Raw genomic sequence first — 57,671 nt, forward strand, 5'->3', positions numbered from 1 at the left:
TTGGTTGGTTGGTTGGTTGGTTCACAACAGAAATAGAGACTGGATTAAACAAAACTACAGGAGCTGCTTTGTTGAGACAGCTCCTGTAGTTTTGCTTATTACCAAATTTTGATTCTTTCTTCCGGTGACTTGTACAGTTTGTCTCCTTGTTTAACATCAAAAGCTTTGTAAAAAGCATCAACATTGATCAATGGACCAAAACTTCTAAAATATCCTGGAGAGTGTGGATCCGTTTTAACTTGGTTGACCATATATTTTTCACTGGATAGGGTTCTCCACACAGTTGCCCAGCTTAGGAAAAAACGTTGGTCTTGTGTGTATCCACTTATTTCACCTGGGTTTCCCTTATCTTTCAGATACATTTGAAGTGCGTCGTATGCAATGTTTACACCGCCTAAATCCGCGATATTTTCGCCGTTTGTAAATGTGCCGTTAACGAAAGTGCCTTTTACAGGTTCATATTTATCGTATTGAGCTGCGAGTGTTTTTGTTGCTTTTTCAAAATTGGCCTTATCTTCTGGTGTCCACCAGTCTACCAAGTTTCCGTCCGCATCAAATTGTGCACCTGAATCGTCAAATCCGTGGCTCATTTCGTGGCCAATTACGGCACCTATACCACCGAAATTGACAGCTGCGTCGGCTTGCGGGTTGAAAAATGGTGGTTGAAGAATAGCTGCCGGAAACACGATCTCATTGTTTACGGGATTGTAATAGGCATTTACTGTTTGTGGAGTCATTCCCCATTCTGATTTGTCTACAGCTTTGCCAATTTTAGCCAGATCCTTTTCATATCGCCATGTGGTGATATTTTGGAGGTTAGCATACAGATTCCCGCCTTTATTTTCAGATAGAATATTCAATTTGGAATAATCTTTCCATTTGTCCGGATAGGCAACTTTTACAGTGAATTTGTTTAATTTTTCAAGCGCTTTTCCTTTTGTAGCCGAAGACATCCAGCTCAAATCGTTGATATGGACTGCAAAACTTTTCTTTAAATAGTCGATCAATTCGACCATTTGTGCTTTAGCCTCAGCTGGAAAATATTTTTCGACATATAATTTTCCGAAAGCTTCGCCTAATGTAGAATTGATCAGTTCAAAACCTCTTTTATTTAACGCTCTTTGTTCTTGTTGACCTCTTAAATACTTACCATAAAAAGCAAATCGCATGTCTCCTAATTTTTCGCTTAAATAAGAGGCACTACCGTTGATCATATGGAATTTTAAGTAATCTTTAATAACAGGAAGGTTTTGTGCACTGACCAATTTATCGAAGTTCTTGTAATAACCTAATTCCCCAATGATTACTTTTTCTGTATTGACACCTACTTTTTTAAGGTACTCAGGTAGATTTACATTTTTAACCAAGGCGGTTAACTCTGCCATGGTCTGTGGATTGTACTGTAACGTATTATCACGGCTTTGTTCATTGGTCAAGTAGGTCTTCGCAATGCTTTTTTCGTAGTCAACGATTCCTTTTGCGGCAGCATCAGCATTTTTATAGCCTAATTCTGTTAACATGGAAGCTACATATTTTTGATACTCGGCAATAGCTTCGGTATTTTTTTCATTTTCTTTTTGATAATAATCTCTTCCTAGTCCTAATGAGGCATCTCCTAAGTAGACCGCGTTCATTTTTGAATCTTTTAAATCAGCGTAGACCCCCCAGCCATAGAAATTATTCTCACCTTCTTTCGTTACGGAAGTTAAATAATTCTGAAGATCTTTTAGGTTTTTAATCGCGTCGATTCTGTTTAAATTTCCCTGGATCGGTTTAATACCGTCTGCATTTCTTTTCTGTAAGTTCATATAAGAAGCATACAGGTCCTGTATTTTTTTGCCCTCACTTCCTTCAGGAAATTTATCTTTTAAAAGTGAGTTCAGAATTTTCATCGAATTGTTGTCCGTATCTTCTGCCAATTTATTGAAGCTTCCCCATGTGGGTTTGTCGGAAGGAATTTTAGCCGTTTTCATCCAGGTTCCGCTTACGTAGTTGTAAAAGTCATCCTGTGGACGTACAGATTTGTCCATTAAGCTCAGATCAAGTCCTTTGTCGGGTCCTGTACCTGCTGTCTGTGCTTCAGCATGCTGTGTGTAGACTCCAGCCAAGAAAATTAGGGCAAGTGTTAATTTTTTCATTGTTGTTTTAATGTTGTATGATTTTCAATAATTCAATCTGGGAGTACGCACAAATTAGGAGTAAAATAGGTCATGTTATTTGCTCCGTGTAATTCGATTTGTATCAGCCATGTCAATAATAATTAGCTGTGGTTTTTTTTAAGCTAAAAAAATCATTTACACAAATGACGGAAAATTCTAATTCAGCAACAAGTAAATCTGTGCATAATCTATAATTTTATTATACATTGACCTATGATTTTTAATGCGATCTGTTAACTGCTACCTCAATAGAATCAAAATTTCTTTCCGAATGCAAGTATCGTATGCTGGTTCGGCAGGAAATGATTGCATTTCTTTGGAGCGCGGCTGAAATATAAATCTACATAAATTGATAGATTAATTAATCACCTTAAAGCTTCCACAGTGGAATTTAGAAAAGCCGTGCGCGAATTCACTATCGAGCGCAGCAATTCTAAGACATCGTACATCGATGATGGTATTTACCTCTTATTAATTGGAATGATTTTCCAGTAGTCTTGTGAGAAGGCGCTCTATATACAGACTGTCCAGTTCTTTCCCGATAAAAACCATCGTATTCAACTTTTTATCCTCCTGTTTCCATTGGCTGCCATAACTCATTTCGATACGAGAACCTACAGCTTGAATAATGATTTTTTTGTCGCTATTTTTTTTAAATGCGATTCCTTTTACCCTGTAGATTCTGTTTGTATATTTTCCGACAAGCTTGCTCAAACCAAGGAATAAATTGACGAAATTAAACTCTTCGGCAAAGGTGTAGATTCGTGTCGAAATATCTTTGAGATGTGATTTTCCGAAACTCGATTGACCTAATATTGTCGTCTTATTGGGGGACAGGTTTTTGAGAAAAGAAAACGTTTCTATTTTCTTTGTGTACACTATATCTTCAATTATTTCAAAAGGAAATTCCATTGTTCCTTTCGAATATAAAGTTTTTGCAAGTGGATTTAGGTTCGCTAAATAATTGTACAGCGAATCTAGATAAGTTGGGTGTACATCGTTGGTTTTATTAATGATGATGGCGTCAGCCGCCATAATTTGTCTGAGTACTTCATCTCTTTCCTTGATCTGATCTTCGACAAGAGCGGCATCTACGAGACAAATAATTTTTTTTAAAGGGAAGTAGTTATGGAATATCGGGTGCGTCGTAAAGGGCTCTATAATTGCAGTCGGTATGGCTAAACCAGTACATTCGATAACCAACTCGTCAAAACTATCTTGTTTTTTATAAAGTAATTCAAGCGAACTATAGAGCTCGTCATTTAGCGTACAGCAGAGACAGCCTTCCTGAAGTGGAACAAGTTGTCCGTAATTTTCAGTCAGTAACATGCTGTCAACGTTGAGTTGGCCGATTTCATTTTCGATAATAGCAAAACGTTTGTTCGGATATGATTTCATTAGGGCGTTTAGATAAGTAGTCTTTCCGGCACCTAAAAAGCCTGTCAGTATCGTGACAGGGCGAGCATGACTTTTATTCATTTTTTATGATTAAATATGCGATATATAATTATCAGAAGTACATGGAAAATTATTCCATATGGTATCTTATTTCAATAAATTAAAGAAGTCATTTCTTTGACTTTCCGATGCGAATATCCCACTATACTCCATGGTAGTTGTACTACTGGTCGTATCTTTAACTCCCCGTGCTGATACACAGAGATGATCTGCGTCAATGAGCACAATAATATCATCCGTTTCTAAGGTCGATTTAAGTTCATTAAAAATCTGTAACGTAAGCCGTTCCTGTACCTGTGGGCGGTGTGCGTAATAATCTACTACACGATTTATCTTTGATAATCCGATTACTTTTTTCTTTGCTATATAACCAATGTGCGCTCGTCCCACAATTGGCAGAAAATGATGCTCGCAGGCTGAATTTACACGTATATTTTTCTCAACCAATAGTTTGTTGTAACCATATCGATTTTCGAATGTGGAAAGTTGGGGCTTATTGGCTGGATTGAGGCCATAGAACAATTCATTGATATACATTTTAGCCACACGATAGGGGGTTCCACTGAGACTATCATCCTGGAGGTCAAGGCCTAGTTCATGCATGATATCCTGAAAAAGCTGCGCGATCTTTTCAATTTTCTCGCTGTCGGTTCGTGTAAATGCATCATGTCGCATAGGTGTATCAATCGAAGTCATGATATGAAGATCGCCTAGATTTTCGATAGGGGAGGAGATGTCTCTTTTTAATGATGTGTTCATAAATAATTCCTTTGTTAGTGTACGCTGATTAGATATACGAAGGCTCCTGCAATTAGGAGTTGTTAACTTATTTTTATAAATATAGTGAAAAAGTAGTAAATGCAATTTAGTTGCATGTAATGTTTTTTCACTATATTTGATTGTCACATCTTTAATAGGCTATGTTTAAGAAATTTACTCTTGTTTTTTTATTCATTTTTTTAGGTGGAGAGTGTTATTCAGTCTTGGCACAAACGGGGTTGGAATCTCAGCATCTAGCAGACCATAAGCCACTCATGAATGAAGTTTGGAAAACCTTTGATACCATGTTGTATAAAGTGAACAAGAAAAATGGGAAAACGATATACACGCCATTTTTTCCCAGTAAGCTTGCAAAAATGGATGGCATGAAGGTGGAACTTCAGGGGTATATGGTGCCGCTCAAGGCAGGTCTTCGACATAACAGGTTCCTATTGTCCGTTTTACCTGTTTTACAATGCATGTTTTGTGGGCAAAATGGAATTCCACCGATGGTAGAGATTACGTTGGCTAACAACGATAAAATTTGGTTGAAGGAGAACCCTATTACTTTAAAAGGATATGTCAAGCTTAACGAAAAAGACAGGACTCGGGTTGAAATTTTTATACAAGATGCATCTATCGTAAAGTAGTAGATTGTTAACTACGCCAAATGGTCCAAAGTATGATCCCATAAACCACAACAACCAAAGCAAGCAACAAAAACAGTTCAAAGCTCGTTTCCGGGAAACCACTTGATTGTGATAGAAAGGCGGCTATTAATAAAATACCAATCAATCCGATACCGATACTTAGTATGAGTTTTCGAGGTTTATTAAATGTATTATTGATTTGGTCAGGTTCTGCTGTATCTGAAATATTGCTTTCCTCTTTCAGTACTGCTATATCCAGCTCAAGTTCCCTTGCTATAAGATTTAGGTTATAGGCCCTTGGAAGGACTTCAGCATTTTCAATACGCTGTACGGATCGCAGATTAAGCTTGACCAGATCAGCAAGTTGCTGTTGTGAGTAGCCTCGGTTTATACGTGCATTTTTGATCAGAAGTGCAATTTTTTCTTTACTTGATTTATTGGTCATCTTACGGCATTTTGCGACGTATTCAAATGTCGTAAAATTAAATGATTTAAGGCCATAGCTTTGTAGAAAAAAAGTATGATTGCTATTGTTATTGAATTGTTGGTTTCTTGGTTTTTACTAAAACACTTCTGTCACCAGGATCTTAGGGTGTTGGGCTTTTATGCGAAAGGCAAACCGTTATTTTTAAGTTTGGTTGTACCAATGTTTTATTTGGTTATCCTCTATTTAGGAATAGCCTATTTGGTAGAAAATCCTTATAAGTTTAACCCAGAGTATACACTTGGAGATTTTTTTCGAAGTCTTTATTATGTATCAAAAGCAGTTATATTTGAAGAATTGATCTTTAGAGGAGCTCTATTGTATATGCTAGTCAGTCGCTTTGGGAAGACAAAAGCTGCATTCATAACAGCCATAGCTTTTGGAGTTTATCACTGGTTTTCATATGGCATAATCGGACATGTGTTTGAAATGTCAAGAGTTTTTATGTCGACGGGTGTATTTGGTTATTTACTAGCACGTATATGTATAAAAACAGGTAAAATAATATTTCCAATTGCTTTGCATTTTGCTTATAATTTCACAACAATGGTCGTATTCTCAAAGGAAAAAAATATTGGATTGCAACTTTTGGTAAAAGCTCATGCCGTCGATCCGGTTAGACCTGAAGGAATATTTCCGCTGTTCATTTTCGTTATTTACTATGTAGGCTTTCCAGTATTGTGTTATATTTTCCTTAAATCGTTAAAAAACACGAATGGCTGGTCCTGATCTTTTAATTTTTCCATTACTTACTTGTTGAGCAGATGCTATTAAAAATATATTTTCCGATCGATTGCCTACTATTGACTAATAATCGCTACACTATCTTTAGGAAAATGATTTTGCAACCATTGTTGTAATTTTTCGTGTTGCGCTAATGGAAGTGGGGTCTTGGTAGCGTATATAAATGCTACGATCCTGGCGACGCTATCGGCCTTTGCATAATGTTGTTGGACACCAATGCTATAGGAATTCAGTTCGGGCAATAATACAGCGATATCGCGATCAAGTTGCGGACTGGCCAACTGGTATTTAGCTAATTCATTGTTTAGGGCGCGTATCGTGAGATCCTTTTCACTTACAGCTGCTGTACGTCTGTCTATTTCGCTTAGAATACTCGATTTTAAATCTAAACTATCCTGATGAATGACAAGGTTAGTATTGGTAATACCAAATGATTCCATTACACGCTGTAAAGATTCTACCTCTTTGTCACTGAATTTTTTTGATAAAAAGGCAAGTTCAAGTTTCTTTGGATTACTATTCATCTCCAGCTTTTCATAGATAACGGTGTAACCTTTGTTGCTGAGTTCCTGTTGAACAAATTGGTTTACCTTGCTGGTGTATTTTTTTTCTTGCAGTAGATTGTATGCAAAATAGACACTTGGCAATACAAGAATAATCGTGATGATGGTAATACTTTGAGTAATTCTTTTTTCGCGTTTTTTATCGATATAATGAGTTTTGGGGTAACGCAAATATTTGACAATGATAAATGTAGCAATGCAGATAAAAACACAATTGATGATGTATAGAAATAAAGCACCCGCAAAATAACTGAGATTACCGATAGCTAATCCGTAGCCTGCAGTACAAAGTGGGGGCATCAAGGCTGTTGCTATGGCAACGCCAGGAATAGGATTACCTTTGTCTACCCTAGTAATAGCGATAACCCCTACTAAACCACCAAATAGTGCAATCATTACGTCATAGATATTGGGCGATGTACGCGCTAATAATTCGGATTGCGCTTCCTTGAAGGGGCTTAAAAGAAAATAAATATAAGAAACAACTAAGCTTATTAAAGTTGCTATCAATAGATTTTTTAATGATTTTTTTAAGAGGGGAAAATCAAATGTCCCCAACGCAAATCCAGCTCCAACAATCGGGCCCATTAATGGAGATATAAGCATAGCACCGATAATTACCGCTGTAGAATTTACATTTAGCCCTACAGATGCAACCACAATTGCACATGCTAGAATCCATGCATTAGCACCGCGAAAAGAGATATTGCTCACAACATTTTCTAGAACAGCCTCCTTTCGGTCTTCTCCCTGATGTAGATCGAAAAATCTCAATATTTTATTCATTAGCGTATTAATATAGCGGCTCAGCAATTATTCAGCAATTATTAAGACGCTAAAATTATGCCGATTTTAGTCCTCTGTCGTAATTCTGCTATACAAAGTCTTTACGGACAAAAACACTCGTTAATAACGTGAAATCCATTTTTCATTTGGCTGAAATCCCGGGTGACCGGCAGATATCGTTGTCTGCTTTAGGTTGCTGATACTTTATTTTACCTCATATTTATCGGGTATTTAGCACATTTAAATTTTTTAAGTTAGGTTGATCTGGTGGTCGGTAGATCGGCTTTTCAAAGGGGATTAGCATGCTATTTATGGATAATTGTGAAGAAGATTTTGTTGATTCCTTATAAAATATTATCTTTTAGTAATTTTAGAACTTAGAAACACGGAAGAGAAATGTCATTAATAGATTTATCAAAACGCGTGGCGTTGGGAATAGATATCGGTGGAACCAATACAAAATTTGGTGTGGTCAATCATCGGGGCGAAGTACTTGAAAAAGGAAGCATAAAAACAGATGCTTATCAAACGGTGGAAGAGTTTATTGATGCGTTGTACGAGAAAGCTTATCCCTTAATTGAAGCATTTGGTGGTGAACAAAGCTTTGATGGAATTGGTGTCGGCGCGCCTGATGCTAATTATTACACTGGGACAATAGACCACGCTCCCAATCTCCCTTGGAAAGGTGTGATTCGATTTAGCGATTTAATGACGGCCAAATTTAAGATTCCCTGCACCATTACCAATGATGCAAATGCCGCTGCTTATGGTGAAATGCTTTTTGGTGCGGCACGCGGCATGAAAGATTTTATTATGATTACCTTAGGCACGGGAGTAGGAAGCGGCATAGTGGCCGGAGGGAAGCTTATTTATGGACACGATGGCTTTGCTGGCGAATTGGGCCATACCATTGTCAAACCAGGAGGACGAAAACATTGGAGTACGGGTTCTGAAGGAAGTTTAGAGGCTTATGCATCTGCTACGGGAATCACCATTACAGCCAAGAAAATGCGGGCCGAATTTCCGGAATCGATGTTGAATCAATTCCCTGAGGACGCGATCAATTCGAAGACAGTTCATGAATGTGCGCTCAAAGGGGATGCGATAGCCATTGAGGTATTTAGGTATACTGGGCAGAAACTAGGTGAAGCATTAGCAAATTTTGTGATGTTTTCTTCTCCTGAAGCAATTCTACTTTTTGGAGGAGTAATTAAGGCCGGTGATTTTATCTTAAAACCCGCGAAACTCCATATGGAAAGAAACCTTTTTCCTTTGTTTAGAAACAAAGTTAAACTGGTCTTTAGTGAATTGGAAGAGGCTGACGCTGCTATTCTTGGTGCAAGCGCATTGGTCTGGGAAAAATAATATATTGGTTTGTTCTCAAGGCAGAATTACCGCTTATCGGGACTGTTGTGTTTTGAGAACAACTTGGTTAAATCGCTAAAATACAACGGCACTTTCACAGAATATATATGATCTTGTTGTCGGGGATTTATGGAGAAATAACTGACCATTTAATTTATTATAGCGACTGTTATCTTTTTTTGAGAAGCTAAAGGCATAGTCTTTGCTAATAAGTTCTTTTAAACTTAACACTATTCCAAATGAAAAAGACCATTTTTCTCCTTCTGTTGCTGTGTACAGCTTTATTCTCAAAAGCAGATCAACTTCAGGCCTTGACACAAAAGCAAGCCGAAACGGCCGTTGCATACCTTAAAAAAGAACCCATCGTTATTTTATGGTGTAGCTGTTGTGATAATCAAATACCCAAAAAGATTACTGTTCAAGAAGTATATTTCAAGGCATATCCGGATGGAAAATATTATTCTGTGGTTGTAAAAGGACGGGATGAAAGTGGGGCCGAAGTAGAGGAATATGTAGACTTGGCTTATGTGTTCGTAAAAAAAGGTAAAAAAGCGAAAAGCTTAGGAAAAGTGTTGAAATATGAGTGTGACCCTTGTACAAAACCATTTGACTGGGCGGCTTAAATTCTTGACGCGACATATTATCGCTAATCTATTCTGTTTGCTTCAAGAAATTATACCCTCAATGGTGATAACTTAGCATCAAAAAGTACTGGTCAAGAAAAAATCCCAAGCTGAAAGCTTGGGATATTGATAAGTGCGGAAGAAGGGACTCGAACCCCCACGCCTTGCGGCGCCAGATCCTAAGTCTGGTGCGGCTACCAATTACGCCACTTCCGCATTAGGATTTCTTATGATGTCGCAAATATAAAAACCAAAGTGCTATCTTGCAAATCGATAAGCGAGATTCCTCCTCCTAAATACGGATCATCCTGTTTATGAATGGAATATTTTTCAATAGGATCCTTGTTTCTTTAATCATGTGATCAGCAGACGGCTTGTTTATCCAATTTTTTGATGAAATGCTTGCTGTCCTAATCAAGTTTTGTTAAGGCCTTTGAATTTCGTAACAAAAATACATATTGAAAGAAGTCTGTTGTATGATTCGTTTCAGCAGGTATGATATTTTCGCCAAAAAGCCGTGATTTTACAGTTATTAAATCTTGAGAAGTAGCATAAGGTGAATGTGCTGCATTGAGTTTAAATAACGATATACTATTTGGTCGACTTAATTCTTTTAGATCCTGAATGCCTTTCACGAGCATAAGTGGGCCATCTGCATTTACCCATTCTACTTTTTCATCTTCAGGGGTTGGAAATTGAGGATTCTTTGGAAAATACATTTCACTAGCAATGGTATAACTAACAAAGCTAGATACTTTATAGCCGCTACTTTTCAAGCGTGTAGCAAAAGGATCATTGGTTGCATCCTTTCCTTTTTGTAAAACATGAAAAAAACCAAATAGTCCATATAGTTTTTGACCATCAATATGGTGATTTTTAATATAATTTTCCAAATTTAACAGCATAGCTGAATCCCTGGATACGTCAGATTTATCCGCTGTAAAGCTTTTGTCTATGCCAATAACAGTGATTTTTGCCGAATCGGCAAGGTGGCGGTTATAATCATAAATTTCGACCCATTTTTGATATAGCTCTAAACTAGACTGTTGCGGGATACGTTTGCGAATGGAGCGAACCACATCTTTCAGTAGGGCGTTATCTTTTAGCGGCTTGGATAAAAAGCTGTTTAGTTTGTTGGCATTTGTACTATCCATCTCAGCAATGTAATATTTAACACCGAGCTTTTTGTTCAAATAAAATAACAGCTCTTTGTCCAACTTTTGATTGTCTGCGTAGCCATGAATTTCCCCGAGTAAAAAAATATCCGAATTATAGAAACTATTGTCGAATAGAGAATCTACAATACGATCCTTAATCTCCGTTTTATGAAGCTTGAGGTACGCTATATTTTCCGCGTTGGTATTTCCTATAAATATCCGATTGGAAATGAAAAAATAGAGGAATAATAGCCCAATAATAGCCAGTATAGAAAAAAATGTAATCTTAATAAATTTAAAAAACTTTTTCATAAATGAGGTTTTGGCAAAGGTATTATTTTTCAAGGAATGAACCAATAAGTATCCATGCATATAATTAAAATATATGTATTGGTGTTTTTAAAAATTGGTTCATTCTTTAATAGAATTGGGTCATTTTTCAATGACTATTTCCATAGGACGATTGTTGGCGCACAGTGAACCGCTGCGGGCTTATTTTACAGTTTTTTGTACAATAACAGCGATTTTGTAGTTACCCCGTAGCGTTTGTGTCCCTTGTTCCTTGTTCGGATAAGGGGCGATATCCTGTAATGAAATGGTATATCCGTTGGTGTTGGCAGTTCTTTGGTAACCTCTATCCTGTAGGTCTATTGTTGCGAGCTTTATTGTCGTGGGTTTAGTTGCTTTCTCTACGATCTCAATTTCTGCTACTGCAACTCCAGACCAGATACAGTTGACGCCTTCAGGGCAACGGCTATCTTCTGAAATACCATTAAATTTGATCTTGATCGGATATTCTCGCAATGATTTTCTTTGCCCCTCAGCTAAGGATACACTTTCTCTCTCTGTTCTATTTCCAATATTTTCCTTTTGCGTTGCACAACCCGCTAGCGAACAGAATCCTAGCCCAATAATAATCGTTTTATAATTCATCATCTTCACCGAAATAAAACTAGTATAAATGTTATCCAGTTATCTAGTCATTACTACCAAAATTAAGCCATATTTAAGAAAACGTGCTAATCTTTCGACTCTTAATAGCGCTAAGCTCCCACTTGAATCATTGCTATGGATTTTGAGCGATTATTGCTGTGGTCCATTTTCATCATGATCTGGCTTTTCAGATTCTTCACAGCGCGAAAAAAATAGACTGGTAATTGACAGTTTTGATGGATCGAATTGTTCGTCTTTCAGAAGCAACAGATTCTGACGGATGTATTTATTTAAGTATCGATCGTCTTGCTCAGGATTGCCCGCAAAATAGGCCTCATTGTCTGATGCAAACTTACTTACATATCGATTGTTGACGGTATCCAAGACGTACTGTTCGAGGTCAGGATAAAATAGGGTATAATATGCGTTACTAAATATTGCTAGGGGGTCAATATAATTTGCCTGATCATAATCCTTCTTCATGGTCAATATTTCGTGCCAGTGTTCTTGATTTGAACCGTCTTGATTTTCTTTTAAAAAACCTCTTTCTCCACCGTAATTGGAGAGTCTGATGGCTAATTTATTCCCTTCAGCCAAATATAGGAAAGCGCTGAAATGTTGACGTGCACGTTGGGGTCTGTTATAAACAGCTATAAAATCATTGAATTTTTCTTCATTGCTATACTGAAAGACTTGATAAGTACTGTCATGTTCCATAAGCTGGTTTTGTACAATAAATTTAAGCGATTGAACCGGTTTGGATTCCTGATGAACAAAAGGGGGGCTGAAACAGTTTGCCTTGTCATTGAAAACCCGATGTGTACTGTCATTATCAAATTGTACATAGGTTTTACCTTCTTCAAAACCTGCCAAATTGATACAAGTACTGTCTGTGAAATTAGGCTTGTGACGCCCTACAGTTGAAATAAAGGGGCTTCATCTGGATAGAAAAGCAGGTAGTCTTTTTCAAAAACATAGAAGCCGAAAACAGATGTAGCATAACCATATAACAGAAATCTGCCATCTTCAAAAAGACAAATCCCGCTATTACCACCATACTGTCCACTGATGGTCTTTGCCTTATCTTTTCCGTTTGGAAAATAGTGCGTGACTTGCTGTGCTTTACTATTTGTTACCATAAGGATAAGACTAATTAAGCCTAGAATTTTTTTAATGAATGACGTGCTTTTACTTTCTTTCCGCATATCTTTTGTTATTTATCAAATTTAAACCATTGTAACACTGGTTCAATGGTGGTATTTACAATCCGTGCAGGCATTTTACGATTCGCCGAAACCTGTAATGGGGCAAACTAACACATATTCTTTCGCTTGGTAAATTAGCGGTTTTATCCGTCGTATTTTCAACTTACATTAACATCTTTTTTCCACCTATTAGAACAAAATATACCCCACTTAGACCGCTGGTTCGAATATCTTTGATTCTCGTCTGATGAACACTTCGCCTGCTTTGAATGTTCATGGAAATTTATGATGATTTTATTATAGCCAATAAGATAAATAGATGTCAACACTAACCCGTATAAATGCATATATGCATCTCAAAAAACATATTCGAATGAATGTAATTGCAGATCTTGATATGAGTATTTTCTATTTTAAGAAAAGACCTTTGATCGTGATGGATTTGTCAAATGAAAAGATATATTTCAATGATAGTGGATTAGAATGGTTGCGTTCAGAAAAACAAATAGTGCAGCCTGTTCAATGGACTCGGAGTAAGTATCTTCCCTCCAAAAATTGGGCAGGTATAGCTGTACATAACGTAAAGAATGACTTGATTATTCAGCTAATTGACGAATTTTACTTGGCTACATGTGAAATGCTGTCGATAAATCCAATTTCCAAGGAAAATTCGTCCGACAAAATAAAGCTTTAGACAGATTTTAATAGATTTAAATGTGATTCGTCCTCCCAGGCGGAATCAAATCATGAAAAACTAGCATTGAAAATTAGAAATACAAAAAAGAGTAAATTAGTACGATATGGTGGAAGCAAATCATGCATTGCGTATTAAAATATAAATAATAATGAGGATTAACAGAAAATAGGCTAACTTATATTAGGTATTTTAACCTGTTTTATAGGTACTTTAACTTGTTTTGTCTTTGCTGCTTTTTTTTAAATTTTTAATTTTCATCTTTAGCGTATTATAAACGTAAAATTTGAGTCCATTACACAACCTTTCTGAAGAAACATTGATTCTTTTATTGAAAAAAAAGAATCAACAGGCTTTTAGTTATCTTTATGATCACTATGCCGATGCACTCTTTGGTGTGGTTTGTCGTATCGTGGTCTCAACGGAGCATGCGGAAGAAGTCATCCAAGATGTATTCGTCAAAATTTGGCGATATATCGATGTTTTCGATGCAGAAAAAGGCCGCCTTTATACCTGGATGATTAACATTGCCCGCAATACAGCCCTCGATCATCGAAAATCAAAAGCTATCGTAAACGAGCAGAAAAACCAACCGCTCTCAAATATCGTAAATAGGGAGGAAGAACAAGATCTAAGTCAGGGCGAACAACACACGAAAGCAGATTTTATTGGATTTAAAAATATTTTAGATAAATTGAAGCCGGAATGGCGAATCTTGATTGAGATGGCCTACTATGAAGGATATACACAACAAGAAATCGCTGAACAGCTTGATGTGCCGCTAGGAACAGTAAAAACACGTACCAGGGCAGCTTTTATACAATTACAACAATTACTAAAAGAGTACCGCTAGTTTTGGATATTAGAGCATACATATCGTCGGGGATTATTGAATCGTACGTTTTGGGACTTGCTTCTGAAGAGGAAGTGAGCATCTTGAATTGTATTCGAAAAAATAATAGCGAAGTGGAACAAGCCATCATCGAAGCAGAGATTGCACTCGAAGATTTGGCCGATAGCCAAGCGATAGAGATGCCTATGCAATTAAAACAGGATATATGGAATAAACTCATTGCAGAAAATCTAGTACCAAACGAAGATCATAAAATTGATGAAACATTAGTACCTTCTTCTACGGACCATAACGACGTAATTGTTATGGATACCGAAAAGAAAACGCTTGTTGCTCGATCATACAAGTGGACTATTGCTGCAAGCCTATTGTTAGCCGTTAGTATTGGTGCTAATATCTTCCTATATCAACGTAAACAAGATACAGCGAATAAGCTAAATCAGACGACGTCCTTACTTGATGCTGAGCAGGCAAAACTTGCTACCCTACAGGATAAATGGGCTCTCGTTCAAAATCCAGCAATAAAAACAATCCCTCTGAAGGGGGTAGAAACTAAACCCGATTACCTTGCTTTGGTATTCTGGGATCAAGTATCAAAGACGGTTTATCTGAGTATTGAGCACATGCCTGTTGCACCCAAAGGTAAGCAATATCAACTGTGGGCAATGGTCGATGGTAAACCTGTTAATGCCGGTGTTTTTCCACTTGACTTAAAAGGAGATACAGCAAGTAAGATGCTGGATATTCCAAAGGCCCAGGCTTTTGCTATTACCCTCGAAGATGAAGGCGGCAAAGATGTACCGACACTCACAGCATTATGTGTAATGGGGAGTATATAAAAAACAATGCCCTGATGGGATAAACCGATCAGGACATGCTAAAAACAGGTAAACTACGTCTTTTGTTAGGATTTTATAAAAAGACCTGCAATATTAAGTACAGCTTCTGCAGTTAGAGGTTCATCGAAAGACTGGGTTGCTGCATTGGTCGAAATTTTCCCCATGGCACCTGCCAATGTTGTAATATCCACTCCCGCTTGTGTTATATTATTTTCGCCTGCATATACCGGATCGACAACTGCGCCAATACCACTGTCATTACTTCCTGTAATCCAAGGTTTTTGATTGGCAGCTCCACCTCCGCGAGCACGACGCATTTGGCGGATATGAGAGGCATGTCGTGCCTCAACAGAATGGATCTGAAGCGCCGCAGTCAGTACAACACGATTGCCGAGTAAAATTCCCGCTTGCCCTTTATAAGCTCTTACCCCGGTGTCTTCAAATGCTTGTGCGATAGCTAAAAATGTGTCGTAGTCACTGAAAACATTGCCGAAAGTCCCCCCAGCGGTGAAATCAAAGGTTGGCTTTGAAACAGCTTTATTGCCTAATACCTGTTTAAGAAAATTCACATGTGCAATTTCATGGTCACGAATGGTGGTTATCGCACCGAGTGGTTTACCTGTGGGGATAAGACCTGCTTTGGCAACAGCCATAGTGTAGTATTCTGCTTCGAGATATTCCAAAGTCAACGCATAGTTGAGTACTCCATTGACATCTGTGGGAGCCGTAGCACCATAAGCTTTTTTAAAGAGCTCACCTATCATAAAGGGCAGGGCAGCCAAAGTTATTTTTTTGCTCATTGAAGCCAAACTTTTAATTGCTTCGCGACGAGGGCTGATGCGATCGCTGAATTCAGGATCTACAGCATTTATTTGTTCAAAAACGTTTAAGAGATTCATGATAATCAGTTTTTAGGTGAATTAATAAGTTGGTAGATCGCTCACATCAATCTTAGATTTAATAAATGGCGCTGCGGCACTAAGGACAACGCTTGGACTCTTTGCGACATCAAGACCATTTGAATCCACTACTTCCTGATTGGCAAAGCTACCATTGTCGATCATATCCCTGACCCAGGCGGCATGTCTAGCTTCAACAGACACGATCTTGCCAGCCAACAGTAAATAATTGACATCTTTTATTAACCATCCAGCACCATTGTAGGCCGAAACGCCAAGATCTTCAAATGTTTTTGCTGTTGCCAGTACCGTTTCGCGGCTGCTGAAATTGATACCGCCTAAATTAAATTCAAGACTTGAAATGGCTTTGGCCCCTAGGGCTACCTTGAAAAACTCACGATGAGCAATTTCATGATCACGGATATCCGTAAAAAAAGTTTTTTCCATGTCCGTCATGCCACTATAGGGGTTGTTGACTAGCTGGATATAAAATGCAGCTTCAAGTTGTTCAAGTGCATAGGCATAATTTAGGATGGCAATGTCGCCGCTACCAAAGTACATGCCCTTACCACCGTTATCCATGCCATCATCGTGGTCTTTTTTGCAGCTCGACATACCCAGGATGGCTAATGTAGCAGCACTGGCTCCTGCATATTTTAAAAAATCTCTTCGTCTGAGATCTCTTTTGTCCATGTCACTATTGGAGTTCAATAGTGTTTCGTTGTGGGAGGTTATCTTTTCCATAACAAAAGTCTTTTAGTTTATAATTTTTTTCTGTACTTATACCCATTTACGACTTTTTGGAAAGCTTGGATTTCATAAATTCTTTTTTTTTAAAATATATTTTTGGCATTGAAAAACCGATATAATCTTCTCCCTTTTGGGAACCGAAGGCAGCACGGCGCTTATTATCGGTGATCTTTTAATCTAATAGTTTGTTTTTTATTTAAAACTATTTTAATACAGCGGTGTTCATGATTATATTTTATCATGCTATTACCGCTGGTTTTCTACTTTTTACGATAGACTAAGAAAAGTTAAAACCAAATCGATATTAATTGGGCATTGGAATGATTCAAATCAATCGTTAAAGATTAGTGAAATATTATTTGTACGTTAGCGCATGCTATACATTTGGACCTATAAAGACTTCGAAGATAAAATTATTAACAATACAGGCTTTTGAATGAACGCTAAATTATCGCCAAAGAATGAATCAGATCGGATACGCGTGTTGCATGAATACGAAATTTTAAACACAGCAGCCGAGGAAGAGTTTGACCGCATTACGAAAATTGCATCACTAGTCTGCGGTACACCCATCTCATTGATTTCACTAGTGGATAAGGATATGCAGTGGTTTAAATCGCGGGTTGGCTTGGAGATAGACGAAACAACGCGCGATGTTTCTTTTTGCCAATATACGCTGGAAGAAGATCAGCTGATGGAAGTTGAGGACGCCAAAAAAGACGATCGCTTCAAATCGAATGAACTCGTTACCTTAGAACCAAACATTCGCTATTATGCTGGATTACCATTAATCGATCCCAACGGATATGCCTTAGGGGCCTTATGTGTTATTGATCGTGTTCCAAGGCAGCTCGATCAGCATCAAAAAGAGATCCTAACCCTTCTTCGGGATGAGGTTGTCGCGCTTATTGTCAACAGAAAAGAAAAAGAAAAGTATAAAGAAAGTGAACAAAAACTGAAAGCATTTTTCGATAACTCTCAGGGACTTATGTGTACGCATGATCTGAAGGGCAATTTTATAGCCGTCAATGAAGCTGGAGCCAAGACTTTGGGCTATACACGGGAGGAGATTCAGTTACGATCACTTTTTGATATTGTCCCATCGGAGGGGCACAAGAATTTACAGGACTATCTGGGCGCAATTGTTCAACGCGGAACAATCAAAGGAGAAATGCGAACCTTGACACGCTCGGGTGAGACGCGTATCTGGATGTTTAATAATATTTTGCAGACCAATGGGAACAAAATACCCTATGTGATTGGCAATGCCGTGGATATTACGGAACAGCATTTTCTAGAAAAGGAACTGAAGCATGCCCAAGCAACATTGATGCGGACTGGAAGGGTAGCTAGAATTGGAGGCTGGGAATATACGCCTGCTGATGGGAAGATTGTTTGGTCCGAAATTACGCGAGAAATTCATGAAGTACCCGAAGACTATGAACCAGAGCTAACAACTGCGTTACAGTTCTATAAAGCGGGATCAAGTAGGAATAAAATACGGACTGCCATTGAACATGCACTCGCTACGGGAGAAGCTTGGGATTTGGAGCTTGAGATTGTCACCTTCGCTGGTCATGAAATGTGGATACGTGCATTGGGAAATGCTGATTTTGAAAATGGCCATTGCGTTCGTTTATACGGTACCTTTCAGGATATTGATAAGCGTAAACGCATCGAAGCAGAGTCTTCGAATTCAAAAAAACTGCTTTCAGAAGTATTGGATGCAACCTCCGCTGTAGCTATTATCGCGACCGATACGACTGGTGTAGTCACATTGTTTAATACAGGAGCGGAAAACCTTTTGGGATACCGCAGTGAAGAGGTCATTGGGAAATTGGGGCTTGAACATTTTCATTTGAAAGAGGAGCTCGTGTTGAGAGCTAAGGAACTGGAAGTTGAATTAGGACGTTCGGTAGATAAACTTCGTTTCTTTGTAGATATGGCAGAGCTGCATGGTGCTGAACAGCGAGAGTGGACCTATTGTCGAAAAGATGGATCTAGATTGTATGTTTCCTTAGCCGTTACATTTATTCGGGATATTAACGAAAATGTTATCGGTTATCTTGCGATTGCAACTGATATTAGCCGGATTATTCATCAACGGGAAGAGCTGGAAAAGGCGAAATTAGTAGCTGAACAGGCAAGTGCAGCAAAATCACAATTTTTGGCAAATATGAGCCATGAGCTTCGTACACCTTTGAATGGGATTGTTGGCTTTACCGATTTGTTGCTTGGGACAGCACTTGAAGATACTCAAAGGGAATATCTGAGTATCGTTGATCAATCAGCCAATTTATTGCTTGGAATTGTAAACGACATTCTAGATTTCTCCAAAATTGAGGCTGGCAAACTAGAACTGGACGTTGAACAGACGGATCTTCAGGACTTGGTTATTCAACTGACAAACTTTCTCAATATGCAGATCAAAGCCAAAAATTTAGAGTTTTATCTGAATATCGCGGCCGATGTGCCACATTATATTTGGGTTGATGCCCTCCGTATCAAGCAAGTATTGATGAATTTATTGAGCAACGCCACAAAATTTACCGAGAAGGGAACCGTTGAACTCAGCATTACAGTAGAATCACATGATGCCACCCAGGCTGTTCTGTGCTTTAGCGTCAAAGATACAGGCATAGGTATCAAAGAGGACAATGTGGAACGGATATTTGATGCATTCACACAGGAAGATAACTCGATGACTAAACGTTATGGGGGAACTGGCCTTGGACTAACAATATCGAATAAATTGCTTAAAATGATGGGCAGTGAATTGAAATTGGAGAGTACCTTTGGTGCCGGTAGTCGTTTCTTTTTCACTATTAATGTTCCCGCCGTTTGGGAAATTAATGCGTGGGATGAATTAAAAAAAATAAAGGATGTACTAATTGTTGCAGAGGAAGAGTCGGAGCGAAATGATTTGGATCGGATGTTATCGTTAAAGAAGATTAATACCGTGCATGCAAAAACTGGATTTGAGGTATTACAGATATTAAAAAAGGGACATCATTTTGATGCAATTTTGATCGATCATCAATTGCCTATCATCAGCGGTATTGAAACGATACAGAATATTCGTGAAAAAAATTTCGATAACAATACTGAGCCGACCATTATTCCTATTTTTAGTTCGAATCAGCAGGATATAGAACAGCTATGTCATTCCGTGGCCATAAGTAGATGGTTAGTCAAACCCTTTACGCCGGAGGAGCTGTATACAGCTTTAGTAAAGGTGAACGTTTCTTAGTTTGAAGTAAGCTCTCAAAGTTGCATGAGCCGTATTTACGACCTAAGTTATCCATTTATGCACAGTTAATAGGTTCTCTTGATAGGGCGATGATGAAGTGTCTGATTTCCTTTGAATATGATTTTTTTGATTTCTAGCGTATCAAGAGCATGTTTATTATCGCAAGTTTCGGATTTTACAGCATTATCTTTCTGGATAGCTTTGTGTTGGATAATAAATAAAACACCATGCAAATTTTTAAAGATAAAGTCATCCTGATTACAGGGGCTAATAGGGGGATAGGAAAGTCACTGGTAAGTGCATTGCTCAATAACGGTGCAGGGAAGATATATGCAACCTGCCGGGATTTAAAAAATATGCCAGCATTCAACGATCATCGAATCGTACCGCTGCAACTAGACATTACCGATGTTAAACAAGTAGAAATGAGTGCGCTAGCAGCCCCAGATACTGAGATTCTGATTAACAATGCAGGAACCTTAAATCCAGGGAATATGCTACAAGGAGAAGTATTGGCTATGGAAAATGATCTGAAGGTAAATTATTTTGGAACAATAAACATGATGCGTGCATTTGCTCCAATTCTGATAAAGAATAGGCCATCTATCATGATCAACATTGTTTCGATTGCCGCCTATTCGCCTTTACCTTCTATTGCTGGGTACGCTGCTTCCAAAGCAGCACTTTATTCTGCTACACAATCTGTTCGAATTGAACTGGCTAAAAGGGATGTGACAGTATATGCTGTTAATCCGGGAGCAATTGATACCGATATCAACAAGGGAAGTGATTGGGATATGCCAGACCCAGATCGTATCGCAATAAAGATAGTAGAAAGTGTCGCAGCCGGAAACCTCGATATAGTCCCGGATGAAATGGGACAAGGTATGTATGCCGCATGGCGAGAAGAGCCTGCGAAATTATCAAAAATATTTTCTGATCTCTATCATCAAGAAAATTAGATGTTCACTATTGTTCGGCGCTATCGATGTTTATGAGTAGCGCCGAACAGTATGCTGACGATCAAAGAAGACGCTGTCTCCAAAGTCGATTTTACAATTCGGATCCAAATAAAATTTGAAACTTTATTACATTAAATGGAAAAGGACCAAGATCGCTTCGAAATGCAACGATTGACTATTCTTTTGATTTTAGGTATGGGATACGATATAGTTCATCAAATCTTTTCTTATCATCCCGATAGCTGCTGACGGCTCCAAATTTATGCATCATTTTAATATAGCACCATGCGAGATCTATCTGATAAGGCTTAAAGCCACTCCGCGCACTCTTTGGATATAAATGGTGGTTGTTGTGCCATTCGCCTGCTACAATGCCAGGCCATAACTGGTTTATGGATTTGTCTCTCTCATTGAAATCGATACCTTCACGTTGTTTGTCTTCACCTTTTGCATGCCCTTCATAGTTGAATGTGCGCACACCGACTGCCCAAAAGCCGGCGGCTCCAAAGAGTGTACAGGCAAGTGCGTGACCACCGATTAAATAAAAGGCGGCATACCAAAAAGCCCAGTTTAATATCCAGGATCCTATTGCATGTGAAGGATTGACGTACGACCCCCACTTTTGATATTGCGCATAACTATTAGCTGTTACACCCGTGTGTCGCATAAGCAATTTGACGCGGTTATAGGAATTTTCCGTAAGGTTCTTAGCAATAGGCTGGTGATTTACATCGGCTAAAAAACAGTATAGAAAGCCAGCTTGGGCATTATAGGGATCACCCGGTTTATCGGATTTTGCGTGGTGAACATGATGTGAAATAACATATATTTCTTCGGGAATTACATTGATGGTCAAATTCTGCGTGAAAAAACGCCAGAAACCGTTGCGGAATTTAAATGCGCCGTGTGTCGCAAATCGATGATGCCATATCGTTCCATGGGTCCCCATAACGATCATACTGTACAGGAACGCGGCTAACACAGTCCACCAACTGAAATGGTAAACCAAAAAGAGGATAAAAAAGGGGATGAGGCAAGCTACTTTTAACCAGCTAAAAAAGGGTAACCAATTTCGTTTATCCTTAAAAATATTAAGGCGTTTGAAGAATTCAGTGAAAATTTCTTTTTTGCTTGGCTTTACGAGATTTCCATCGGCGTCTTTCCATCCGTAGGTTGGAACTTGCAGGACATGGTCTAAAAAGGGCATTTGTGGTTGATGTAAATTATAATTTTTGCTAAAGGTATCATATTCCATGGTTAAAAAGTGTTAATGTTAAAAGTTTAACATATCCTTAAGATGTATCAAGCAATTCGAGAAGGATGAAATAGCTTGCTGGAAGATATAATATTAATAAGCAAAGGCATCACGATTAATGCTTATTTTACCATAAAGTGATACGGAATTTAAAGGGAGTTTATAGCTATTCATCCGAATGAGGTCCCTATAAGGTCCGTATGAAGTCCCTATAAGGTCCCTGTTATTATTAAAGTTTTAAGGGCCATATTCTAACACTTTATACTATTGTTCTTTAATGAATTTCATCTCAAACTCATTCTCTTTTCTTACGACTTGTTTTAGGTCAGGCGTAAATTGAAGTTCTATTCCAAGCCCCATTTTGAAGAGATCATTTCCAAGATAATCGAGCGCTACATTTTCTTGACTGGGGGCCTCTAAAATAAGCATACTGTCTTTCTGTACAAAGGTGAGCTAAAATGCGGGGATATCCTTCCGTCGGGATACCTTTTCATATTCTGCCTAAAGATATTTTTGTCTGTGTAGGTAATCTGATCATTTAGGTAAAGCCATATTTCATCTGAGAATCCAAGCTGGAGATTAGCTAATGTAGGTTCTTGTGCTGTAATAATAGTTTTTAGCCATATTATCCGACGCTTTTCGGCACTACCGAAGCGTCTTGTAAGGTTTACCAATCCATACCGCTCGGTTGCTATTTTTTCCGTGAAGGCTTCGTCTTTCGGCAGGTCACGAAAAGTAGTTGGTTCTCGCCCTTCTTCCAAAGTCGTGGGTTGGGTTATCGACCAACTTCGGATATAATTGGCCTCATGTCGGGTCAGGTCCACACCTTCGGCTTGCGGTAGGTTCTCAATTTCATTAGGTTTAATCTCGATATTACTGATGTATGCATCGCCGTCGAAGGCAATGCTTCCAGTATTTTCTCGTCCCTCGAGTTTTGGTACGGTCAATCTCAAGCTGTTATTGACAAAAACCTGCATTTGCACACCTGATATGACGAGTTTAATATGATTCCATTCTTCTGTTTTAGCAGCCGCAGGTGCCTGATATTGGGGATAGATGTCCCACATGTTGACACCGTCTAAGATGGGACAGTACTGAATGCCTTCATTAGCGAATGGATGAGCCATTTTAGGAACTCGGAGATAGACAATCTCCTGTTCTTTTTCATTTTTTCGATGAAAATAAATGGCGCTGGCGAACTCTGTTTTTGAAGGTATCACATCATACTCGATGGTTCCGTCTTTAAAAATTAAGTCTTTAATCACGACTGGACCAGATGCTGGAGCGATTTTCATTGCTTTACGACCTTTAAAGTTTAGAAAATCAACTTTTCCGTGCTGGAAGGACCATTGTTCTGCGTTTAATGGAATGCTCTTGCTTATTGATGCTTTGCTATTTTTTTCTTGAGTATAACTTTGTAATAGAATGACCCATATGAAGGCTAGTGTCAAAAATATCTTTTTCATGTTAATTAAATTTTTGATAAATTTAACGGATAGACCTTATTTCAACTCGCTCAACCTTGCGGCAAGTTTATTCAAGTTTGTTCAAGCAGATTGTTTGTTTTTAAAATGTTGATATATAATAAATTATGGTTAAGTTGAGTGATCCCGAATTGTTTCTGCATCTTAAGAATTCCATTGAAAATCAACTTGAGTGGGGGGAAACAGCTCATTGGAGTACAGCTGATTTTGAAAAACTTTCGGACAAGATACAGGAGAAAACGGGAGTAATACTTAGTGTTTCTACGTTGAAGCGGATTTTTGGTAGGATTGATTACCAGAGCAAACCAGCCCTCACGACATTAAATACATTGGCGCGCTACGTTGATCATGAGGACTGGCGGGCTTTTCGGAATGCTTATGCACAGAAATATATACCGCAGGAGCAGGCATTGCATAAATCCGCTTTTGAACCAAAGGTGAAGAAAAGAAAACAGCATGGTCCTATATTTATTATCGCTATTTCATCTGTTTTCGTCCTTGTCTTGGTCGGACTTTTCGGTAATAGGTTTATTCCAAATAAGAAGCCTATTAATAATAGTGCCTTCCACTTCTCGTCGAAGACAATGCTGACAGAAGGCTTGCCAAATTCGGTCGTTTTTAATTACGATGCTTCTGCTGCAAATGAAAACGATTCGGTATTTATTGCACAAAGTTGGGACACCAGCCGTAAGATACAGGTGGATAGAAAGGGCAAACACCATTCTGCGATTTATTATTATCCAGGTTACTTTAGAGCTAAACTGATTATTGGGAATAAAATTGTTCGAGAACATGATATACAGATTAAAACCAATGGCTGGCTAGGATTAGTAGAAGCAGCCTCGGGAAAGGAGCCTTTGTATTTCAAAAAAACTGAAATCGTGTTACCCCATGAAACTGCCATTACTCAGGAATTGTTGAATAGCTATAACGTCGACCTCCTCCCTGATGCTCCACTGGTAAGACTTTACAATCAAAAGGATATGACAGGAGTTATGACCGACAACTTTAGTTTTGAAACAGACATCAAAACAGGAGCGAGCAATAATGGTAATAATTGCCAGCGTGTGGAAGTACTCTTACAGGCTAAAAACGATATCATCATTGTACCTTTAGTAAATACAGCCTGTATCGGTGACATAGCTCTTACAGCTGGTGGCTTTTATACGGATAGCAAACAAGATGACCTCAGTGGATTTGGCTGCGATCTTTCCAAGTGGACCAAGCTTAAAATAGTTTGTAAAAATCAGCAGGTTAAATTTTGGATCAATGATAAACCTACATACACTACGATGATTAAAAATGCACCAACTGAAATAGTTGGTCTGCAATATCGTTTTAAAGGGGCAGGTTTTGTTAGAAATACCCGTTTAAGTGGGTCGGAGAGGAAGGATATTAGTTTTTGATAGGTAAACCAATTATGCATATGATGATACTAAAAAAGATATTTCCTTTTTTATTTTTCTTACCGCTAGCTTGCTTGGCTCAGCAAGAAAAAGGAAAGCCTTTCGAAATACAATTTGATATCTCGGGACTTTCCAATGGCGCAAAGCTTCAATTGAATAGCTTCCAGGAAGGTGGTCGGTCCTATGACGTCATACTTAAGGATGGAAAATGTGCCATAAAAGGAACTCTAGAGGAGCCTTCTTTATATGTACTAACGGCAAAGCCCAATTTGAGGGCAGTCATCTGGATTGAACCGGCTCGCATGAAGATATTAGGCGATAGTTTACATTTTTCGGATATAGCGGTGCTGAATTCCAGATCACAGGCTGATGCCATCCCAATCAATAGGCAACTGGATCCCATGTGGAAAGGAGCAGCTGAGCTTGACCGAAAAATTGAAATTGAAACCGATTCGGTCCAACTGGTGGAGTTGAAAATAGCATCGGACCATTATTATCGGTCCATCAGACAGTTGAGAGTCCACAATATTTTTGATAAAACACCGTCTTATCCACTTATGCAGGAACTCTATTTCTTAAGGACATCATTGACAAGAGATTCCTTGCAGTTGGCTTTTGATAGGTTCCCTCAGAATATGAAAAAAAGTAGAACAGGACGGTTCTTAAAGGAATTTCTCCAAGCAAAGGAACTTAGAAGAGGGGATCTGGCTCCAGCTTTTATTGTCAAAGACCTTAATAATAATGATGTGAATTTGACTGATTTTCGGGGAAAGATTGTTGTTCTCGATTTTTGGGCTGCTTGGTGTGTGCCTTGTAGAAAAAGTAATAAGAAGCTACCGATGTTGTATGCTAAATATAAAAAACGAGGTCTAGAGATCCTATCTTTTAACCTAGACACAAATAGGGAGATTTGGAAGAAAGCAGCGGTCGAAGACGGCATATCCTGGACCAATGTGGGCGATCAGCAAGCGCTGAATAGCAAAACAGCAATTAACTATCGGGTGCAGGGATTACCAAAGGTTTATATCATTGATCGAAATGGTTTTATCATAGATACCGGAGGATCTGGGCTGGACCTAGAACGTACTATAGAAGAATCTCTCGATCCTTTGCTTTAAGATCCAGTATAAAAAATAGAGTAGGAGCCGAGGGGGAGGTTATGACCTTTCCTAAATGCAGGAAAGGTCTTTCTCCAATGACGTATGTTTTATTCTTCTGATGTGTTCTTTAGTTGCATTAGGAGCGTGTAGGCATTTTTGCTAACGATTTTCTTCCCTTCAAAATCGCGGTAATTCAATACCTTCACTAGTCCTTTTTGAGGCTCCTCAACTGCTATTTCCGCCAGGCGATAATTGCTGTTTCCTTCCGATATGAATACATAATTTTTTCCTTCAAAGTCTACGATACTTTCTTCAGGCAGAGCGTGCCCCAACGTAGCCGTTGTTTGTATTTCAGCATTCATGTATACACCAGGTATCATATTCTGATCATATTTGTCCAAATGACAATGCACATCTGTCATGCCGGAGGGATCGACATCTTTGCCGATCAAATGGATTTTTCCATTGTACTTTTTACTTGGGTTAGCATTGGAGTACGCCAATAGAAGCTGTCCAGGGCGAAGCTGTTCAAGATCCTTTTCATAGACTTTGAGGTTCAGATGGATATCCGTTGGATTGATCAATTCGAAGAGGATATCTGAAGGATTCACATATTTCCCGATGTTGACATTAACCTTGCTCACATAGCCATCTATAGTGCTGTATACGGGAGCACTTTTTCGAATATTTTCAGCAGAAACTGTACTGGGCTGAATATGTATGAGCTCTAGCTGTTTTGCAATGGCATTCATTATAATCTGTTGACTGTTCATTTCGGCCTGAGCTTGCTGCATTACTTTATCGCTACTCGCCTGATTCTGGTTGAGTTCCTTTTGACGTCTGAAGTCAAGCTGGGCAAAATGTAACTTTGATTGGGCCGAGAGATAATCTTGCTGAAGCTGCACAAACTGTGGATTTTCCACAACTGCTATAACATCTCCTTTTGAAACCTTCATACCAGGAAGCAGCTTGGTACTTTTTAAGTATCCTCCTAAAGGAATGCTTACCGACACGAAGTTTTGAGGCGGAACATCTATTTTTCCATTGACTTTTAAGATGTTGGTTATCGGTTCGTCCGCAAGCGTTACTATTTCTAAATGCACATTTCGCAACTGGGCATCTGTTAGGGAAACCAGGTTTTCGTCTTTGGGGCCTGGTGGCGTGGAGGCTGCACTTTCCGTATTTCGATGACAAGAAATACAGAGTACAGCCAACACATAAACCATATAGTGGGATAAAAGATTTTTCGTTTTCATTTTTATCGATTTATCATAATGTAATGAAGCAGAATGGCATTTTCATTGAGCTGCCACAACGCATCCGTATAATTACTTTTCAGTGAGATTGCTTGGTTGACCAAAGTGACAAATTCGAGATAATCTATGGCGCCGTTTGAGAATTTTTTCTGTACGGTTTCAAAGACTATTTCAGCATTCTTGAGTCCTTCGGTTTCATATTGATCGACAATATCAAGACTGGTCTGATAGCGTTGAGAAAGCTCTTGTACTCTTTTTTTAAGCTCAAATTGTGCATTTTGCAATTCGTCGCTGGCGATGGTTTCCGCTAGACGTGCAGTCTCGATCCGAGCTCTCTGTCCTTTGGAAAATAACGGTACGGCAACACCTAACTGTACAGAATGGAATCGCGGACTTGCGTCGTAGGTCCTGTTATCTGGACCGGTACCTTTAAAACTATTTAGATTATAGCCTAATAGCAACTCGGGGAGCAATTTAGATTTTTCAACCCTTGTTGCTTGTTCCGAGACTATTTTTTCTTGTTCCAATACCTTGAGCAAAGGATGATCGGTTATTGATAACTGACGAAATTCGATCTTTTCCATAGAACTTAGGGTGTAGGTCTCTTCCGTATTTAGCAGCCACTGGAATTGCAATTGAAGTCCCTTTATCTCATCACGTACCTGCCTCAATTGGATCGTGATAGCTGCTTTTTGATTCTTCGCGGTTACACTTTCAAGGGCATCACTTTCACCTGCTTTTTGACGTAGAATGGTTTTGTCGAGAAAGCTGCTATACAATGACAGTGCTTTAGTCAAAAGCTGTTCCTTTTGTTGCCAATACAGTATGTTGTAATAGGTAAGACTGACAGCCTTTTTAAGCTCAAACTCTTTGAGAGAGACTTGTAGTTGACTTCTTTTCCATTCTTCGGTATAGCGGGCCCGTTGCCTTTTGTAGACCGCAGGAAAACCAAAACGTTGACTGATACTGACCTTTGTATCCTGATAGGCGCTATTGATCTGGCCATAATCCAAACTGATATCCATCTGCGGAATATCGGCAGTGGATGACCCTATTAGCGCTTTGGCATAGGCAGCTCTTAGTTTTTCAATTTTTATGTTACGGTTGTTTTGGAGAGCGAGTTCAATAGATTGATCCAAAGTAACCACAGTCTGTGCTGTTGAATTGTTTGTTGTTAAAAAAATAAATGCAATCAAAAGAGGTGCAACATGTCGTCCTTTTAATTTATTGAGTTTAAATCCCCGTTCTATAGTTACATAAAGCAAAGGGAGAACGAATAATGTTAATAACGTTGCTATAAGCAGGCCACCAATGACAACAGTTGCCAATGGGCGTTGTACCTCAGCTCCAGCGCCATTGCTCAGTGCCATGGGGATAAAGCCCAGTGAGGCAACCGATGCGGTCATCAAAACGGGGCGCAAACGATTTTCTCCGCCATCGACAACAATGCGTACAATATTGCGGATGCCACTTTTTTGAAGCCTGTTAAATTCGGAGATCAATACGATACCATTGAGGACAGCCACGCCAAATAAGGCTATAAATCCAACCCCGGCACTGATACTAAAAGGCATTCCCCTTAGTGCCAACAGGAAAACCCCACCTATAATCGATAATGGGATAGCACTATAGATCAATAAACTTTCTTTAACAGATTTAAACGCAAGGAATAGAAGTATAAAGATTAAGGCTAAAGCAATAGGGACAGCAATCAGGAGGCGTTGTTTGGCATTATTGAGATTTTCAAAAGAACCGCCATATTTGATGGAGTATCCTGTTGGAAGTTTGATTTCCTTATCAATTTTAGCTTGTAGTTCATGGACGATACTTTGTACGTCGCGGTCTTTGATATTAAATCCGACGACAATCCGGCGTTGTGCGTTTTCACGTTGGATCTGATTTGGCCCTTGCTCAATGGCCACACGTGCCAATTGGGAAAGTGGAATTTGGTTGCCCGTAGGCGTGGGGATTAAAAGGTTACGGATATCGGTAATATTCTTTCGGTCCTTGGCGGCTAGGCGGACGACCATGTCAAAGCGTTTCTCTCCTTCGAATACCAGACCTGTACTCTGTCCAGCAAAAGCAGCATTTATGGTTCTATTTACGTCAGCAATGGAGAGTCGATGCTGGGCGATCATTGGAAGGTTATAGGTTATGACGACTTGTGGAAGTCCGCCAATAGGTTCGACGTAAAGATTTTGGGCTCCTTGGACCGTTTCAATGATTTTACCTATTTGCTGAGCATGTAAGGCCAGAGAATCGAGGTTGTCTCCAAATATTTTGAGGACAACATCTTGCCGCGCCCCCGTCATCAGTTCGTTGAACCGCATTTGGACGGGGTACTGAAAGCCGGCCGTAATACCGGGTACATCCGTCAAGGCCATACTCATTTTTGAAGCAAGTTCTGGAAATGTATGGGCCGAAGTCCATTCTTTTTTGTCTTTTAGGATAACCATCATGTCTGATGCTTCCATTGGCATAGGATCGGTTGGCACCTCGCCGCTGCCAATTTTGGTGACTACTTTTTCGACCTCAGGAAATCTGCTTTTCAGAATATGGGCAGCCTTTTGAGTGCTTTCAATAGTCGTAGTCAGGTTACTGCCTGGAAGAACCCGCGTGTCGACCGCAAAATCTCCCTCCTCTAGTGAAGGAATAAATTCCCCGCCGAGGTGACTTAGTGTAACTACGGCAAGTATAAAAAGCGAGATAACCAATGCAAGAATAGTCTTTGGAAGTCGGAGTACTTTGAGTAATACATGGACATAAAATTTTTCAAGTCTTTTCATCAGCCGATCCGAAAGCGAAGGTTTGCTATTTCTCGCACGGAGTAATATTGAACTCATCATCGGTATATAGGTGAGCGATAACAGGAACGCGCCTAATAAAGCAAACGCGACTGTTTCGGCCATGGGTTTGAACATTTTGCCTTCGATTCCTTCCAATGTTAAGATGGGGAGGTAAACGATCAGGATAATGATCTGTCCAAAAACAGCACTGTTCATCATACGACCGGCAGATGCTGTCACCATATCATCCATTTCAGAAGCGGGCACCTTGAGCAATTCTTTGAATCGTTGCTGCTGCATAAGCTGATGCATCACAGACTCGACAATAATGACAGCCCCATCAATGATTAATCCGAAATCGAGTGCACCGAGACTCATCAGGTTACCACTCACTCCAAAGAGGTTCATCATGCAGATTGCAAATAGCATGGCTAAGGGAATGACGGAGGCTACGAGCAATCCAGCCCGTATATTGCCTAGGAAGAGTACTAGTACAAAGACGACAATTAATGCTCCTTCCAAGAGATTTGTCTGTACCGTACTGATGGCATTATTGACCATTTTGGTACGATCAAGAAAAGGTTCAATAAGGACACCTTTAGGCAATGTTTTTCGGATTTCCTCTACCTTGGCCTTTACATCTGCAATGACTTGGCTGCTATTGGCGCCTTTTAACATCATCACGACGGCTCCAGCAACTTCACCATTGTCGTTGTAGGTCATCGCGCCATAGCGGGTTGCATAGCCAGGTTGTACTTGAGCAATGTCCCGAATGAAAATCGGCAGGTCGTTTTGCTTACCCGCAATCGCAATATTTTGGATGTCGTCAATGTTGCCGACCAGTCCTTCGCTTCGGATATAAAGGACTGTTGGTCCTTTCTCAATGTATGCGCCGCCGGTGTTTTGGTTATTGGCATTTAGTGCGTCAAAGACATCGTTGATTGTAATCCCATAGGCATTGAGTCTGTCAGGGCTGACAGCGATCTCATATTGTTTCAGCTTTCCTCCGAAACTACTGACTTCAGCTACGCCTTTGACGCCTAGCAGCTGCCTTCTGACAATCCAATCTTGGATAGTACGCAGTTCGGTTACATTATACTTGTGCTCGTATCCCGACTGGGGTCGAACGACATATTGATAAATTTCTCCAAGACCTGTAGAAATAGGGCCCAGCTGGGGAGAACCTATGCCTGGAGGAATTTCTTGCTGTAACTGTTGCAGACGTTCAGCGACTTGTTGCCGGGCCCAATAGACATCAATGTTGTCATCGAAGACAATGGTTACAAGGGATAGCCCAAATCGCGAAAAACTCCGGATTTCCTGTAATCCAGAAATATTACTGTTGGCCTGTTCGATTGGAAAGGTGATTAATCGTTCAATATCCGTTGCACCAAAAGAAGGGGCAATAGTGATGACCTGCACCTGATTGTTGGTAATATCAGGTACAGCATCAATAGGAAGTTTGGTCACCTGATATGTGCCTATCCCGATTAATGCCAACATCAGTAGTGCTACAATGAGTTTGTTCTTTACAGAGAACTCAATGATTTTCGTAAGCATAATAAATAGATTCTGTTAAATCGTAAAATAATAGCGGAAGACTTCAGCCAAGCATAGAATCGCAGCGATAAAAAAGGATGCAATTGTGACATGACAAAACTTAAACTTTTACTGACGTGAAAGTTATGGTCGGGTGGAAGTCTTCAACCGAAATAATAAGAAGTATGATGTATTAACAGAATTTGGGCGGCTGCCAAATGGAAGTTATGAATGTATCCTCTATAAACTGATCATTCCAAACAGCGGTATTGTTATTTTTTTCGGGTAAGGATCTATTTTTAATTTTGATAGCAGCAATTTGGGGGCACACAAAAACAGCGTTGTATGAGGTTGTATGCATCATAAAAGGAAGTTTTTGATCTTTCTCATAGTCATCGTCATGTGGGTGATTCTCTAGGTGGTACCCACTGTAGTGTACGTTCAGAAAATCGACGACAGAGAGGCTTGGATTTTTTACTTTGTGCTCAAAATAATGCTCAATCAACAACGGAAATCTCAATAATTGTGAAATTTCGGTTGCCGACGCGATGTAAATCGTCAAGAAGCATATAGCCAGCAGCTTTTTCATCCTAAACAAAGCTATAAAAAATATCATTAAAATATTAATCAAACTTTTCAACGTTCTGCAGCGTTTTATTGAAAAACAAACAAAATGATTGCTGAACCTTAAAAAATTGACTAACCTGTGAACGATATGTGCTAAAGCATAGTCACAGCCATAACAGGTTGCTTAAGGCTAGGTATAAATTTTACAATTCTTTTAACGTATTTGTTGATCAAAATTTATTTCGAATGACTAAAAATACCCCCCAAAAGGTAAATGACCATCTTGCTAATGAACGAACTTTCCTTGCTTGGATCCGGACGAGCCTAGGGATTATGGGATTCGGTTTTGTAGTTGTTAAATTTTCATTATTTATTCGTCAGATTGAGCTCATTTTAAAAAAAGATGTAGTTGCAGGCTCACAGCATGAACATTCTGGCGCTGTTGGCGTTTCCATTGTAGTCATAGGTGCATTGACAGTTATTGTCGCTTTCTTTAAATATCGTAAAACGAACAAACAAATTGAAGCGGAAAACTTTACTCAAACTTCAAATAGCATCACGATTGTGGCTGTGTTAATTTTTGTCATAGGTATTATTCTGAGCTGGTATCTTATCGATGGTCTTTAAGGAGAAAGCGTTAGATCTAGTTCGCGCTGGAATGATTATTCACGCTAACTAGATCTAAATTGACCGTGCATTCGCTATTTACGATACGGGCAAAATATATTATTGCGATGTACACTGCGCGACCGTTATTTGCTTTATTGCGCTACGTTTTTCTAGAAACGGTCGTAGGGCGATCATCAAAAAAGCAAGAAAACCAAAGCCCATCGTAAGCCATGGCGAAAATTCTACACCTTTCGAAACGATAATCCAGCCACCTACGGTAGTTCCCAAGGTTACCCCAAGATTGCCAAATGAAGTCGCTAGACTATTGGCAAATTCTAGCGCCTCGGGTGCAGAGGAAATCATATAGGTAGATGCGTTTAAGAAGCTAGGAGAATAAAGAAATCCCCACAAGGCAATCGTACAGACCGTGGCGAATAGATTGCCATCGGAAAAATACAGTAGTAAGGGGATAATAAGTGTACCCGATAAGAAAAAGGCCGTGGTAAACGTAATATTTCGGTTGAGCATTTTCCCTGCAACCCAGTTAGCAATGACTCCGATAATACCAAATACAAATAACATATAACTAACCATGGTACTGTCCATATTCTTTGCTTTGTTTAAATACTCGGCTAAGTAACTATAGGTAGAAAACCAAGCTGATACCATAAAGAAATTCATGGCGGTGCTGACCAAAAAGATGGGCTTGGTTAATATTTTCATTTGACTTCCATAGGTTTTTTTTTCTTTCACGGGCAACGGAGGAATGGTAAGATAGATCGCTAATAGCGCGATTATACTGACAACTGCCTGTATTGTGAAAGAATATGTCCAAGAAGAAAGACTGGCAATGTAGGTGGCGAAGGGGACGGTTGTTACCATGGCTATCGCAACACCACTGAAAACAATACTCATAAGTTCATTTTCATTTTGTTTCCCCCCTTTTAAAATGGCGACAGACAATGCTGTTGCAATATAGACAGGTTGGAGAAAGGCCGGAAGAATTCTTACAATAAGCAGTAACCAAAAAGGAGGGGATAATGAAGAGACAATCGCTGTGACTAAGAAAATAGCGATGGCAGTTAACATGACTTTCTTGCGGTCGAATCCCGAAGCCAGTAATGTCATAAATGGCCCAGTTATCGCAATGATCAAAGCAAAAGCACTCAATAAATAACCTGCTTTATCGATACTGATATGATAATGATCGGCTAGTTGCGGTAAGATGCCAATAATGCCAAACTCTGTTGTGATTACTGCGAGAAAACCCAAAGCGCCTATATATGCGTATTTTTTCATAAATAAAAACTGTTGTGTATGATTAATTATACGAGCAAATGTAAAGGCAAATACTTGCTTCTGGGTGTCAAGCAGCTATTTGTGTGTTACTAACAAATTTGTAAGTAATGGAAAAAGAAATTGTTATATTGGTCGGATTGTGGCGAACCCAAGGAAGGAAGAGAATGTTGTTTGATGTATAGCGCTTAACGTCTGACTAATTGCTTCCATGATGGATTTTATACCTTTTTTCCTGTAAGGCTACTAAACTTATTGCCAAGTTTGTCCTTATAAAAATCGCCTTCCTTCTTAAAGCTTCTTGCATCTACTTCTTCAAGCAACTGGTTTTTATAAAACACATTTTTTGTGTCTTTTCCAAAATCATTGCCCAAGGGTATAAATGTTTTTACATCGGCACCTGGGATTATTTCCTGATTATAGAACACGTGACTTTTGTCTTTTGAATAGGAGTTGCTTCCGTAAGAGTCAATTTCTTCATCAATAGGATATAATTTAAAAGAGGGGGCATCAACATGCGCATATTTAAAATCTTTTCCTCTGAATAGGATAGTTTTATTGTCGATATTGATATGGTCCTGATCAAGCACACGAATTTTGTGAATGGTGTTAAATGGCCTCTTTACAACAGCTAACCCCTGTTGAAATGGCGGATAATAAATCGTGTCATAAATTTTTATGTAATATTTGTTAATCGCTTCAACGTTTCCAGTATTGGCTAAAATTGCCTTAAAAGTACCGATATTAGGTGAAATATATACGGAGTCTTTATCCTTTAGAAAGTAATCGTTGATGAACGAAAAGGTGTTCCTGTCGACTTTTATGGGATCATTCGAATAGAAGTAATGATCCTTGTCGCGTGCCCAGTTTATATGACCCGCAACCGGCTCATATGTCTTCGGATCTGCGCCTTCGATAATATGGAAGCCCAGGACCTGATCGATATAATAAACGTGAAAACGATCTTTTGGAATCTGCTGGTCAACATAAAAGGAACTTTTGTCTACAAGTTTTTGGGGCATCCCACGAAAATAGACCGCATTTTTATCTTTGGCGATATCTTCTGACAGGACTTCAAACGATTTGGCGTCAGCCTGCATTTGTGAAATACCCAAGCTAAACCAATTTCCATTCTGACAATAAGCGATCTGCCCTTTCGAATCAATAAAATAGGAACCCGATTTTTGTTTATTGACGGGTTGGCCAATATTTCGACAAGAGATAAGAAAACAAGAAAAAATACAAGCTACAAAAAAAGCACGTTTTTTAATTTTTGTAATGCAGACAAGTGCTAACATATTCTTTTTTTAATTAGTTATTACCAATTATTTATGAGGGTAATTGCATAAAACTTGCCCCAATAACCTTTAATGAGTTGTCAATGCGTTTCCAGGTTCTAAAATACCGGAATTTTCCTTCGAGTGATGCCCCCATAACCTGACCTTTGGCCGTCATCGTAACGACTGAAAGTGCGGTATCTCCCACGAGCTTGATCGCATTGATTTCTGTTGCGGCTTGTTCAATAACCATTGCCTTTGACCTATGCGCATTTAGATCCATTTCTTTTGTTAGCATTTGGCCGTCTGGCGCAATTGCTACCAGACTATCGTACAGAAGGAGGTCAAGAGCATCTACATCACTTGCTAGCTGAGCCGCAAAAAGCTGGTTCTCAGCTTCGATAATATCTTCTTTTGTTATTTTGTCCATAGTTAAATCTGATGTTACCATCTTTGTTTTAAGTGTTTATTATTTTAAAAATACTAAATCATTGTTGAGCTTTCGCCATTAGACAATTTCTTTTTTGCGCGCTATGCACCACGAGAACAGTAACTGTTTAAGTTCCTTATGACAATTTGAGATTATTAATTACACCTTCTTTTAGCTCCTTATTTATTTGGTGTAGGCAGCTCCTTAATCCATATATTCTTAAAATCTACGGGTTGACCTTCACTCTGTAAAGCGATAAATCCACTGCTGAGCAACTTACCATCGATCTTCATTTTGGGGTCATACCCATTGGCCGTTCCACCTCCAATCTGAGGTTTTGAATATTCTAGTACGGTATCTCCGTTAATGATGTGTTTGATTAACGAATCTCCCAATACAATCAATTCCCCTTTAACCCATTGATCACCATCATAGGTCTTCGAAGTAGAATTTAAACAATGTGAGGAAGCTATTTTGCCCTGATAGACCACATTGGTTCCAGGGGAACACATATTTCCTGTAGGACGGGGTTGACCATCGCTCAATCCTCCTAAAAGTTGCATTTCGACAGAAATAGGCCAGTCCTGTTCTTTCAACATTGTTCTGGGGTCCTGCGAATGAAACATCACGCCGCTGTTACGAAGCGTATAGGAGGGGGCACCTTTATGGAGCGCGCCTACAAATCGATATTCAAACTTTAAATGATAATAAGAAAAGGGTGTTTTATAATATAAATGGCCAAATTGATCATTAAAATCATCATACTGATCATATCTGACCTTAATTATTCCATCTTCGACTCTAAACGTATTTCCGTAGTTCACACCGACATCATGATGATGAATTTTAACAAACCAATCATTGATGTCTTTTCCGTCAAATAATGATTTCCAGCCAGTATTATCTCCCTGGCTTTTCATTCCTGCGCATCCTGCAAAAATAAGGCCGGTAGCTAATATGGAGTAAAGGATTCTTCGCATAACATTGATGTTTGGTTTAAAATTGGATAGCAAGATACGATATATTACACTAAACTATACATTGCTTCAGCGGGTACCTCCGAACTTTACACTTTATTTGATTTGGAATAATCTGTTATTCCAAGTTTGTTTCCGGATGGATCGTTAAATTCAACTGCTAAACCTGTCATGATCTCAAATGGCTCGCTTAAAAATACGATCCCTTTTTCCTTAAGCCGTTCATATGTTGTCCTGACATCGGCAACGGTAAACCAAATCGTCGGTTTGGTATGTTGTAATGTACTAAGAATGATTGCAGGTTCATTGTCACCTATCTTGAAAGCCGTCATTCCCTTATCCGAAAAATCGAATTTAGTTTCTAGGCCAAGTAGATTTCCATAAAATTCCTTTGCCTTCTCGAGATTTTCTACGGGTAGAAAGAAATTGTCGTAATCCAATATTAAACTCATTTTGTTCAGGATTTAATTTGCGATAGGTCAATACCAAATGCCGTCAATTGAGATGCTCCAAATTCAGTAATATAGAAATTTTTATCACTAGGATCTACTTTTGCTAACCAGCCTTTTATAATCAGAGCCTCTAGTAAAAGTTGGCCGAGTTTTCCGCCGATATGTTCGTAACATAATTTTGCAGGCTTCATTTTATTGTTATTTTTCATTTTCGTCTCTTATATCAAGTTAATCGTTGATTTATAATTTCTTACCTGTAAAAGTATAAAACTTCAAGTGGAAGCTAAATGACCAAAATCATTGATTCAAGTGGCTATTTGACACAATTCAGCGAGCCAATCTTTGTGAGTAGGAAAACAAAATGTATGCAAATTTGGTATCTAGAGTAGGGATTTTATAATTTATGAGAAAAGAACAGGATAAAGAGCAGCAGGTAAAAAGTTTGTTTGGACGATTTAAAGGTGAATTAAGGGATCCTGCTTATGTAAACGTTGATTTTTTGGTTTTACTCGTGGACATCATCCGGCCAAAGCATGTTCATGTACTTTATCAGGTTGATATTCAATTTTTATTGGGCTTTCTTACAGCAGCACCCGAAGAACTCCAATGTTTTCAACTTTATCTCAAAAGAGTCTTGGCTGAAAAAGATTTTGATCAATTGATTTCTGATACCGGTATAATTAGTTACGCAGATTTTTTTTATGAACTAAAAAAAAGAATCACCGAGCGGTATTTGCCTTTTCAACCACCTAAGTCTACTTTACAATATCTGTTAAATCAGGTTTTTTACAAACCTGGGGATGCGGACTGGGTTGCCGCGATTCCGCAACATCAGTTCGATGAGCTGTTTCGTGTATGTCAATTTGAAACGATTTACGATGACAAAACGGGTTTTGGAATGACCGAAATATTGTATGGGTTGGAACTGTTGGTTCAACGTATTACCGGGCGTGCAATGGAAACAGACGTAAACAAGATGGTACCCGAGTTTCAAAATTTTGATAGCCCATTTATTGCTATTATGCGGGAGTTTACCGAATTGAATGATCGTATTTTACAATCAGAATATAAGTTTATTTCCTCGGATGATCTTTCTTATAAACAAATCTTGGTACTTCATAAGCAATGCGAATCGTATATTGAAACGGCTTTCGATAATTCACATCGTTTTGGAATTTCCATCAAAGTGAATCAATCGCTCTTACGTATGCGGCAACAACTGGAAAGGATCCGAGAAATCTTGTCGTTTTTAGTCATCGATCATGCAGATGAAAAGAGGCAAAAGACGATTGCGCTGGGCACTACACTTATTGGTTATAATTCCCGGAAAAGCAATATTCGCAAATTGGTTGGACAGAGTACACAGCTCTTGGCCTACGAAATTACGCATCATACTGCGCAGACCGGTGAGCATTATATTACCTCAAGTAAACAGGAATATTGGAAAATGTTCCGTTCAGCCTGTGGAGGAGGCCTCATTGTCGGCGTTATGTGCATCGTTAAATTATTGTTAGGTAAGATACACAGCAGTGAATTTGGTCATGCATTTCTTTACAGCATGAATTATGCGATTGGCTTTACGTTTATTTATCTTCTTGGTGCAACTTTGGCAACCAAACAGCCTGCGATGACAGCTTCTGCATTGGTGAACGCTATTGAGCAAGGGATTTCCGAACAGGGGGACAGCAAACATCGTTATTGGAAATTTGCTGAATTGTTTGCCCGATTATTTCGGTCTCAGTTTATTGCCTTTATTGGTAATGTTGTGATGGCTTTTCCGATGAGCCTTTTTCTTGTCTGGGTAATTCAACAATTGTTTCAGGTCAATATTGCGAGCGCCAAGTGGTTACATCTGGTCAATGATCTTAATCCAATAAAAACACCGCTGATCTTGCATGCGTCTATCGCCGGTATTTTTCTATTTCTTTCCGGGATTATTGCCGGCAGTATTTCAAACCGAGACAAACACAACTCTGTGTACTACCGCATTCAAGAACATCCCCTATTGAAAAAAATATTCGGCCAGGCAAAAACAAACAAACTAGCTTCGTTTTATGAAAAAAAATGGGCTGGTATCGTATCCAATATTTGGTTTGGGATCTTTATGGGAACGACAGCTTCCGTTGGACTTTTTTTAGGTTTAAATCTAGATATAAGGCACATTACATTCGCCAGTGGGAATCTGGCATTGGGACTATTTGGTCATGGGATGGAGCTATCTACTGATATATGGATTTGGGGCATTTTAGGGATTGGTATCATAGGATTCTTTAATTTTATGGTCAGCTTTTCCCTTTCCTTACTGTTAGCGTTTCGCTCGAGGAACCTTCCATCAAAAGAATTGATTAAAATGGGAAAGGCGGTTTGGATCTATTTCAAAATAAATCCAAAACTATTTTTCTTTCCACCACAAAAAAATTAAAAATGGGAAGCTTCTTCCAGTGTTAGCTGAGCAATCTTGCTATTTTAAGGTCGGCGCAACACCTATACAGCTAGCAGAAGATGTGGCCCTATCTAGACATTGATATCACCCGAAAGATCAGGTTTATCTTCATCATCTTTTTCTTTCTGCTCGGCTTGCGCTTCCTCCCTGTCATGGGTACGATCATCTTTAATACCCGATTGATTGGTATTGGGATCTCTATCTTCTTTGGAAGTGCCCTCTTGTTGAGCTTCGGATAAGTCTGGGCTTGGCTCCCGTGGATCTGGGTTTGGAATGGCTGCGATGATAAGAACAAGCATGCCAACATGCGTTTCTTTGGTGTTTTTAGATCTGTTCATTTTAACGAGTTTTTTAAAAAAGAACATTTTTTGATCCATTATCGTTGGTTCAAATCATATTTTATTTATTGCCAGTGACAATTTCAACTATACCTTCGAGCGAGGTAAGCTTCAATTGTTGGCCGAAGTAACTCTTGTGCTCATCATCGATGTGTATTTCGTTGCCTTCCCATTCCATCGCCAATCGACTAGCCCGGATAGGTTTTATTTTAAATTCGACGTTGGTTCCATTCAATAGTCCATCGATATAGCTAATAAGTTCCTGGCGTTGATCGACAGTGACAATGATGATATCAAATTGTCCATCTCCAGGGTCAGCGTCAGCAGCAAGAACTAGCCGCGGTCCCATACTTGATATATTCATGATCTCAACAAGTATGCAATCTTTTTCATAATTATTTCCAGCCACTGTGAGTCTTAGTGTGGTAGCTCGGAATGTTTCTACCAGTTTGCGAAGCTGCCTTAGTGCGGTTTTGATTTCATCTTCTGCGCTCAGCTCTTCTGTATTTTTTTTATCCATTTTCTTCATCAGTAAAGGAAATACACCAAAGCCAATGGATTCAATAAAATACAACGGCTTTCTTTCTAGCCCCATAACCATTCCTACATCGAATTTTTTAAGTTGGCAATTTTTCCAGAGATCGATAGCTTTTTCAATGTTCAAAGGAATACCAAGAGAAATAGCAATATTGTTTGCAGTGCCTTGTGGGAGTATGGCGATTGGCCTTTTAAATCGTAGTTTTTTTTCCAATAGCGCCATAATTACCATTCTTATAGTCCCATCACCGCCAGCAAGGGCAATGATGTCTGTCTGCGGGTCGATTTTTTTGACAGCATCTTTTTTGGTTACTACAATGCAATTGTGGCCAAGATCTTCAATCAATTGGCATAGTTCATCTTTGTCTCCGTTTGAGTCATCCCCAGCAGCAGGATTATGTACTAACCTTATGTTTTTGCCATGTTCTTTCATAAAAGCTGAACAAAGCCTGCTTGAGATTGGTTTTCATAGAAAAGGACAGTTATGAATATACTTATTACCAATGATGATGGCATTTATTCACCGGGGATTGCGGCACTGGCAAATGCAGCAAAGGAGTTTGGGACGGTAAAGATTGTTGCGCCCGATGTGGAGCAATCTTCTATGGGACATGCTATTACGCATTCCCGGCCCTTAAGCTACCGACGTGCACCGATAACTTTTGAGGATATTGAAGCGTTTAGGGTAAATGGCACTCCAGCAGACTGTGTGGCGTTGGGTCTACATATGTTTCCCGATACGCAGGTTGTACTTTCGGGTATTAACATGGGACCAAATTTAGGCAATTCCATGTGGCATTCCGGAACTTTGGCTGCGGCAAAGCAGGCGACACTGCTCGGTATTACCGGTATAGCATTGAGCACACCCGTAGGAAAGACCGAGCCGGATTTTGAAGGATTGTATCCGTGGACAACCGATGTGCTGAAGATTTTACTGAAAAATAAAGGCCCTGCTCTCTATAATGTGAATTTTCCAGCCAACCCGGAGGGGCTTTCCTGGACAAGACAATCAGTACGTTTATATGATGGCCGTGTGGTGCCCGGAGAGGATCCTATGGGAAGGAAAAACTATTGGATCACAGTGGTGCCATTAGAACCTGCTGAAAAAGGTACTGATCGCTGGGCAGTAGAACACAATTTGGTTTCTATTACGCCTTTACGTCTTGATCTTACTGCACATGATGAACTTGCAGCAAGGGAGACAGGCGAACATAAATAATAGGTAGTAATAAAAGAAAATACGATGGTAACAGCCGAAAATTTAATACGAAATCTTGGTTTATACTTTACTATTGAACAACTGTAGTTGAATCTATTGGGATCATCAGGTTAAAAGTTATTTTATTGTCCTTTAAATTTACGGCTATTTTTCCCTTATGAATTTTTACTATTTCACTCACAATAAACAATCCTAATCCGAGCCCATTACTATTGACTCCTTTTACAAAAGGTTTAAATAGATCTTTAAGATCCGAATATTGAGGATAGGAGACCTCATTTGTAACACTAAAAATGAAATTTTCTTTTTGAATGAATGCATTTATTTCGATATTTTGAAAAGGATTACCATGTTTTATCGCATTTCCAATTAAATTAGTGAATGCACGCCCCATTTTCTGATGATCACAAGGTACATCAACTGGAAGGTTGATGTTGGCAATTAGTGCTCTGTTATGTAATACTTCAAATTCAGATAAAATTTGCTTGATCAATGCATCCATGCGATAATGATCATTAATTCTAATTAGCTTGTCTTGAAGACGGATACTACTGAAATCTAAAATATCATCTATCACTCCTTTGACGCGTGATGAAGCCTCTTGTATTTTCTTTATTAAGTTTTTTTGGCTTTCATCTTTAATGTTTTCGCCAAGATATTGTGATATCACTTTTACGATGCTGACGGGATTATTTAAGTCGTGAGCCAAGGACGATAAAACAAGTTCTCTGTTTTTGGAATAATTAAGTTCCTGCTCCAATTTTTTCCTCGTATTTCTACGTTCAATAATGGTTTTGAAATCTATTGCAATCAAATCACTGCAAACAGGTAGCAGCGTCTCTAATTTAATTGGGTCGAAGTGTACTGGTTCAGCGTTCATGAAACTCAAGTGCCCAACAATAGAATTATTTTTGTTAATAATTGGGTAAGAGATATAGCTTTTTAAACCGAATTCGTGAAGAACTTGTGTCCATTCGTCGACAGAACACTGCTCGGTATCATCAATGTAAATAGGGGAGAAACCTTTCCTTATTTCCTGATATATTTTAACGTAGTGTTCACTATTTTTATTGACGATCTTCTGAGAATGATAATCGTAAACACACCAATTTCCCCATTTCCGGCCATCTTTCTTGCGTATCATGCCATATCTCATTTTCGTGTGGCCACATAAAGCCTCCAAAATTCTTTGACAGGAGTCGAAGTCGCTCTTCTGTTTATGCATATCGTACCATTGATTTTGATTTAATTGGCTTGGGATCGTCATCTTTATTGCCGGTCGATTGGTTTATTAATAGCTTTGATTTACTGTTGAGGTTGATGCACCTTAGAGTTGTTAAAACCCTTAATTGCACGAAATATAAACACTATCATCGCAAAAAATAAAAGTATATGAATAAAATCTTCAGTTATGAATCCGCCTAAAAAAGTGACCGCCCACATGATCACCATACCGATACCTGCCAAATATAATAGATCTTCCATATTAAATACGATTGTTTATTGAAGAACAATATTATCAGCGAATCGTTTCGTAATTTTATAACGCGATAGGAAAAACTACTAAAAAGAAGCTGTGTTAAGTGAACTCAAACGCTTTAAGAAGAATCATCAGGTTTGAAGATATTGAATATTGTTGTTATAAGCAATACTGATGCGCGTAAAATAGGTATAGTAAAGAATATATATAATGGTTATATTAGTTATTATTAAAATTTCTTTTATGAAACGTATAAACCAATTACTCAAGGGGCTTCTTGCCGTCTTCATTTTATTCTTTTTTATCCAGTGTAGCAAAAATTCTGCTGAAAGCAATGAGAAAATAATGATTGTGGGACCGCAGTTGGTTGATTGCGAAGGTGTAAGCCCAATGAAGTGCATGCAGGTTAAGGCGAAAGAATCAGATAACTGGGAATATTTTTATGGAAATATCCAGGGATTTAACTACGAATCAGGATATGAATATGTGATCAAAGTAAAGGTCGAAGAGGTCAGAAATCCTCCTGCTGATGGTTCATCTCAGCAATATACACTGATAACTCAAGTGTCAAAAACAAAAAAGTAATTTGATTATATACTAAGAAAGTCCCTTTTTGAGAGATTGGGACTTTTTTATTTTCTTATCCAGACTGCCAAACGGAAAAGACCTTTATTCCTTTAGGAAAAGGGTAAAAGTGATGAAAACGGATGATACGCTTTTTTTAAACGGAAGGTAATCTACGGAATAAGCTTATGTAAAAGCGATCCCGCAGATGGTTAAACAAAATAAAAATACTTATTTGCTTTCTAGTGCGACTTCCTGTGCTTTATAATAGCTTTCTATTAAAGCTTGATAATTAGGCATCACCAAGGAAAGTGCATGTGCATATTTCGCAGCGTCCGTATGTTTCCAACTTTTTAATATTTCACTAATTACAGCTGTGGTCGTAATGGGAATAACGCCTGCCAACTGTAATCGAGAAATTGTTACTTGTGTTGATAATGGACTCATATCGCCTGAAGCATCAATGACCGCAAAAACTTCATAACCTTCCGAAATTGCTGAAATGGCAGGAAACGCCACACAAACACTTGTTAATACACCTGCAATAACCAATTTTTTCTTACCAGTAGCTTTAACAGCTTCAACAAATGCAGGAGTGTCCCATGCATTTACTTCACCAGTACGTCCGACATATTGTGCATGTGGGGCATTTTCGTGGATTTCTGGCATCAATGGACCATTCGGACCCTTTGGTTCTGAAGCAGTTGTAATAACAGGAATGTTTTCAATAGTGGCGACCTGTGAAAGAGCGACTACATTACTTCTCAATGTAGGTACTTCAATATCTTTTACTGTCTGGAATAGACCACTTTGGTGATCGATCAATAAAAACGCTACATCGTCCGCGTTGATTCTTGTTGTAAGTGCCATGACTTTAAGATTTAAAATGTTAATACTAATTTTTTATAATGTCAATGGTTCCGGTATTCATGAAATCTGACCTAGAGGAACCTGTTTTCTTTTGTTTGATAAAGTTAGGGACTGTTGAAGCAGCAAAAAATGGAGTACAACAAGCATAAAACATAATGTACATTAAGATTTATTGCTGCTATTATCATTCTGCATCCTAATGGAATAATCGATGTAGTTATTCGATCGCTTATTATTCTAAATTTTTAGCTTTAAGTATTTCCCAACTTTACTATATTTGCCGCTAATAATAATTAGTCTAAATAGTAATTATGTCTTTTTGCAAAGCAGTATTTTCAGGATAGCAAGGTTTGGAAATAGAAGGACATCAATATGCAGACAGGGCAAATGATTTTTTAAACACCTTAAATACGTGAAAAAAACAACAAGATCTTGGTTTATTACCCAGAAGACAATATTGGCTAGTAGTCTATTGGTTTTAAGTTTTTCTATAATTCCAGCAATAAGTTTTTCCATGGAAAAACCGATGACTGTTAAGAAAAATGGTCATGGTCAAGAACCAGGGATAATTAAGGGCAAAGTGAAAAATTCCGTGGGGAAAGGTTTGTCCAATGTGTATATCAATATTGACGGGATAAATAGTACCAAGACTGATAATGAGGGGAATTTTATTTTTTCAAAGATTCCTAAAGGAATTCACTCCATGACCGTAAAGCATATTGGTTTTCAAGAAATCAGATCGCAGATCGCACTGGAAGGGGAAATTCTGGAGCTTCCGGACTTTGTCATGGAACAAACAAGTAATCATTTGAATGAAGTTGTCGTGACGGCGAGCAGATTGGCTGAAAGCATCGACGAAGTACCATCGTCAATTACCTATATCGGAGGTAAGACCTTAGAAGATCAGCGTCTGATAAATGACAACTTACCCAATATCCTAATGCAGAAAGTGCCAAGTATCTCTCCAAGTGAGGAAAGCCAAAACAACTTCATCGCTAAAATACGTGGTCGGAATTTTTTGGTACTTATCGATGGGATTCCTCAATCTACTCCTTTAAGAAATGGCGGAAGAGATATGAAGACGATTGATGCTAGCGCAATTGACCATATCGAAGTCATCAACGGTGCCTCTGCAATGTATGGAAATGGTGCCGCCGGTGGTATAATTAATTACATTACAAAGAAGCCAAAGATAGACAAGAGTTTTCATTCGTCAACCTCTTTAAATAATTCCCTAAGCTTGGTCAAACCAAGTGAAACATATGGGTATAATTTGGCACAAGTATTTTCGGGATCGCAAAACAAGTTTGATTATGTCGTGCAAGGAAAGATTGCGCGAACCGGCGTGGTCCGCAGCTCTGATGGCACCATTGTAAGTCCATTTTATGGTCTGGGCGAGACAAAAAGTTATAATACCTTGGCGAAGATCGGTTATCAGATTAACGATAATCATCGCATTGAATTGATGGGTGACTATTATAGAAGTGTTCAGGATAGTAAATACGTCGGCACTAAGGGGGAGTTTGGAAGTAAACCCGCTATTGGGATCCCTTCAGATACAGTGATTAATGGCGGAACACCTTACAATAAAGCTTTTCATGTAAAGTATGATGGCAACTTTGGTCGGACTTCAGCAAATATGAGTCTGTATTATGAAGATATGAACACGGTATTTGAAACCTACAACCAAACCTATTCAGATCATAAGGGAGCTAGACTAAATTTCAGTACGCCCTTTGATCTATCCAACAACAATAAAGTAACCTTAATTTATGGAGTAGATCTTTTAAAAGATCACACGGTTCAAAAAACGTTGAGCGATGAATTAGTGACACCCGATATGAACATGAAAAGTGGGGCTTTATATCTTCAAAGTAAATTTAATCTCGCCGATTACTGGATAGTGAAAGGTGGTGTGCGGTACGAAAACTTGGATTTTAAGGTAGGGGATCTGACAAAAGCAGGGAAAGTCACTCCGGGAGACAAGAGCAATTCAAATGCATTTGTATTCAATTTGGCAGGAAGGTATAATAAATTGAAATACCTACAGCCCTTTGCTTCATTTTCGCAAGGATATTCTATCGGCGATGTGGGGCTTGTATTGCGAAATGGAGTACCTTTGAGTCAAATCGATCCGAAGCCAGTAGTTGTCAATAACGTTGAGTTGGGTCTAAACGGGACCTATTCTATGTTGAGCTACCAATTGACAGGGTATTATAGCTCCTCCAAAAAAGGCAGTACGTTCGCAGAAACGTCAACACCTGGTAATTATGAATTGATTCAAGTGCCGCAACGTATTTACGGTTTGGAGTTTGTTGTCGATATTACTCCTGTTGACTGGTTCAAGTTTGGTACTATACTCGGGTACATGGATGGTAGGCAAGATTTGAAAAATGAGGGAAAGTATAAGGATAAATTGGACAACTCCATTATTTCGCCTTTTAAAATAAATATTAATGCCGATTTCAAATTGACAGATCGGTGGAACGTCTATCTCCAATATTTACATTTGGGTAAACGCGATGTTTTTCAACCTTCTGAATATAATTATGGCAAATACCCGATTTCGGGCTATGGGCTGATGGATTTCCAAACGCGCTATAAATTAAAGAATCTAGCTTTCATTTTTTCAGTTAATAATATCCTAAATAATGATTACTTCCCGCTGCACGCGGAGGTGAGAGGAGCCACCAATGAAGGCCGTTATTATGTAAAAGGAAGCGGGACAATAGCAAATTTAGGTATTCAATTGGATCTGTAATTATTTATCGTAATTTCTATATTGCAACTGGAATAAAATTCATAAAATAGAATTGATTCGAAGGTATTATAAGCTGCTCCCATTAGACGTATAAGAGTTGGATTCATCTGTGCTAGCTGATATATATGAGTTTTCAGTCTGCACGATGATAGGTGGCCTTTGAGATAAGCTTGCGCTCGCTATGATTTGTATTCAACGTTTTCAAATGCTTAATATGTATCCGGAATGAAATTCGCTATTAGACCTATTCAACATTTTTTCAAAGTCCCGATGCTAGCAGATCGGTAGGCGTGTAACCAAAATGCTTTTTAAACGCATAGGAGAAATGTGAAAGATTTTCGAATCCTACCGCGTAACAAACTTCGATTGGTTTCATTCTTTTTTCAACAAATTGATAGTGTGCTAGCTCCAATCGTTTTTTTGTTAACCATCGCTGCGGTGTGAGGTTGAAAATCTTGCTAAAATCCCTTTTGAAGGTGGTTAAACTTCGTCCTGTCAGATAACCGAATTTTTCCAGCGATAAATTGAACATAAAGTTCTTTTCCATATAGCCTGCCAGGTCAATTTTGCCGGGTTCTTCAAAGTTAGCCAAAATAGGATCTATTTCTTTATCTATCGCCCGGAGGATACTGATTGCTTCCGTGATTTTCAGGGAGGCAATGTTCTCGGGCAGTTTCTGTAGTTCAAAATCAGGAATCAATGAGGAAAGACAGCTTTCCAGTAAAGGATGATTGTTAAAGCTGTATATCTTTTCCGATTTTCGAGCAGAAGGCTCTATGGTCAGATTTGCATAGAAATTTTTTAGCTTCTCACTCGTTAAGTGCATCACGACCGTTTTGTGAGGCTGTCCATCTTTTGGGTAGTTGATAATTGTTGCTAACTGATTTCTTGGAATTAGAAAAATATCACCTTTTTTAAACACGTAAGTAGCATCGGCTTGTACAATTTTTGTTTCGCCGGAAATAAACCAGATTAACATATGGCACTCGAAACTGATATCCGATTTGAAAAACTTATCCTCATAACAGGATAGCTTAATATCATCTGTTATATATTTTGCTTTATACTCCATGATTCGAATTTTCTGTTCGGCTTTAAAGGCATTGTGATGACATAAATATAAAAAATTAATAGCTAAATCTTTTATCGTAAGCCGTTTGGATATTAGTCTATATTGAACTTTACTCCGATCATTTCTTCACTAAGGTGCCAAAGGCGTTTTGCTGAATCTTTATCCAATGAATATTGTTGGACACCGTTCTGATGCAGTTTTGTATGGGTTGGGATTAAAGGATCTGTTGGTAGCAACTCTGCGATATCGTTATCTTCCAGATATACACCGCCTATTTCATCTAATAACGGACTGGTCGCTGCAAAAACCGTAGTCGCAGCACCTTGTGGAATGGTCTTCAATGCAGCCATCATCGCTGGGTGTATATTTCCATTTTCATCTAAAAATCCTAACTTCCTCCATTGTTCCGGGTCTGCATCCCGCCCCAATTCTGTACCTCCGATCGAGCCGGGATGTAAAGAATACGCCCTTATATTAAAATCTTTGGCTCGGTTATCTAGCTCTAAAGTGAAAAGATTGCTTGCCGTTTTTGATTGACCATAAGCCTGAAGAGTTTCATATTCGCGATTTTCAAAATTTGGATCTTCAAAATTGAAGGAAGAATTATGGTGTCCAAGAGAAGATACATTGACAACTCGTGCAGCACCCGCCTGTTTTAATGCGGGCCACAGTCTAGCTGTAAGATGAAATTGCCCTAAATAATTTGTCGCTAGTTGCGATTCAATTCCACGTTGGTCACGCTGCAAAGGGACCCACATAATACCGGCATTGTTGATTAGTAAATGAAGTGGTCTGCCTGATAAAATGAATTTTCTAGCAAATCTGTCAATAGAAGATGGTTCAATCATATCCACTTCTTCGATTTCGATATTTACTATACCTGCTAAATTTACTTTTGCTTTTTCAACGTTTCTTGCAAGAACGATAACAGTTGCACCGGCAGAAGCGAGCGTTTTGGTAGTTTCAAGTCCGATTCCCGTATTACCTCCCGTTACAATTGCGATTTTATTGCTTAGATCAATTCCTTTAATGACGTCCTCGGAAGTAGATTTTGCTGTGAAGCCAGAACCGATTGGTTTCTGTAATGCCCCTTGATAATTGTTTGCTTTCATTTTTAAAAATTTGATTTTGTTAAGACAAAGGTAGGAGGGATTTTGACGCAGGGTTTTGTTTAGACGTCCTAACTTACTTTGTTTAAAAGATCAATGAAAAATATTAGGCGAACAACTCATTCAATTGATTTGTACAGGTTTTGAACGATTTTGGGGGATCTAATCTTTTTCTTTTTACTATTGCTGATACCGCTGATAATATGATTCAATGAGGTTTTTGAGCTCATTGAAGTCAAGCGACAACTGATCGGATGAAATGGCTATTCCATTTTCGAGCAGATGTTGTTGTACTTGTGGAGCGAACTGCTGTATATAATTTTCGGGATTGTGTAGCTTCAAAAAAACAAAATGGACACCATGGGCCATCCCTGTTGAGACGGATTGAATCGCAGTCCATTTTACTGTCCCAACCTTTATTCCTACTGGTGTACCGTTATATCGAATACCATCTGCGTTTAATAGGAGGCCGGTTCGATTTTTATTAAATAGGGCCTTTATACCACCAATCAGACAATAACACCCTAAGCCTCCTAAGGTCAACATCAGTGACCCAGGGAAAATTCTTATTTTTTCGGCGACAAAGAAGATATAGTAGGCAAATGCCAAAGCCGCTATCGTCATCAGCAAACCAAACAGCGCTAATTTCAGGCGCTTTTTATTATCAAATTCTATGATAGTCTCATTCATAATTCACTTTTTCTTCTATGTATTTATAGGACTAAATTAGAATAACTTTCCTCAAATTTTCAAGGGAATTCCAATTCGTGGTGAATCGTTTTAAATTCGCGGTATTTTAATGTCTATCTGTATTTAAACTATTTTCTAAACTCAATTATATCCAGCGCTATGCCTCCACGAATCATCTGTGATGATCAAAGTATTGATGGGTTAATCTATCCTCGAATCCTTTTCGAGCTTTTTGGTCTGTTTTGCTGAAAAGGTTTTTCCAAAATTGTAGCTGAAACTCAATTTTGCATAGCGTGACTTCAATTTATTCACTGTTTCAATGCTAATCACATTGCCTAAACTGGAAATAGGTCCTTTTTGTAAGTTGAAAATATCCTCAATCGTGAGGGATATATTTAACTTGTCCTGAAGCACTTTTTGCTGTAAACCCGTCGTGATATATCCCGTTGCGCCATATTGCATTTGAAAACTATTTCTTTTCGATGCATAAAAGCCGAGTATTTGAACAGTAGTCTTTGGCAGAATATAGATGAAAGTATTGATCGACCCACTAAAGTTGACAATCCCAGGTAACAAAATATCTTCTGTATTGTTCGATCTGAAAGTTGGGCGTTGTGCTGATAAATATGTACTGACATTCACGCTGCTTCCAAACTTGTTTTGCGACATGACATAACCTCCAATTTGATTTAGATTGTAATCATTATAATAGTTAAACTCTGGACTCCCAACTTCCTCATTATATCTGGAGATATATGTAAACATATTCTTCGAGGAGTTTCCATATAAAGAAAATATCAGTGAATGGTTGCTATTCCACTTATGTGAATATTGCAGATCTAGCCTATTCGCAAAATATGGCTTCAAATGCGTGTTACCATTGGTGAAATAGATAGGATTATTGTTCACCGCAAAAGGATTGAGCATACTATACCCGGGACGTTCGATTCTTCTGTTCCCTGATAAAGCAATGCTGTTTTTAAGGTCTTCGAAATCATAACGTATATTAAAGTTCGGAAATAAATTAAGATAGTTGTTTTTAATTTGTTCGTCAGTTGAAACGGCTCGTAATTTATAGTCGAATGATTCTAATCGCAAGCCTAAATCGAAGGAGAAGTGTTTCAATTTACCATTCAGAGAAGAATAGGCTGCAAGTATATTTTCGTTATATTAAACCTTATTTTCATTATTTAATTCTCCTGCATCGATAATTCCATCTGTGGCTAGATTCTTAAAGAAGCTTTCTGTATTTGCACGGGCATATTTTGCACCGAATTTTAGATCAATACCCTTTCCAATGTTTGTTTTGTAATCTGTATTGAATGTCCAGATTTCATATGGTCTGGAAGTAATAAAATTTCTGCTATCATTTTCTGAGGAATTTATTTCCGTGTTAGAAAAATCATATGCCTTTCTCCAGAATGAAGTGTTATTCTCATTCGAGTATTTCGCGTAATTCATACCGATCGAAAGCTTGCTTTTCGTTTTAAAATCTTTATCATAAATGAAGTCGGCGATATGAAAATTATTGTCCAAAAACATGAAGTCCTGCTGTTTAAGCTGCCTTTGAAATTGATCTTCCCGATTATAGATCGTAGCGTCTCTTTCATTAGGAAATTTGCCATAAAAGCTGGCGTACCAATAATTAAAAGAGAGTGTGCTCGTCGAATCAATATTATAAAGTGTATTGGTTTTCATGGAATGTGTTCTTTGGGATCTTTGGCTGGCCTGTTCTTGTCTATAGAGATAACTAGAATCGGGTAAGTAATAGTTTTTTATTAGATCGTTTCGTTTATGTAGGGTTTTCACTATATGAAAAATTATAGCCCACTGAAATTTCAAACTTACTTTTTTTAAGATTTAAATTGAGCGATTGGTCCGTCCCCCAAAGGGTGGAAACACTTGTAATTGCCGACCCAAAGAAGCCCAAATTGGAATTTTTCTTAAGTCTGATATCGAGCACACCTCCATCTCCGGCGGAATCATATGCCGCACCCGGACTTGTAAGCACGTTAACGGACGAGACCTCATTGCTCGGTAGAGATTTCAGGTAGTTAAATAAATCTTGACCACCCAAATTGACTTTCCGACCATTGATCAATACAGTAGCTCCTTTTCCAAGCAATTGTAATTTGCCTTCCATTTCATCAACTGTTAATCCCGGAACCTGCTTGAGCAGTTCTGCTATATTTGTACTATTGCCTAGTATATTGTTTTCCGCATTAAATCTATACCCACCGGTAATAAGTTCTAGGGGAGGTTTTCTGGAAGAAACTGCAACCTCCTCAAGCTTATTGTCAATCTTATGAAGCTTTATAGTACCCATATCTATATTGCTCCCGTTGGGTATTACAATTCTTTTTATCTGAAACTGAAAGCCCATATGATTGATTTTTAGGTAAAATGAACGCTGACTATGGGTCAATTGGAAGTCCCCACTTTCATTTGTCACCACTGTTCTGACAGGATTGCTGCCACTTTGATGATCCAGTAAGGATATGGAAACTAAATGAACAGGTTCGTTAGTAATAGAATCAACTACTTTTCCCGTAACAGTAAAGGTTGAATCGATGAATGAAATGATCGTCGTGTTAGACGAAGCATGAGATATAGCGAAAAACAACAGGTATGGGAGAACTAGGGCAATTTTTTTTAACTCTTTCATGTATTTAAGGTTCTTGTGCAAAGCTTGATGACAATTGTTTGCAGTTAGTGACTATAGGTTAGTCGAGCTCACGGAAAAAATGTTGCACGTGTAATAATAAAAACGAACATAACTTTAGAACCTTGGTCTTGTTATAGTTAAAGCAAGTCTCTATCCTCGATGGGTTACAGTTTGCCACTATTAAGGCTATGATGTTGGTTTATTTTTATTCTAAAAAATATTATTTTTAAAATAATTAAAACAAATATGGTATATTTATGTTCTAAATAAAGTGTATGAAATATCAGCTTTTAAAAGAAATCATTGGATTAGTTGAAGAGTTTGAACAGGAAAACGTAGACGGAATCTATAGCACTGACGCAAATGGATTTAAACGTTGGATAGTAACAAAGGCAACCGATGTTCTCGAAGAACCCAATTGGGACGGTAAGGAAAATGGGCGTAGTCCGGAAAGTGTCATCAGCACGTTAATAGTGCATATGAATAGGTTCGCAAAAAGTTATTCAAAGGCTGCTATTTGGGAATCTGATTTTTCCACACAAGAGGAGTTTATCTATCTTATTACACTACGGTCCTTTGGTGAGATGACAAAAATGGAATTGATCAGAAGGAATATTCATGAAAAACCAGCCGGCATGGCCATTATAAACCGTTTGATCAAACAAGGTTGGATACGTCAACACGATTCAAAACTGGACCGCCGCAGTAAGTTGCTGTACATCACGGAAAATGGCTTGTCGGCATTGGACCGGCAAATGGGAAAAATACGTCATGCGACGCAGATTGTTTCAGGCGATTTGACCTACCACGAAAAAATAACATTGATAAGTTTATTGGATAAACTGAGCAAATTTCATCAATTAATCTATGATAGAAATATTGCACCGGAAAAATTGCTGGAGCAAGTGAAGTTATAATCCACATCGGGATGCGATAGAAATGACAAAAATCAATAGGATGTGTACATTACTAGTTGCGGTGCCAATAAGTATTGGGAATTGCCCAAGTAGTTTAGCTAAAAAAACAAATGAAAAAGAAGGTAGCCGTTATTGGCGCAGGTTTTTCGGGTCTTTCAGCGGCAGCGTATCTTGCTAAAGCAGGGTACGATGTGCATGTTTTTGAGAAACATACGCAGCCCGGTGGAAGGGCGAGACAATTCAGTACGAAAGAAGGATTTAAATTTGATATGGGACCGAGCTGGTACTGGATGCCCGATATCATTGAGTCCTTTTTTTCGGATTTTGGATGCAGCACAGCTGATTTTTTTGAGCTTGTATCGCTCAATCCTCAATTTGAAATGATATTTGACTCCGGACAAGTTCGTGTTCCGGAATCCTATCAGCAATTAAAACTATTATTTGAACAGATCGAACCTGGGGCTGGTACGCAGTTAGATCGATTTATGGAAGCTGCAAAATTTAAGTATGAAGTGGGGATGCGGGATTTCGTCAATAAACCCTGTCACAATTGGGGAGAATTTCTCTCTCCAAAGATTGCACTTAGCGCTTTTAAGCTAGATTTGCTTTCCAATTTCCGATCCTATGTTGCCAAATATTTTAAGGACCAACGATTGCGGACATTAATGGAATTTCCGGTCATATTTCTGGGCGCCTCACCCAAGGATATTCCGGCATTATATAGCCTGATGAACTACGGCGGTTACGCACTTGGCACTCATTATCCGAAAGGAGGTTTTTTTCAATTAGTACTGGCGATGCAGCAAGTAGCGGAGAGGCAAGGTGTCACTTTTCATTTCGATCATAATGTTGATACATTAAAAATTGAAAAGAATAAGATCACTTCATTAGGTGTTAATGGCGTAGATTACGCATTTGATCTTGTGGTTGCATCCGCTGATTATCATCATATCGAAACACTACTTACCAAGGATTTGAGAAACTATGATGAAGATTATTGGAAGAGTAGGACCTTTGCCCCTTCGAGTTTGATATATTATCTGGGGATGAAATCGTCCATTCCAAATCTAACACACCATACACTGTTCTTTGAGCATCCGTTGGACGATCATATTGACTGTATATATGGTGAAAAAAAATGGCCCCAAAATCCACTGTTCTATGTATGTTGTCCATCCAAAACGGATCCTCATGTGGCTCCCCCAGGCAGTGAGAACCTCTTCTTGTTGATGCCGTTGGCGACAGCTATCTCAGACGATGATGAAACACGTGAAAAATACCTAATTAAGATGTTAGAGCGTTTGGAAAAGCATACTGGTACAAAAAACCTATACGAGCAGATTACATACAAGAGAAGTTACTGCGTAAGCGACTTTATCAGCGATTACAATGCTTACGCTGGAAATGCTTATGGGCTAGCAAATACATTAAAACAGACAGCGGTATGGAAACCCAAGATTAGAAATAAGAAAGTCCATAATCTTTTTTATTCAGGTCAGCTGACAGTTCCTGGTCCCGGAGTACCTCCATCCATCTTATCGGGGAAAATTGTTGCCAAAGAAGCCATTGAATTATATCGTAAAACATAAGACCATGAAAAAGCTATTTGATGAACTCGCTTATGAAGTAAGCAAAAAAACAACTGAAAAGTATAGTACAAGTTTCTCGCTTGGTATATTGGCCCTCAAGCCAAGCATTAGGGCTAGTATTTATGCAATCTATGGCTACGTAAGGTTGGCTGATGAAATAGTCGATAGTTTTCATGGTTATGATAAGCAGCGACTTTTGGCGCGGTTATACCTCGAGACTAACTGTGCTTTAGAGGAAGGTATCTCATTAAATCCGATATTACAGTCTTTTCAGGAGACGGTGCATAAGTATGCTATCGACATCGAGCTGATCCGACAATTTCTGCATAGCATGGAAATGGATCTGAATAAGGTCGACTATAATTCCGAACGTTATAAAGAATATATTTATGGTTCGGCTGAAGTGGTGGGGCTGATGTGTTTACAGGTTTTTACAGAAGGTAATAGACAGCGCTATGAGGAGTTAAAACCTTACGCCATGAAACTGGGTTCTGCATTTCAAAAAATAAACTTCTTGCGTGACCTCAAGGAAGATTATCAGGTGCTTGGACGTACCTATTTTCCAAACCTGGATATGGCGGTGTTTGACAATGCACTCAAAAGCCAGATTGAGGATGAGATACACAGCGAATTTAAGGAAGCGCTTTTGGGAATCAAAAAATTGCCTGCATCGGCAAAATTTGGCGTTTATCTGGCTTATAAATATTATCTTTCACTATTTGCGAAGATTCGGAAAAAATCCTCCAAAGAAATTTTGGAAAGCAGGATTAGGATACCTAATGCACAAAAAGCCTACGTTGCTTTTAAAAGTTATCTACGTTACAAAGCTGCTTACTTATAAAATAGAGTTATGAATTTTATTACAGTATTGGTCACTTTTATTGCTATGGAGGGCGCCACCTGGCTTATCCATAAATACATTATGCACGGCTTTCTCTGGATATTACATCGCGATCACCATGATCACAGCAATGTGGGGTTTCTGGAAAAGAATGATTACTTTTTTATCATTTTTGCCCTTCCCACGATCGCGTTGATGTATTTTGGGTCGTTAAAGGCGTACAATTATCTGTTTTATATTGGATTGGGAATTATGCTCTATGGTATGGCATATTTCTTTGTGCATGATATATTTATCCATCAACGTTTCAAATGGTTGAGTAAAACGAATAACCCTTACTTTTTAGCGCTTCGTCGCGCCCATAAACAACACCATAAACATTTAGGCAAAGAGGAGGGCGAGTGTTTTGGCTTTTTATATGTTCCAATGAAATACTTTAAAATGTATACTAACAATGAAAAAATATGATGCAATATACTTATTCGCTTATCTTATTTTTTACGGTCATAATCTGTTTTGTCGCATCCTTCGACAAGCGGCTTCGATTCGATCGTGAGTTCATCCCATTTTTAAAGGCATCAGCGCTTGTTGCTGTATTTTTTATAGCTTGGGATGTCTGGTTTACCAGTAAGGGAGTGTGGTGGTTTGACACAAGATATACCTTGGGACTGGCTATAGCAGGACTACCATTGGAAGAATGGCTATTCTTTATCTTCATCCCTTTTTCATGTATTTTTACCTATTTCTGCATCGATAAATTTTTTAGATTACAATCGCTATCGGCTTTTAATAATGTTGTTGTCTTTGTAAGTTTCATTATATGTGCTGTTGTTGCCCTTCGATATGCTGACAGAATCTATACCGTAGTTACCGCTGCTGTGACTATGGTGACATTGGTGCTTTTTCACTTTGTATTTCGGATACAATGGATTACGCAGGCCTCTTTAGTCTTCACTTTGCTGATGCTGGGCTTTTTACCTGTCAACGGCATACTTACCGGAACAGGATT

53 protein-coding genes, 1 tRNA gene and 1 pseudogene (1 of these 55 running past the window's edge) are annotated in these 57,671 nt (G+C 38.6%); 21 read left to right on the forward strand and 34 right to left on the reverse strand.

All coding sequences use genetic code 11. The features are described from left to right. Positions 1 to 98: 98 nt before the first annotated feature. The 3 genes from B2O97_RS05105 to folE all read right to left on the reverse strand — a co-directional run bounded on the left by B2O97_RS05105 (position 99) and on the right by folE (position 4,376). Positions 99 to 2,138 (reverse strand): M13 family metallopeptidase, encoded by a 2,040-nt coding sequence (locus B2O97_RS05105; protein ID WP_112375862.1) that lies wholly within the window; start codon positions 2,136 to 2,138, stop codon positions 99 to 101. Positions 2,139 to 2,630: 492 nt separating this feature from the next. Continuing rightward, complete coding sequence (locus B2O97_RS05110) at positions 2,631 to 3,638, reverse strand: CobW family GTP-binding protein (RefSeq protein ID WP_070566891.1); 1,008 nt, start codon at positions 3,636 to 3,638, stop codon at positions 2,631 to 2,633. Between the two features lie 66 nt (positions 3,639 to 3,704). Continuing rightward, a complete protein-coding gene (gene folE, locus B2O97_RS05115) occupies positions 3,705 to 4,376 on the reverse strand; it encodes a GTP cyclohydrolase I FolE (protein WP_112375863.1) in 672 nt (223 codons plus the stop codon). A 161-nt stretch (positions 4,377 to 4,537) separates the two neighbouring features. On the opposite strand from folE, the gene B2O97_RS05120 reads away from it, so the two are divergent. Continuing rightward, positions 4,538 to 5,026, forward strand: a complete 489-nt coding sequence (locus B2O97_RS05120; RefSeq protein ID WP_112375864.1) for a hypothetical protein — start codon at positions 4,538 to 4,540, stop codon at positions 5,024 to 5,026. 7 nt (positions 5,027 to 5,033) lie between these two features. On the opposite strand, the gene B2O97_RS05125 is transcribed toward B2O97_RS05120, so the two are convergent. Beyond that, entirely contained in the window at positions 5,034 to 5,471 is a 438-nt protein-coding gene (locus tag B2O97_RS05125) for a helix-turn-helix domain-containing protein (protein ID WP_070566885.1), read from the reverse strand. A gap of 75 nt (positions 5,472 to 5,546) precedes the next feature. On the opposite strand from B2O97_RS05125, the gene B2O97_RS05130 reads away from it, so the two are divergent. Then, complete coding sequence (locus B2O97_RS05130) at positions 5,547 to 6,239, forward strand: CPBP family intramembrane glutamic endopeptidase (RefSeq protein WP_112375865.1); 693 nt, start codon at positions 5,547 to 5,549, stop codon at positions 6,237 to 6,239. Between the two features lie 71 nt (positions 6,240 to 6,310). Here B2O97_RS05130 and B2O97_RS05135 read toward each other — a convergent pair whose 3' ends face one another. Continuing rightward, a complete protein-coding gene (locus B2O97_RS05135; protein ID WP_286767056.1) occupies positions 6,311 to 7,603 on the reverse strand; it encodes a DUF389 domain-containing protein in 1,293 nt (430 codons plus the stop codon). Positions 7,604 to 7,999: 396 nt separating this feature from the next. On the opposite strand from B2O97_RS05135, the gene B2O97_RS05140 reads away from it, so the two are divergent. Further along, positions 8,000 to 8,968, forward strand: coding sequence for an ROK family protein (locus B2O97_RS05140; protein ID WP_046675099.1), 969 nt, complete (start codon positions 8,000 to 8,002; stop codon positions 8,966 to 8,968). Between the two features lie 239 nt (positions 8,969 to 9,207). Then, complete coding sequence (locus tag B2O97_RS05145) at positions 9,208 to 9,591, forward strand: hypothetical protein (RefSeq protein WP_046675100.1); 384 nt, start codon at positions 9,208 to 9,210, stop codon at positions 9,589 to 9,591. 134 nt (positions 9,592 to 9,725) lie between these two features. Here the strand turns inward: B2O97_RS05145 and B2O97_RS05150 are convergent. From B2O97_RS05150 to B2O97_RS05170, 5 genes are all read right to left on the reverse strand, one after another. Further along, positions 9,726 to 9,807: transfer RNA gene (locus B2O97_RS05150), tRNA-Leu, on the reverse strand. A gap of 194 nt (positions 9,808 to 10,001) precedes the next feature. Further along, complete coding sequence (locus B2O97_RS05155) at positions 10,002 to 10,745, reverse strand: hypothetical protein (protein WP_256604488.1); 744 nt, start codon at positions 10,743 to 10,745, stop codon at positions 10,002 to 10,004. A gap of 495 nt (positions 10,746 to 11,240) precedes the next feature. Continuing rightward, entirely contained in the window at positions 11,241 to 11,684 is a 444-nt protein-coding gene (locus B2O97_RS05160) for a hypothetical protein (protein ID WP_115050140.1), read from the reverse strand. 147 nt (positions 11,685 to 11,831) lie between these two features. Beyond that, positions 11,832 to 12,554: a hypothetical protein gene (locus B2O97_RS05165; protein ID WP_286767057.1), complete on the reverse strand. Its 723-nt coding sequence runs from the start codon at positions 12,552 to 12,554 to the stop codon at positions 11,832 to 11,834. A gap of 41 nt (positions 12,555 to 12,595) precedes the next feature. Then, positions 12,596 to 12,820 carry a hypothetical protein gene (locus tag B2O97_RS05170; RefSeq protein WP_286767058.1) on the reverse strand — a complete coding sequence of 75 codons (225 nt, stop codon included), beginning with the start codon at positions 12,818 to 12,820 and terminating at the stop codon, positions 12,596 to 12,598. A 439-nt stretch (positions 12,821 to 13,259) separates the two neighbouring features. On the opposite strand from B2O97_RS05170, the gene B2O97_RS05175 reads away from it, so the two are divergent. From B2O97_RS05175 to B2O97_RS05185, 3 genes are all read left to right on the forward strand, one after another. Next, positions 13,260 to 13,580, forward strand: coding sequence for a hypothetical protein (locus B2O97_RS05175; protein ID WP_146753153.1), 321 nt, complete (start codon positions 13,260 to 13,262; stop codon positions 13,578 to 13,580). Between the two features lie 286 nt (positions 13,581 to 13,866). Beyond that, entirely contained in the window at positions 13,867 to 14,433 is a 567-nt protein-coding gene (locus B2O97_RS05180) for an RNA polymerase sigma factor (RefSeq protein WP_112375870.1), read from the forward strand. 2 nt (positions 14,434 to 14,435) lie between these two features. Then, positions 14,436 to 15,272, forward strand: coding sequence for an anti-sigma factor (locus B2O97_RS05185; protein WP_112375871.1), 837 nt, complete (start codon positions 14,436 to 14,438; stop codon positions 15,270 to 15,272). 65 nt (positions 15,273 to 15,337) lie between these two features. On the opposite strand, the gene B2O97_RS05190 is transcribed toward B2O97_RS05185, so the two are convergent. Both B2O97_RS05190 and B2O97_RS05195 read right to left on the reverse strand, forming a co-directional pair. Beyond that, positions 15,338 to 16,072 (reverse strand): ferritin-like domain-containing protein, encoded by a 735-nt coding sequence (locus B2O97_RS05190; RefSeq protein WP_312440498.1) that lies wholly within the window; start codon positions 16,070 to 16,072, stop codon positions 15,338 to 15,340. A gap of 120 nt (positions 16,073 to 16,192) precedes the next feature. Beyond that, positions 16,193 to 16,915, reverse strand: coding sequence for a ferritin-like domain-containing protein (locus B2O97_RS05195; protein ID WP_046675105.1), 723 nt, complete (start codon positions 16,913 to 16,915; stop codon positions 16,193 to 16,195). 442 nt (positions 16,916 to 17,357) lie between these two features. Here B2O97_RS05195 and B2O97_RS05200 point away from each other — a divergent pair, with 442 nt between their 5' ends. Together B2O97_RS05200 and B2O97_RS05205 are read left to right on the forward strand one after the other, a co-directional pair. Next, positions 17,358 to 20,171 carry a PAS domain S-box protein gene (locus tag B2O97_RS05200; protein ID WP_286767059.1) on the forward strand — a complete coding sequence of 938 codons (2,814 nt, stop codon included), beginning with the start codon at positions 17,358 to 17,360 and terminating at the stop codon, positions 20,169 to 20,171. A gap of 227 nt (positions 20,172 to 20,398) precedes the next feature. Next, a complete protein-coding gene (locus tag B2O97_RS05205) occupies positions 20,399 to 21,133 on the forward strand; it encodes an SDR family NAD(P)-dependent oxidoreductase (RefSeq protein WP_112375874.1) in 735 nt (244 codons plus the stop codon). 175 nt (positions 21,134 to 21,308) lie between these two features. On the opposite strand, the gene B2O97_RS05210 is transcribed toward B2O97_RS05205, so the two are convergent. The 3 genes from B2O97_RS05210 to B2O97_RS05220 form a co-directional block, all read right to left on the reverse strand. Then, a complete protein-coding gene (locus tag B2O97_RS05210) occupies positions 21,309 to 22,388 on the reverse strand; it encodes a fatty acid desaturase (protein ID WP_239468819.1) in 1,080 nt (359 codons plus the stop codon). Between the two features lie 264 nt (positions 22,389 to 22,652). Next, the gene (locus B2O97_RS05215; RefSeq protein WP_286767060.1) at positions 22,653 to 22,817 is read right to left on the reverse strand and encodes a hypothetical protein; all 165 of its coding nucleotides are present in this window, start codon (positions 22,815 to 22,817) and stop codon (positions 22,653 to 22,655) included. Continuing rightward, a complete protein-coding gene (locus tag B2O97_RS05220; protein ID WP_286767061.1) occupies positions 22,805 to 23,854 on the reverse strand; it encodes a hypothetical protein in 1,050 nt (349 codons plus the stop codon). Before B2O97_RS05220 ends, B2O97_RS05215 begins: the two co-directional genes overlap by 13 nt. Positions 23,855 to 23,979: 125 nt before the next feature. Here B2O97_RS05220 and B2O97_RS05225 point away from each other — a divergent pair, with 125 nt between their 5' ends. Then, on the forward strand, positions 23,980 to 25,278 hold the full coding sequence (locus B2O97_RS05225) for a hypothetical protein (RefSeq protein WP_070566861.1): 1,299 nt from the start codon (positions 23,980 to 23,982) through the stop codon (positions 25,276 to 25,278). Between the two features lie 20 nt (positions 25,279 to 25,298). Continuing rightward, positions 25,299 to 26,396, forward strand: a complete 1,098-nt coding sequence (locus B2O97_RS05230) for a TlpA disulfide reductase family protein (protein ID WP_286767062.1) — start codon at positions 25,299 to 25,301, stop codon at positions 26,394 to 26,396. Positions 26,397 to 26,485: 89 nt separating this feature from the next. Here the strand turns inward: B2O97_RS05230 and B2O97_RS05235 are convergent, their stop codons facing one another. The 3 genes from B2O97_RS05235 to B2O97_RS05245 form a co-directional block, all read right to left on the reverse strand. Further along, the gene (locus B2O97_RS05235) at positions 26,486 to 27,634 is read right to left on the reverse strand and encodes an efflux RND transporter periplasmic adaptor subunit (RefSeq protein WP_070566857.1); all 1,149 of its coding nucleotides are present in this window, start codon (positions 27,632 to 27,634) and stop codon (positions 26,486 to 26,488) included. Between the two features lie 2 nt (positions 27,635 to 27,636). After that, on the reverse strand, positions 27,637 to 31,980 hold the full coding sequence (locus B2O97_RS05240) for a CusA/CzcA family heavy metal efflux RND transporter (protein ID WP_286767063.1): 4,344 nt from the start codon (positions 31,978 to 31,980) through the stop codon (positions 27,637 to 27,639). A 172-nt stretch (positions 31,981 to 32,152) separates the two neighbouring features. Further along, positions 32,153 to 32,548: a hypothetical protein gene (locus B2O97_RS05245; protein WP_046675112.1), complete on the reverse strand. Its 396-nt coding sequence runs from the start codon at positions 32,546 to 32,548 to the stop codon at positions 32,153 to 32,155. Between the two features lie 224 nt (positions 32,549 to 32,772). On the opposite strand from B2O97_RS05245, the gene B2O97_RS05250 reads away from it, so the two are divergent. Beyond that, the gene (locus tag B2O97_RS05250; RefSeq protein ID WP_046675113.1) at positions 32,773 to 33,153 is read left to right on the forward strand and encodes a YidH family protein; all 381 of its coding nucleotides are present in this window, start codon (positions 32,773 to 32,775) and stop codon (positions 33,151 to 33,153) included. Positions 33,154 to 33,252: 99 nt separating this feature from the next. On the opposite strand, the gene B2O97_RS05255 is transcribed toward B2O97_RS05250, so the two are convergent. From B2O97_RS05255 to B2O97_RS05280, 6 genes are all read right to left on the reverse strand, one after another. Next, positions 33,253 to 34,434, reverse strand: a complete 1,182-nt coding sequence (locus B2O97_RS05255) for an MFS transporter (protein ID WP_286767064.1) — start codon at positions 34,432 to 34,434, stop codon at positions 33,253 to 33,255. Positions 34,435 to 34,652: 218 nt separating this feature from the next. Then, entirely contained in the window at positions 34,653 to 35,729 is a 1,077-nt protein-coding gene (locus B2O97_RS05260; protein WP_286767065.1) for a DKNYY domain-containing protein, read from the reverse strand. Positions 35,730 to 35,760: 31 nt separating this feature from the next. Continuing rightward, the gene (locus B2O97_RS05265) at positions 35,761 to 36,138 is read right to left on the reverse strand and encodes a nuclear transport factor 2 family protein (protein WP_286767066.1); all 378 of its coding nucleotides are present in this window, start codon (positions 36,136 to 36,138) and stop codon (positions 35,761 to 35,763) included. Positions 36,139 to 36,317: 179 nt separating this feature from the next. Continuing rightward, on the reverse strand, positions 36,318 to 37,118 hold the full coding sequence (locus B2O97_RS05270) for a 3-keto-disaccharide hydrolase (protein WP_070566848.1): 801 nt from the start codon (positions 37,116 to 37,118) through the stop codon (positions 36,318 to 36,320). Positions 37,119 to 37,204: 86 nt separating this feature from the next. Further along, positions 37,205 to 37,567 (reverse strand): VOC family protein, encoded by a 363-nt coding sequence (locus B2O97_RS05275; protein ID WP_175442012.1) that lies wholly within the window; start codon positions 37,565 to 37,567, stop codon positions 37,205 to 37,207. Positions 37,568 to 37,572: 5 nt separating this feature from the next. Next, the gene (locus tag B2O97_RS05280) at positions 37,573 to 37,776 is read right to left on the reverse strand and encodes an ArsR family transcriptional regulator (RefSeq protein WP_070566847.1); all 204 of its coding nucleotides are present in this window, start codon (positions 37,774 to 37,776) and stop codon (positions 37,573 to 37,575) included. Positions 37,777 to 37,970: 194 nt separating this feature from the next. Here B2O97_RS05280 and B2O97_RS05285 point away from each other — a divergent pair, with 194 nt between their 5' ends. After that, entirely contained in the window at positions 37,971 to 39,989 is a 2,019-nt protein-coding gene (locus B2O97_RS05285; protein ID WP_070566846.1) for a recombinase, read from the forward strand. Positions 39,990 to 40,081: 92 nt separating this feature from the next. Here the strand turns inward: B2O97_RS05285 and B2O97_RS05290 are convergent, their stop codons facing one another. Together B2O97_RS05290 and B2O97_RS05295 are read right to left on the reverse strand one after the other, a co-directional pair. Beyond that, positions 40,082 to 40,348, reverse strand: coding sequence for a hypothetical protein (locus B2O97_RS05290; RefSeq protein ID WP_139145015.1), 267 nt, complete (start codon positions 40,346 to 40,348; stop codon positions 40,082 to 40,084). 61 nt (positions 40,349 to 40,409) lie between these two features. Next, positions 40,410 to 41,318, reverse strand: coding sequence for a diacylglycerol/lipid kinase family protein (locus B2O97_RS05295; protein ID WP_070566842.1), 909 nt, complete (start codon positions 41,316 to 41,318; stop codon positions 40,410 to 40,412). 51 nt (positions 41,319 to 41,369) lie between these two features. Between B2O97_RS05295 and surE the strand changes: the two genes are divergently transcribed. After that, a complete protein-coding gene (surE, locus tag B2O97_RS05300) occupies positions 41,370 to 42,104 on the forward strand; it encodes a 5'/3'-nucleotidase SurE (RefSeq protein WP_070566840.1) in 735 nt (244 codons plus the stop codon). A 70-nt stretch (positions 42,105 to 42,174) separates the two neighbouring features. On the opposite strand, the gene B2O97_RS05305 is transcribed toward surE, so the two are convergent. Together B2O97_RS05305 and B2O97_RS25230 are read right to left on the reverse strand one after the other, a co-directional pair. Next, the gene (locus B2O97_RS05305; RefSeq protein WP_112375884.1) at positions 42,175 to 43,371 is read right to left on the reverse strand and encodes a GAF domain-containing sensor histidine kinase; all 1,197 of its coding nucleotides are present in this window, start codon (positions 43,369 to 43,371) and stop codon (positions 42,175 to 42,177) included. A gap of 38 nt (positions 43,372 to 43,409) precedes the next feature. Continuing rightward, positions 43,410 to 43,589 (reverse strand): lmo0937 family membrane protein, encoded by a 180-nt coding sequence (locus tag B2O97_RS25230; protein WP_112375885.1) that lies wholly within the window; start codon positions 43,587 to 43,589, stop codon positions 43,410 to 43,412. A gap of 238 nt (positions 43,590 to 43,827) precedes the next feature. Here B2O97_RS25230 and B2O97_RS05310 point away from each other — a divergent pair, with 238 nt between their 5' ends. Next, positions 43,828 to 44,169, forward strand: coding sequence for a DUF4377 domain-containing protein (locus tag B2O97_RS05310; RefSeq protein WP_112375886.1), 342 nt, complete (start codon positions 43,828 to 43,830; stop codon positions 44,167 to 44,169). A 210-nt stretch (positions 44,170 to 44,379) separates the two neighbouring features. Here the strand turns inward: B2O97_RS05310 and B2O97_RS05315 are convergent, their stop codons facing one another. Beyond that, positions 44,380 to 45,018 (reverse strand): isochorismatase family protein, encoded by a 639-nt coding sequence (locus B2O97_RS05315; RefSeq protein ID WP_286767067.1) that lies wholly within the window; start codon positions 45,016 to 45,018, stop codon positions 44,380 to 44,382. Between the two features lie 412 nt (positions 45,019 to 45,430). Between B2O97_RS05315 and B2O97_RS05320 the strand changes: the two genes are divergently transcribed. Next, complete coding sequence (locus B2O97_RS05320; RefSeq protein ID WP_286767068.1) at positions 45,431 to 47,779, forward strand: TonB-dependent receptor; 2,349 nt, start codon at positions 45,431 to 45,433, stop codon at positions 47,777 to 47,779. A gap of 259 nt (positions 47,780 to 48,038) precedes the next feature. On the opposite strand, the gene B2O97_RS05325 is transcribed toward B2O97_RS05320, so the two are convergent. From B2O97_RS05325 to B2O97_RS05345, 5 genes and pseudogenes are all read right to left on the reverse strand, one after another. Then, a complete protein-coding gene (locus tag B2O97_RS05325) occupies positions 48,039 to 48,851 on the reverse strand; it encodes a helix-turn-helix domain-containing protein (protein WP_204990999.1) in 813 nt (270 codons plus the stop codon). A 92-nt stretch (positions 48,852 to 48,943) separates the two neighbouring features. After that, entirely contained in the window at positions 48,944 to 49,963 is a 1,020-nt protein-coding gene (locus tag B2O97_RS05330) for an SDR family NAD(P)-dependent oxidoreductase (RefSeq protein WP_070566824.1), read from the reverse strand. 177 nt (positions 49,964 to 50,140) lie between these two features. Further along, positions 50,141 to 50,650 carry an STM3941 family protein gene (locus B2O97_RS05335; protein ID WP_070566822.1) on the reverse strand — a complete coding sequence of 170 codons (510 nt, stop codon included), beginning with the start codon at positions 50,648 to 50,650 and terminating at the stop codon, positions 50,141 to 50,143. Between the two features lie 201 nt (positions 50,651 to 50,851). Further along, positions 50,852 to 52,348 (reverse strand): annotated as a pseudogene (locus B2O97_RS05340) (outer membrane beta-barrel family protein). 94 nt (positions 52,349 to 52,442) lie between these two features. After that, positions 52,443 to 53,315, reverse strand: a complete 873-nt coding sequence (locus B2O97_RS05345) for a carboxypeptidase-like regulatory domain-containing protein (protein WP_070566816.1) — start codon at positions 53,313 to 53,315, stop codon at positions 52,443 to 52,445. A gap of 275 nt (positions 53,316 to 53,590) precedes the next feature. Here B2O97_RS05345 and B2O97_RS05350 point away from each other — a divergent pair, with 275 nt between their 5' ends. The 5 genes from B2O97_RS05350 to B2O97_RS05370 all read left to right on the forward strand — a co-directional run. Continuing rightward, positions 53,591 to 54,232 (forward strand): MarR family winged helix-turn-helix transcriptional regulator, encoded by a 642-nt coding sequence (locus B2O97_RS05350; RefSeq protein ID WP_070566814.1) that lies wholly within the window; start codon positions 53,591 to 53,593, stop codon positions 54,230 to 54,232. A gap of 110 nt (positions 54,233 to 54,342) precedes the next feature. After that, positions 54,343 to 55,821 (forward strand): phytoene desaturase family protein, encoded by a 1,479-nt coding sequence (locus tag B2O97_RS05355; RefSeq protein WP_070566812.1) that lies wholly within the window; start codon positions 54,343 to 54,345, stop codon positions 55,819 to 55,821. Positions 55,822 to 55,825: 4 nt separating this feature from the next. After that, positions 55,826 to 56,662, forward strand: coding sequence for a phytoene/squalene synthase family protein (locus tag B2O97_RS05360; protein WP_070567139.1), 837 nt, complete (start codon positions 55,826 to 55,828; stop codon positions 56,660 to 56,662). A gap of 9 nt (positions 56,663 to 56,671) precedes the next feature. Then, on the forward strand, positions 56,672 to 57,130 hold the full coding sequence (locus tag B2O97_RS05365; protein ID WP_070566810.1) for a sterol desaturase family protein: 459 nt from the start codon (positions 56,672 to 56,674) through the stop codon (positions 57,128 to 57,130). Next, a protein-coding gene (locus tag B2O97_RS05370) for a lycopene cyclase domain-containing protein (protein ID WP_070566807.1) crosses the window boundary here: on the forward strand, positions 57,127 to 57,671 show its 5' portion. It continues 157 nt past the right edge of the window; only the first 545 of its 702 coding nucleotides appear in the window; it begins with the start codon at positions 57,127 to 57,129; its stop codon lies off the right edge, out of view. The genes B2O97_RS05365 and B2O97_RS05370 overlap by 4 nt, the downstream gene beginning before the upstream one ends.

The sequence above is a fragment of the Sphingobacterium sp. UBA865 genome, from assembly GCF_002295765.1.
Lineage (GTDB): Bacteria > Bacteroidota > Bacteroidia > Sphingobacteriales > Sphingobacteriaceae > Sphingobacterium > Sphingobacterium multivorum.

Coding starts and splice junctions, on each gene's coding strand:
- B2O97_RS05105 (WP_112375862.1), bottom strand. CDS start 2,138: ATGAAAAAATTAACACTTGCCCTAATTTTCTTGGCTGGAGTCTACACA.
- B2O97_RS05110 (WP_070566891.1), bottom strand. CDS start 3,638: ATGAATAAAAGTCATGCTCGCCCTGTCACGATACTGACAGGCTTTTTA.
- folE (WP_112375863.1), bottom strand. CDS start 4,376: ATGAACACATCATTAAAAAGAGACATCTCCTCCCCTATCGAAAATCTA.
- B2O97_RS05120 (WP_112375864.1), top strand. CDS start 4,538: ATGTTTAAGAAATTTACTCTTGTTTTTTTATTCATTTTTTTAGGTGGA.
- B2O97_RS05125 (WP_070566885.1), bottom strand. CDS start 5,471: ATGACCAATAAATCAAGTAAAGAAAAAATTGCACTTCTGATCAAAAAT.
- B2O97_RS05130 (WP_112375865.1), top strand. CDS start 5,547: ATGATTGCTATTGTTATTGAATTGTTGGTTTCTTGGTTTTTACTAAAA.
- B2O97_RS05135 (WP_286767056.1), bottom strand. CDS start 7,603: ATGAATAAAATATTGAGATTTTTCGATCTACATCAGGGAGAAGACCGA.
- B2O97_RS05140 (WP_046675099.1), top strand. CDS start 8,000: ATGTCATTAATAGATTTATCAAAACGCGTGGCGTTGGGAATAGATATC.
- B2O97_RS05145 (WP_046675100.1), top strand. CDS start 9,208: ATGAAAAAGACCATTTTTCTCCTTCTGTTGCTGTGTACAGCTTTATTC.
- B2O97_RS05155 (WP_256604488.1), bottom strand. CDS start 10,745: ATGGATAGTACAAATGCCAACAAACTAAACAGCTTTTTATCCAAGCCG.
- B2O97_RS05160 (WP_115050140.1), bottom strand. CDS start 11,684: ATGATGAATTATAAAACGATTATTATTGGGCTAGGATTCTGTTCGCTA.
- B2O97_RS05170 (WP_286767058.1), bottom strand. CDS start 12,820: ATGGTAACAAATAGTAAAGCACAGCAAGTCACGCACTATTTTCCAAAC.
- B2O97_RS05175 (WP_146753153.1), top strand. CDS start 13,260: ATGAATGTAATTGCAGATCTTGATATGAGTATTTTCTATTTTAAGAAA.
- B2O97_RS05190 (WP_312440498.1), bottom strand. CDS start 16,072: ATGAGCAAAAAAATAACTTTGGCTGCCCTGCCCTTTATGATAGGTGAG.
- B2O97_RS05195 (WP_046675105.1), bottom strand. CDS start 16,915: ATGGAAAAGATAACCTCCCACAACGAAACACTATTGAACTCCAATAGT.
- B2O97_RS05200 (WP_286767059.1), top strand. CDS start 17,358: ATGAACGCTAAATTATCGCCAAAGAATGAATCAGATCGGATACGCGTG.
- B2O97_RS05205 (WP_112375874.1), top strand. CDS start 20,399: ATGCAAATTTTTAAAGATAAAGTCATCCTGATTACAGGGGCTAATAGG.
- B2O97_RS05210 (WP_239468819.1), bottom strand. CDS start 22,388: ATGGAATATGATACCTTTAGCAAAAATTATAATTTACATCAACCACAA.
- B2O97_RS05215 (WP_286767060.1), bottom strand. CDS start 22,817: ATGCTTATTTTAGAGGCCCCCAGTCAAGAAAATGTAGCGCTCGATTAT.
- B2O97_RS05220 (WP_286767061.1), bottom strand. CDS start 23,854: ATGAAAAAGATATTTTTGACACTAGCCTTCATATGGGTCATTCTATTA.
- B2O97_RS05225 (WP_070566861.1), top strand. CDS start 23,980: ATGGTTAAGTTGAGTGATCCCGAATTGTTTCTGCATCTTAAGAATTCC.
- B2O97_RS05230 (WP_286767062.1), top strand. CDS start 25,299: ATGATGATACTAAAAAAGATATTTCCTTTTTTATTTTTCTTACCGCTA.
- B2O97_RS05235 (WP_070566857.1), bottom strand. CDS start 27,634: ATGAAAACGAAAAATCTTTTATCCCACTATATGGTTTATGTGTTGGCT.
- B2O97_RS05240 (WP_286767063.1), bottom strand. CDS start 31,980: ATGCTTACGAAAATCATTGAGTTCTCTGTAAAGAACAAACTCATTGTA.
- B2O97_RS05245 (WP_046675112.1), bottom strand. CDS start 32,548: ATGAAAAAGCTGCTGGCTATATGCTTCTTGACGATTTACATCGCGTCG.
- B2O97_RS05250 (WP_046675113.1), top strand. CDS start 32,773: ATGACTAAAAATACCCCCCAAAAGGTAAATGACCATCTTGCTAATGAA.
- B2O97_RS05255 (WP_286767064.1), bottom strand. CDS start 34,434: ATGAAAAAATACGCATATATAGGCGCTTTGGGTTTTCTCGCAGTAATC.
- B2O97_RS05260 (WP_286767065.1), bottom strand. CDS start 35,729: ATGTTAGCACTTGTCTGCATTACAAAAATTAAAAAACGTGCTTTTTTT.
- B2O97_RS05265 (WP_286767066.1), bottom strand. CDS start 36,138: ATGGACAAAATAACAAAAGAAGATATTATCGAAGCTGAGAACCAGCTT.
- B2O97_RS05270 (WP_070566848.1), bottom strand. CDS start 37,118: ATGCGAAGAATCCTTTACTCCATATTAGCTACCGGCCTTATTTTTGCA.
- B2O97_RS05275 (WP_175442012.1), bottom strand. CDS start 37,567: ATGAGTTTAATATTGGATTACGACAATTTCTTTCTACCCGTAGAAAAT.
- B2O97_RS05280 (WP_070566847.1), bottom strand. CDS start 37,776: ATGAAAAATAACAATAAAATGAAGCCTGCAAAATTATGTTACGAACAT.
- B2O97_RS05285 (WP_070566846.1), top strand. CDS start 37,971: ATGAGAAAAGAACAGGATAAAGAGCAGCAGGTAAAAAGTTTGTTTGGA.
- B2O97_RS05290 (WP_139145015.1), bottom strand. CDS start 40,348: ATGAACAGATCTAAAAACACCAAAGAAACGCATGTTGGCATGCTTGTT.
- B2O97_RS05295 (WP_070566842.1), bottom strand. CDS start 41,318: ATGAAAGAACATGGCAAAAACATAAGGTTAGTACATAATCCTGCTGCT.
- surE (WP_070566840.1), top strand. CDS start 41,370: ATGAATATACTTATTACCAATGATGATGGCATTTATTCACCGGGGATT.
- B2O97_RS05305 (WP_112375884.1), bottom strand. CDS start 43,371: ATGACGATCCCAAGCCAATTAAATCAAAATCAATGGTACGATATGCAT.
- B2O97_RS25230 (WP_112375885.1), bottom strand. CDS start 43,589: ATGGAAGATCTATTATATTTGGCAGGTATCGGTATGGTGATCATGTGG.
- B2O97_RS05310 (WP_112375886.1), top strand. CDS start 43,828: ATGAAACGTATAAACCAATTACTCAAGGGGCTTCTTGCCGTCTTCATT.
- B2O97_RS05315 (WP_286767067.1), bottom strand. CDS start 45,018: ATGGCACTTACAACAAGAATCAACGCGGACGATGTAGCGTTTTTATTG.
- B2O97_RS05325 (WP_204990999.1), bottom strand. CDS start 48,851: ATGGAGTATAAAGCAAAATATATAACAGATGATATTAAGCTATCCTGT.
- B2O97_RS05330 (WP_070566824.1), bottom strand. CDS start 49,963: ATGAAAGCAAACAATTATCAAGGGGCATTACAGAAACCAATCGGTTCT.
- B2O97_RS05335 (WP_070566822.1), bottom strand. CDS start 50,650: ATGAATGAGACTATCATAGAATTTGATAATAAAAAGCGCCTGAAATTA.
- B2O97_RS05345 (WP_070566816.1), bottom strand. CDS start 53,315: ATGAAAGAGTTAAAAAAAATTGCCCTAGTTCTCCCATACCTGTTGTTT.
- B2O97_RS05350 (WP_070566814.1), top strand. CDS start 53,591: ATGAAATATCAGCTTTTAAAAGAAATCATTGGATTAGTTGAAGAGTTT.
- B2O97_RS05355 (WP_070566812.1), top strand. CDS start 54,343: ATGAAAAAGAAGGTAGCCGTTATTGGCGCAGGTTTTTCGGGTCTTTCA.
- B2O97_RS05360 (WP_070567139.1), top strand. CDS start 55,826: ATGAAAAAGCTATTTGATGAACTCGCTTATGAAGTAAGCAAAAAAACA.
- B2O97_RS05365 (WP_070566810.1), top strand. CDS start 56,672: ATGAATTTTATTACAGTATTGGTCACTTTTATTGCTATGGAGGGCGCC.